This window comes from Streptomyces sp. CB01373, from assembly GCF_002803075.1.
Lineage (GTDB): Bacteria > Actinomycetota > Actinomycetes > Streptomycetales > Streptomycetaceae > Streptomyces.
The window spans coordinates 342,526-399,384 of record NZ_NNBK01000001.1; the positions used below are offsets into that span (position 1 = coordinate 342,526).

General features: G+C 72.2%; 51 protein-coding genes and 1 pseudogene (2 of these 52 cut by a window edge). 36 read left to right on the forward strand and 16 right to left on the reverse strand.

Features of this window, described 5'->3' with window-relative positions:
* The 10 genes and pseudogenes from CG719_RS01595 to CG719_RS01640 all read left to right on the forward strand — a co-directional run.
* Positions 1–203, forward strand: partial view of a gas vesicle protein GvpO gene (locus CG719_RS01595; RefSeq protein WP_100566768.1) — the 3' portion only. Its footprint begins 124 nt before the window's first position; only the last 203 of its 327 coding nucleotides appear in the window; the start codon falls outside the window, past its left edge; its stop codon occupies positions 201–203.
* A 116-nt stretch (positions 204–319) separates the two neighbouring features.
* Positions 320–751 carry a gas vesicle structural protein GvpA gene (locus tag CG719_RS01600; protein WP_100566613.1) on the forward strand — a complete coding sequence of 144 codons (432 nt, stop codon included), beginning with the start codon at positions 320–322 and terminating at the stop codon, positions 749–751.
* Positions 748–1,521, forward strand: a complete 774-nt coding sequence (locus CG719_RS01605) for a GvpL/GvpF family gas vesicle protein (RefSeq protein ID WP_100566614.1) — start codon at positions 748–750, stop codon at positions 1,519–1,521. The genes CG719_RS01600 and CG719_RS01605 overlap by 4 nt, the downstream gene beginning before the upstream one ends.
* 4 nt (positions 1,522–1,525) lie before the next feature.
* Positions 1,526–1,789, forward strand: coding sequence for a gas vesicle protein GvpG (locus CG719_RS01610; RefSeq protein ID WP_100566615.1), 264 nt, complete (start codon positions 1,526–1,528; stop codon positions 1,787–1,789).
* Positions 1,786–2,517, forward strand: coding sequence for a PE-PGRS family protein (locus CG719_RS01615; protein WP_100566616.1), 732 nt, complete (start codon positions 1,786–1,788; stop codon positions 2,515–2,517). The genes CG719_RS01610 and CG719_RS01615 overlap by 4 nt, the downstream gene beginning before the upstream one ends.
* Positions 2,514–3,680 carry an SRPBCC family protein gene (locus tag CG719_RS01620; RefSeq protein WP_100566617.1) on the forward strand — a complete coding sequence of 389 codons (1,167 nt, stop codon included), beginning with the start codon at positions 2,514–2,516 and terminating at the stop codon, positions 3,678–3,680. The genes CG719_RS01615 and CG719_RS01620 overlap by 4 nt, the downstream gene beginning before the upstream one ends.
* Positions 3,677–4,003, forward strand: a pseudogene (locus tag CG719_RS01625) (gas vesicle protein); the annotation flags it as partial. The gene CG719_RS01620 and the pseudogene CG719_RS01625, both read left to right, overlap by 4 nt.
* A 122-nt stretch (positions 4,004–4,125) precedes the next feature.
* Positions 4,126–4,884, forward strand: a complete 759-nt coding sequence (locus CG719_RS01630; RefSeq protein ID WP_100566619.1) for a GvpL/GvpF family gas vesicle protein — start codon at positions 4,126–4,128, stop codon at positions 4,882–4,884.
* On the forward strand, positions 4,881–5,066 hold the full coding sequence (locus CG719_RS01635) for a gas vesicle protein (RefSeq protein ID WP_100566620.1): 186 nt from the start codon (positions 4,881–4,883) through the stop codon (positions 5,064–5,066). Before CG719_RS01630 ends, CG719_RS01635 begins: the two co-directional genes overlap by 4 nt.
* A 17-nt stretch (positions 5,067–5,083) precedes the next feature.
* Positions 5,084–5,347, forward strand: coding sequence for a gas vesicle protein K (locus tag CG719_RS01640; protein WP_199836477.1), 264 nt, complete (start codon positions 5,084–5,086; stop codon positions 5,345–5,347).
* A 42-nt stretch (positions 5,348–5,389) separates the two neighbouring features.
* Here CG719_RS01640 and CG719_RS01645 read toward each other — a convergent pair whose 3' ends face one another.
* Positions 5,390–6,208, reverse strand: a complete 819-nt coding sequence (locus CG719_RS01645) for a class I SAM-dependent methyltransferase (RefSeq protein WP_100566622.1) — start codon at positions 6,206–6,208, stop codon at positions 5,390–5,392.
* A gap of 130 nt (positions 6,209–6,338) precedes the next feature.
* Positions 6,339–7,832: a bifunctional phosphatase PAP2/diacylglycerol kinase family protein gene (locus tag CG719_RS01650; RefSeq protein ID WP_100566623.1), complete on the reverse strand. Its 1,494-nt coding sequence runs from the start codon at positions 7,830–7,832 to the stop codon at positions 6,339–6,341.
* 108 nt (positions 7,833–7,940) lie between these two features.
* On the opposite strand from CG719_RS01650, the gene CG719_RS01655 reads away from it, so the two are divergent.
* Positions 7,941–8,594 (forward strand): histidine phosphatase family protein, encoded by a 654-nt coding sequence (locus CG719_RS01655; RefSeq protein WP_100566624.1) that lies wholly within the window; start codon positions 7,941–7,943, stop codon positions 8,592–8,594.
* Between the two features lie 42 nt (positions 8,595–8,636).
* The gene (locus CG719_RS01660; protein WP_100566625.1) at positions 8,637–10,256 is read left to right on the forward strand and encodes an ABC-F family ATP-binding cassette domain-containing protein; all 1,620 of its coding nucleotides are present in this window, start codon (positions 8,637–8,639) and stop codon (positions 10,254–10,256) included.
* A gap of 25 nt (positions 10,257–10,281) precedes the next feature.
* On the opposite strand, the gene CG719_RS01665 is transcribed toward CG719_RS01660, so the two are convergent.
* Positions 10,282–11,397: a baeRF2 domain-containing protein gene (locus CG719_RS01665; protein WP_100566626.1), complete on the reverse strand. Its 1,116-nt coding sequence runs from the start codon at positions 11,395–11,397 to the stop codon at positions 10,282–10,284.
* 87 nt (positions 11,398–11,484) lie between these two features.
* Between CG719_RS01665 and CG719_RS01670 the strand changes: the two genes are divergently transcribed.
* Positions 11,485–11,733: a DUF6158 family protein gene (locus CG719_RS01670; RefSeq protein WP_100566769.1), complete on the forward strand. Its 249-nt coding sequence runs from the start codon at positions 11,485–11,487 to the stop codon at positions 11,731–11,733.
* 34 nt (positions 11,734–11,767) lie between these two features.
* Here the strand turns inward: CG719_RS01670 and CG719_RS01675 are convergent, their stop codons facing one another.
* Together CG719_RS01675 and CG719_RS01680 are read right to left on the reverse strand one after the other, a co-directional pair.
* Positions 11,768–12,298: a type 1 glutamine amidotransferase domain-containing protein gene (locus tag CG719_RS01675; protein ID WP_100566627.1), complete on the reverse strand. Its 531-nt coding sequence runs from the start codon at positions 12,296–12,298 to the stop codon at positions 11,768–11,770.
* Positions 12,299–12,995: 697 nt separating this feature from the next.
* Positions 12,996–13,397: a DUF2795 domain-containing protein gene (locus CG719_RS01680; RefSeq protein ID WP_100566770.1), complete on the reverse strand. Its 402-nt coding sequence runs from the start codon at positions 13,395–13,397 to the stop codon at positions 12,996–12,998.
* A gap of 313 nt (positions 13,398–13,710) precedes the next feature.
* Between CG719_RS01680 and CG719_RS01685 the strand changes: the two genes are divergently transcribed.
* The 4 genes from CG719_RS01685 to CG719_RS01700 all read left to right on the forward strand — a co-directional run bounded on the left by CG719_RS01685 (position 13,711) and on the right by CG719_RS01700 (position 17,969).
* Positions 13,711–14,505: an RNA polymerase sigma factor SigF gene (locus tag CG719_RS01685; RefSeq protein WP_100566628.1), complete on the forward strand. Its 795-nt coding sequence runs from the start codon at positions 13,711–13,713 to the stop codon at positions 14,503–14,505.
* A gap of 222 nt (positions 14,506–14,727) precedes the next feature.
* A complete protein-coding gene (locus CG719_RS01690; protein WP_100566629.1) occupies positions 14,728–15,492 on the forward strand; it encodes a hypothetical protein in 765 nt (254 codons plus the stop codon).
* Positions 15,493–15,645: 153 nt separating this feature from the next.
* Positions 15,646–16,896: an aminotransferase class I/II-fold pyridoxal phosphate-dependent enzyme gene (locus CG719_RS01695; protein ID WP_100566630.1), complete on the forward strand. Its 1,251-nt coding sequence runs from the start codon at positions 15,646–15,648 to the stop codon at positions 16,894–16,896.
* Entirely contained in the window at positions 16,893–17,969 is a 1,077-nt protein-coding gene (locus CG719_RS01700; RefSeq protein ID WP_100566771.1) for an MBL fold metallo-hydrolase, read from the forward strand. The genes CG719_RS01695 and CG719_RS01700 overlap by 4 nt, the downstream gene beginning before the upstream one ends.
* A gap of 54 nt (positions 17,970–18,023) precedes the next feature.
* Here the strand turns inward: CG719_RS01700 and CG719_RS01705 are convergent, their stop codons facing one another.
* Together CG719_RS01705 and CG719_RS01710 are read right to left on the reverse strand one after the other, a co-directional pair.
* A complete protein-coding gene (locus CG719_RS01705; RefSeq protein ID WP_100566631.1) occupies positions 18,024–18,665 on the reverse strand; it encodes a DedA family protein in 642 nt (213 codons plus the stop codon).
* The gene (locus CG719_RS01710) at positions 18,662–19,435 is read right to left on the reverse strand and encodes an MBL fold metallo-hydrolase (protein ID WP_199836459.1); all 774 of its coding nucleotides are present in this window, start codon (positions 19,433–19,435) and stop codon (positions 18,662–18,664) included. Before CG719_RS01710 ends, CG719_RS01705 begins: the two co-directional genes overlap by 4 nt.
* An 86-nt stretch (positions 19,436–19,521) precedes the next feature.
* Between CG719_RS01710 and CG719_RS01715 the strand changes: the two genes are divergently transcribed.
* From CG719_RS01715 to dnaK, 4 genes are all read left to right on the forward strand, one after another.
* Positions 19,522–19,959, forward strand: coding sequence for a hypothetical protein (locus tag CG719_RS01715; RefSeq protein WP_100566632.1), 438 nt, complete (start codon positions 19,522–19,524; stop codon positions 19,957–19,959).
* Between the two features lie 153 nt (positions 19,960–20,112).
* A complete protein-coding gene (locus tag CG719_RS01720) occupies positions 20,113–22,191 on the forward strand; it encodes a phage holin family protein (protein ID WP_199836460.1) in 2,079 nt (692 codons plus the stop codon).
* Positions 22,192–22,329: 138 nt separating this feature from the next.
* Positions 22,330–22,755 carry an OsmC family protein gene (locus tag CG719_RS01725; RefSeq protein WP_100566634.1) on the forward strand — a complete coding sequence of 142 codons (426 nt, stop codon included), beginning with the start codon at positions 22,330–22,332 and terminating at the stop codon, positions 22,753–22,755.
* A 152-nt stretch (positions 22,756–22,907) separates the two neighbouring features.
* Positions 22,908–24,770, forward strand: coding sequence for a molecular chaperone DnaK (gene dnaK, locus CG719_RS01730; protein ID WP_100566635.1), 1,863 nt, complete (start codon positions 22,908–22,910; stop codon positions 24,768–24,770).
* A gap of 224 nt (positions 24,771–24,994) precedes the next feature.
* Here dnaK and CG719_RS01735 read toward each other — a convergent pair whose 3' ends face one another.
* Both CG719_RS01735 and CG719_RS01740 read right to left on the reverse strand, forming a co-directional pair.
* Complete coding sequence (locus CG719_RS01735) at positions 24,995–25,858, reverse strand: helix-turn-helix domain-containing protein (protein ID WP_100566636.1); 864 nt, start codon at positions 25,856–25,858, stop codon at positions 24,995–24,997.
* Entirely contained in the window at positions 25,851–26,711 is an 861-nt protein-coding gene (locus tag CG719_RS01740; protein WP_100566637.1) for a helix-turn-helix domain-containing protein, read from the reverse strand. Before CG719_RS01740 ends, CG719_RS01735 begins: the two co-directional genes overlap by 8 nt.
* A gap of 200 nt (positions 26,712–26,911) precedes the next feature.
* On the opposite strand from CG719_RS01740, the gene CG719_RS01745 reads away from it, so the two are divergent.
* Both CG719_RS01745 and CG719_RS01750 read left to right on the forward strand, forming a co-directional pair.
* Positions 26,912–27,217, forward strand: a complete 306-nt coding sequence (locus CG719_RS01745) for a 4a-hydroxytetrahydrobiopterin dehydratase (RefSeq protein WP_100566638.1) — start codon at positions 26,912–26,914, stop codon at positions 27,215–27,217.
* A 29-nt stretch (positions 27,218–27,246) separates the two neighbouring features.
* Positions 27,247–27,990 carry a class I SAM-dependent methyltransferase gene (locus CG719_RS01750; RefSeq protein WP_100566639.1) on the forward strand — a complete coding sequence of 248 codons (744 nt, stop codon included), beginning with the start codon at positions 27,247–27,249 and terminating at the stop codon, positions 27,988–27,990.
* A gap of 46 nt (positions 27,991–28,036) precedes the next feature.
* Here CG719_RS01750 and CG719_RS01755 read toward each other — a convergent pair whose 3' ends face one another.
* Positions 28,037–30,718, reverse strand: a complete 2,682-nt coding sequence (locus CG719_RS01755; protein ID WP_100566640.1) for a cellulose binding domain-containing protein — start codon at positions 30,716–30,718, stop codon at positions 28,037–28,039.
* Between the two features lie 176 nt (positions 30,719–30,894).
* Entirely contained in the window at positions 30,895–33,813 is a 2,919-nt protein-coding gene (locus CG719_RS01760) for a glycoside hydrolase family 48 protein (RefSeq protein WP_100566641.1), read from the reverse strand.
* 296 nt (positions 33,814–34,109) lie between these two features.
* On the opposite strand from CG719_RS01760, the gene CG719_RS01765 reads away from it, so the two are divergent.
* From CG719_RS01765 to CG719_RS01775, 3 genes are all read left to right on the forward strand, one after another.
* Positions 34,110–35,585 (forward strand): cellulose binding domain-containing protein, encoded by a 1,476-nt coding sequence (locus tag CG719_RS01765; protein WP_199836461.1) that lies wholly within the window; start codon positions 34,110–34,112, stop codon positions 35,583–35,585.
* Between the two features lie 89 nt (positions 35,586–35,674).
* The gene (locus tag CG719_RS01770) at positions 35,675–37,408 is read left to right on the forward strand and encodes a glycoside hydrolase family 6 protein (protein ID WP_100566643.1); all 1,734 of its coding nucleotides are present in this window, start codon (positions 35,675–35,677) and stop codon (positions 37,406–37,408) included.
* 225 nt (positions 37,409–37,633) lie between these two features.
* Positions 37,634–38,554 (forward strand): class I SAM-dependent methyltransferase, encoded by a 921-nt coding sequence (locus CG719_RS01775; RefSeq protein ID WP_100566644.1) that lies wholly within the window; start codon positions 37,634–37,636, stop codon positions 38,552–38,554.
* A gap of 47 nt (positions 38,555–38,601) precedes the next feature.
* On the opposite strand, the gene CG719_RS01780 is transcribed toward CG719_RS01775, so the two are convergent.
* The 4 genes from CG719_RS01780 to CG719_RS01795 all read right to left on the reverse strand — a co-directional run bounded on the left by CG719_RS01780 (position 38,602) and on the right by CG719_RS01795 (position 43,313).
* Positions 38,602–39,297 carry a glycoside hydrolase family 75 protein gene (locus CG719_RS01780; protein ID WP_376491669.1) on the reverse strand — a complete coding sequence of 232 codons (696 nt, stop codon included), beginning with the start codon at positions 39,295–39,297 and terminating at the stop codon, positions 38,602–38,604.
* 119 nt (positions 39,298–39,416) lie between these two features.
* Positions 39,417–40,253, reverse strand: coding sequence for an aldo/keto reductase (locus CG719_RS01785; RefSeq protein WP_100566645.1), 837 nt, complete (start codon positions 40,251–40,253; stop codon positions 39,417–39,419).
* Positions 40,254–40,372: 119 nt separating this feature from the next.
* The gene (locus CG719_RS01790; RefSeq protein ID WP_100566646.1) at positions 40,373–42,199 is read right to left on the reverse strand and encodes an AMP-dependent synthetase/ligase; all 1,827 of its coding nucleotides are present in this window, start codon (positions 42,197–42,199) and stop codon (positions 40,373–40,375) included.
* Positions 42,200–42,440: 241 nt separating this feature from the next.
* Positions 42,441–43,313: a LysR substrate-binding domain-containing protein gene (locus CG719_RS01795; protein WP_100566774.1), complete on the reverse strand. Its 873-nt coding sequence runs from the start codon at positions 43,311–43,313 to the stop codon at positions 42,441–42,443.
* A 163-nt stretch (positions 43,314–43,476) separates the two neighbouring features.
* Here CG719_RS01795 and CG719_RS01800 point away from each other — a divergent pair, with 163 nt between their 5' ends.
* On the forward strand, positions 43,477–44,514 hold the full coding sequence (locus tag CG719_RS01800; RefSeq protein ID WP_100566647.1) for a bile acid:sodium symporter family protein: 1,038 nt from the start codon (positions 43,477–43,479) through the stop codon (positions 44,512–44,514).
* 56 nt (positions 44,515–44,570) lie between these two features.
* Here CG719_RS01800 and fdhD read toward each other — a convergent pair whose 3' ends face one another.
* Complete coding sequence (gene fdhD, locus CG719_RS01805) at positions 44,571–45,419, reverse strand: formate dehydrogenase accessory sulfurtransferase FdhD (protein WP_100566648.1); 849 nt, start codon at positions 45,417–45,419, stop codon at positions 44,571–44,573.
* Positions 45,420–45,640: 221 nt separating this feature from the next.
* Between fdhD and CG719_RS01810 the strand changes: the two genes are divergently transcribed.
* The 9 genes from CG719_RS01810 to CG719_RS01850 all read left to right on the forward strand — a co-directional run.
* Complete coding sequence (locus CG719_RS01810) at positions 45,641–46,588, forward strand: beta-ketoacyl-ACP synthase III (protein WP_100566649.1); 948 nt, start codon at positions 45,641–45,643, stop codon at positions 46,586–46,588.
* 353 nt (positions 46,589–46,941) lie between these two features.
* Complete coding sequence (locus CG719_RS01815) at positions 46,942–47,694, forward strand: SDR family NAD(P)-dependent oxidoreductase (RefSeq protein ID WP_100566650.1); 753 nt, start codon at positions 46,942–46,944, stop codon at positions 47,692–47,694.
* Positions 47,695–47,890: 196 nt separating this feature from the next.
* A complete protein-coding gene (locus CG719_RS01820; protein ID WP_100566651.1) occupies positions 47,891–49,072 on the forward strand; it encodes an ROK family transcriptional regulator in 1,182 nt (393 codons plus the stop codon).
* A 173-nt stretch (positions 49,073–49,245) separates the two neighbouring features.
* On the forward strand, positions 49,246–50,802 hold the full coding sequence (locus CG719_RS01825; protein ID WP_100566652.1) for a sugar ABC transporter ATP-binding protein: 1,557 nt from the start codon (positions 49,246–49,248) through the stop codon (positions 50,800–50,802).
* Positions 50,799–51,845 carry an ABC transporter permease gene (locus tag CG719_RS01830; protein WP_100566653.1) on the forward strand — a complete coding sequence of 349 codons (1,047 nt, stop codon included), beginning with the start codon at positions 50,799–50,801 and terminating at the stop codon, positions 51,843–51,845. Before CG719_RS01825 ends, CG719_RS01830 begins: the two co-directional genes overlap by 4 nt.
* 50 nt (positions 51,846–51,895) lie before the next feature.
* Complete coding sequence (locus tag CG719_RS01835) at positions 51,896–52,936, forward strand: substrate-binding domain-containing protein (protein WP_100566654.1); 1,041 nt, start codon at positions 51,896–51,898, stop codon at positions 52,934–52,936.
* Positions 52,937–53,015: 79 nt separating this feature from the next.
* On the forward strand, positions 53,016–54,236 hold the full coding sequence (locus tag CG719_RS01840; protein ID WP_100566655.1) for a Gfo/Idh/MocA family protein: 1,221 nt from the start codon (positions 53,016–53,018) through the stop codon (positions 54,234–54,236).
* A gap of 12 nt (positions 54,237–54,248) precedes the next feature.
* Positions 54,249–55,250: a sugar phosphate isomerase/epimerase family protein gene (locus CG719_RS01845; protein ID WP_100566656.1), complete on the forward strand. Its 1,002-nt coding sequence runs from the start codon at positions 54,249–54,251 to the stop codon at positions 55,248–55,250.
* 331 nt (positions 55,251–55,581) lie between these two features.
* On the forward strand, positions 55,582–56,859 hold the 5' portion of the coding sequence (locus tag CG719_RS01850) for a ThuA domain-containing protein (RefSeq protein ID WP_100566657.1). Its footprint extends 1,875 nt past the window's final position; only the first 1,278 of its 3,153 coding nucleotides appear in the window; its start codon is at positions 55,582–55,584; its stop codon lies beyond the right edge, outside the window.

The window sequence follows — 56,859 nt, forward strand, 5'->3', positions numbered from 1 at the left end:
AGTCGGTGACGACCTTCGAGCAGACGGAGGACGGCTGGTCGCTGGAGATCGAGGTCCTGGAACTGGCCCGGGTGCCGGACACCATGAGCCTCATGGCGAGCTACGAGGTCGAACTCGACCCGCAGGGGCAGCTCACCGGCTACCGGCGGCTGCACCGCTACGAACGCGGACGAGCCGACGCCCGCCGCTCCGGCGGCCGCTGAGGCCGGACCGGCCCGCGACCGGGACCGCGCACTGACGCCCAGAACAGCGCCCCACGGAACAGAGCCCCACAGAACAGACCCTCATACGCAGACAACAGACGAGGAGTGCGGTTGGCATGACCGTTGTCCCGGCACAGACATCCGGCGGCGGAGGCGGCAGCAGCGGCCTGTACGACGTCCTGGAACTCGTTCTCGACAGGGGACTGGTGATCGACGCGTTCGTGCGGGTCTCGCTGGTCGGGATCGAGATCCTGAAGATCGACGTGCGGGTCGTCGTCGCGAGCGTCGACACCTACCTCCGCTTCGCCGAGGCCTGCAACCGGCTCGACCTGGAAGCGGGCCCCCGCAAGTCTCCGGGCCTGCCCGATCTGGTGGGCGAGGTCACCGAGTCCGGCGCGCGCGGCAAGGCGAAGGGGGCGTTGTCGGGGGCGGCGCAGACCGTTTCCGACGCCTTCCAGCAGGCCCGTGACGAGCGCTCGGGTGAGGGCGAGGGGCGGCCGCGGGCGCGCAAGGCGGCGCCGGCCCGTCGGAAGGAGGAGCAGGAGTGAGCACGTATGTGTACGGGATCACGGCCGCCTCGGACATGTCGTCGCTGCCCGAGGAGTTGGGCGGGGTTGGCGAGCCGGCGCTGCCGGTGCGGGTGCTGACGGCGAGTGGGCTGGCCGCGGTGGTCAGTGACGCGCCGGAGGGGTTGCGGCCCAAACGGCGCGACCTGCTCGCGCATCAGGCGGTGCTCAGTGAGATGGGGGCGGGCGGGTGTGTGCTGCCGATGCGGTTCGGCAGTGTCGCTCCGGACGACGAGGCGGTCACGGGTGTGCTCGCCGAGCGTGCCGAGCACTACCGCGAGCGGCTGGAGGCGTTGGAGGGCAGGGTCGAGTACAACGTCAAGGGCAGTCATGTCGAGGACGCGGTGCTGCACCGGGTGATGGCCGAGAACCCGGAGCTCCGAGGCATGGCGGAGGCCAACCGGCGTGCGGGTGGCGGTAGTTACGAGGACAAGATCCGCCTCGGTGAGATGGTCGCTGCGGCCGTGCAGGCCCGTGAGGCGGAGGACGCCCGCGAGGTGGTGCACGCTCTGGAGCCGCACGCCGCCGCGGTCAGCGACGGCCCGCCGTCCACCGGCTGGCTGGTCAACACGTCGTTCCTGGTGGACCGGGAGGCGGCGGAGGAGTTCGTGACCGCCGTCGAACGGGCCCGCAAGGACCTGCCCCACCTCGATCTGCGCGTCAACGGGCCACTGCCGCCGTACAGCTTCGTCGAGCCCGGCCCCGCCGAGCCCGCGAGCACCACGGCGGGGGCCGACGCGGGAGCGGAGTGACGCCATGGGACTCATCTCCGAGGTGCTGCTGCTGCCGTTCGCACCGGCGCGCGCAAGCGGCTGGGCGATCAGGCAGGTCATGCGCGAAGCCGAGCGCATCTACTACGACCCGGCCACAGTACGGGCCGAACTGGCGCGGTTGGAAGAGCAGTTGGAGGCGAGCGAGATAACCGAGGAGGAATACGACCGCCGGGAGGACGAGCTCCTGGACCGGCTGGAGACCGGCATGCGCGGGGGCCCGGGGACAGGCGAGGGGACGGCACGATGAATCGAGTGGCACTCGGCCTCGCGGTAGGGGCCGGCTACCTCCTGGGACGGACCAAGAAGGCGAAATTCGCCCTCGCCGTGGGCAGCATGGTGGCGGGCAAGAAGCTGAACCTCGGTCCGCGCGGAATCGCGGACCTGGTCAACCAGCAGCTGATGAACAACCCGCAGTTCAAGGAGATCGGGGACCAGCTGCGCCAGGAACTGCGGGGCGTCGGCAAGGCGGCTTCGGGGGCTCTGGTCGAACGGCAGATGACCGCGCTCGCCGACCGGCTGCACGAGCGGACCGCGCAGGTCCGTGACGAACTCGCCGGCGTCGTACCGCAGCCCGGCGGGGACGAGGAGAGCGAGGGGGAGGACGCGTACCCGGACGAGGGCGACGGCGAGCGCCGGGACGAGTATGAGGACGAGTACGACGACCGGGAGGGCCGCGAGGCCGAGGGGGAGGACCGGGCCGAGTCCGGTGACCGGGGCGCACCGGGCCGCAAGGAAGCGTCCGGGAAGGCCCCCGCGAAGAAGGCGCCCCCGAAGAAGACCGCCAAGAAGACGTCGGCGGGCGCCCCCGCCCGCAGGGAAGCGGCGAAGAAGGCGCCCGCGAAGAAGGCTCCCGCCCAGAAGGCGGCGGCGAAGAAGACCGCGACCGGCCGGACGGCCGCGAAGAAGACCGCCGCTCCCGGCGGCGCGACCCGTGCCGCCCGCTCCCGGCGGCCGAAGGGTGGTGGTGACCGATGACCGAGGCCCTCGGATCCGCGACCCGCGCCGCCGGCGGCGCGGCGAAGGGCAGCCCGCTCGGCGATCTCGCCCACAGCGAGGCCGCCGACCGCCTCAAGGCAGAGGTGCAGGACTACCTCGCCGCCCAGGCCCAGCGGCTGCTGGCCGGCTTCGGCCACAAGCTCGGCGAGACCACCGGCAAGCTGAACGACATCGCCGAGGGCAACAGCCCCGGCTTCGCCAAGCTCGCCCTCGACGCCGGCCGCAAGGTCGCCGAGGGCAAGGGGCCGGTGCGCTCGATCCTGGAGCTGGGCGCCTCCCGCGCCAAGGACAGGGTCATGGGCGCGCTGAAGAACATCGGAGGCGGTGGCGGCGGGAGCAAGCGCAAGCGCGGCGGGGGCAACAAGCCCATCGTCATCATCGAGTCCGTCGATGTCGGCGTGCCGCTGCGCACCGCCTACGACCAGTGGACCCAGTTCCAGGACTTCAGCACCTTCGCCAAGGGCGTCAAGAGCGCGAGCCGCGCCGACGACACCCACTCCGACTGGCAGCTGAAGGTGTTCTGGTCCAGCCGGAGCTGGAAGGCCCACACCACCGAGCAGGTGCCCGACGACCGCATCCAGTGGACGTCGGAGGGCGCCAAGGGCACCACGAAGGGCGTCGTCTCCTTCCACCGTCTCGACGAGAACCTCACCCGGGTCCTGCTGGTCATGGAGTACTACCCCAGCGGGCTCTTCGAGAAGACCGGCAACATCTGGCGGGCCCAGGGCCGCCGCGCCCGGCTGGACCTGAAGAACTACGTCCGCTTCATCACCCTCAAGGGGGAGGCCGCGGACAGCTGGCGCGGTGAGATCCGCGACGGCGAGGTCGTCCGCAGCCACGAGGACGTGGTCGAGGAGGAGGAGCGGGAGGCCGCCGAGAGGGACGAGGAGCCCGAAGAGGAGGAGGGCCCGTACGCCGAGGAGGAGAACGGCGAGTACGGGGAAGAGGTCGAGTACGGGGAAGAGGAGGAGCAGCCGGAGGAAGAGTACGAGGACGAGGGCGGGGAGCAGCCCGAGGAAGAGGCCGAGGGCGAGTACGAGTCCGAGGAAGAGCCCGAGGAGGAAGAGGAAGAGCCCGAGGAAGAGGAAGAGCCCGAGGAAGAGGAAGAGCCCGAGTACGCCGAGGGCAGGGGCCGCCGATGACGACGCCCGGTCGACTGCCCGACCCGTACGGCCCGAGCAGCGGGGCCAACCTCGCCGACATCCTCGAGCGCGTGCTCGACAAGGGCATCGTCATCGCGGGCGACATCCGCATCAACCTGCTCGACATCGAACTGCTCACCATCAAGCTCCGGCTCGTCGTCGCCTCGGTCGACAAGGCCAAGGAGATGGGTATCGACTGGTGGGAGAGCGACCCGGCGCTCTCCTCCCGCGCCCGTCGCGACGAGCTCGCCCGGGAGAACGCCGAGCTGCGCGAGCGGCTGGCACGCCTGGAGGAACTGGAGCTGGACCGCGGTCGCCGCGAGCCGGACCGCCTGGACCGCGGCCGGACGGACCGGGACCGCGACCGCCTGGACCGGGGCCGCACGGATGAGGACCGTGCGGATCAGGATCGCACGGATCAGGATCGCGCCCGCAAGGAGGAACGATGACCGGACTGCGGTACGTCTACGCCGTCTGCCGGCCCCTCGGCGCACCCCTCCAGGCGCAGCTGACCGGGGTGGCGGGCGCCCCGGCGAAGCAGCTCAACCACCACGGCCTGGTCGCCGTCGTCAGCGAGGTGCCCGAGCGCGACTTCGCCGAGGAGCCGCTGCGCGCCCATCTGGAGGACCTCGACTGGCTCGCCGCCACCGCCCGCGCCCACCAGGGGGTCGTCGACGCGCTGACCGTCGTCACCACACCGCTGCCGCTCAGGCTCGCCACCGTCTTCCGCGACGACAGCGCCGTGCGCTCGATGATCGAGGCCCGCGAGGAGCACATCCGCCGCACCCTGGACCGGCTGGAGGGGCGCGTGGAGTGGGGCGTCAAGATCTACGCCGAGACCGAGCAGCCCCAGCAGGCCGCGCAGCCCGCGGCGAAGGCGGCCTCCGGCCGGGACTACCTGCGGCAGCGGCGGCAGCAGACGCGGGCGGGGGAGGACCTGTGGCAGAAGGCGGAGGCCTTCGCCACCCACCTGCACGAACAGCTCTCCGCCTTCGCCGAGGAGTCCCGGCTGCACGCCCCGCAGAACCCCAGCCTCTCCGGCGCGGCGGGGCGCAACGTGCTCAACGCCGCCTATCTGGTGCCGCGCGGGCACTCCGAGGAGTTCGTGGAACTCGTGGACCGCACGAAGGACGACGTACCCGGGCTGCGTGTGGAACTCACCGGGCCGTGGGCGGCGTACTCCTTCGCGGGGGAGGAGGCATGACGGTCGTCGAACGCCGTGAGATCGCCCTGGTCGACCTGCTCGACCGGCTGCTGGCCGGCGGTGTCGTCATCACCGGGGACATCACCCTGCGCATCGCCGACGTGGACCTCGTCCGCATCGACCTGAACGCGCTGATCAGCTCGGTGAACGCACAAGTGCCGTCGCCCTTCGAGGAGCAGTAGTGGCCCCGCGCAAGCACATGGACCTGGAACCCGACACCGTCGAGCGGGACCTGGTGAAACTCGTGCTCACCGTCGTCGAGCTGCTGCGCCAGCTCATGGAGCGGCAGGCGCTGCGCCGCTTCGACGAGGGGGACCTGAGCGAGGAGCAGGAGGAGCGGATCGGCCTCACGCTCATGCTCCTGGAGGACCGCATGGCCGAGCTGCGCGACCGCTACGGGCTGCGGCCCGAGGACCTGAACCTCGACCTCGGACCGCTGGGACCCCTGCTTCCCCGGAAGTGAGCACCCGGGAACGAGGGGGACGAGGAGAGGGAGGCGCCGGGGTCAGGCCTCCTTGCGGCACAGGATCTCCCCGTGCAGGACCGCGAACCAGCCGTCGTGCCGCTCGCCCCACTCCCGCCACGCCGCCGACACGGCCCGCAGTCGGTCCTCGGTCGCGTGTCCGCCTTCGACGGCGCGCCCGGCGTAGGCCGACGCCAGGGTGCGGTCGGCCCAGAGCCCGCTCCACCAGGCACGCTCGTCCTCGGTGGCGTAGGTCCAGGTGCTGGAGCCGGCCGTGACGTCGGTGAAGCCGGCCTCCAGCGCCCAGGACCGCAGCCGGCGTCCGGCGTCCGGCTCGCCGCCGTTGGCGCGGGCGACCCGCCGGTACAGGCCGAGCCAGTCGTCCAGTCCTTCCACCCGCGGGTACCAGCTCATCGCGGCGTAGTCCGCGTCGCGCACGGCGACGTACCCGCCCGGCTTCGTGACCCGCCGCATCTCGCGCAGCGCCTGCACGGGGTCGCCCACGTGCTGGAGCACCTGGTGGGCGTGGACGACGCAGAACGTGTCGTCGGGGTGGTCGAGGGCGTGGACGTCGGCCACCGCGAAGTCGACGTTGGTCAGACCCCGTCCGGCGGCCGTGGCGCGGGCCTGCTCCAGGACGCCGGGCGCCCGGTCGACACCCGTGACGTGCCCCTGGGGGACCAGGGCCGCCAGGTCGGCGGTGATGGTGCCGGGGCCGCAGCCGATGTCGAGGATCCGCATATGGGGCCGCAGCGAGCCGAGCAGGTAGGCCGCGGAGTTGGCGGCGGTGCGCCAGGTGTGCGAACGCAGCACGGACTCGTGGTGCCCGTGCGTGTAGACGGCCGTCTCCCGATTCGGCATGGCTGTACCCCTTCTCGTCCCCTGATCCCGTGGGGCCCGCGGCCCCGGGCGGCACGGGATCACGGTACGCCTCCATGCCGAATGGTGAGACCCCCGGTTTCACGATCCGAGACAGTTGGTGGGTGGGCGGTCAGTCACCGGGGAGCGGCCGGTACACCGCCAGCGCCTCGGGCAACTTCTCCAGCCACAGCTCGTCCGCCACCTCCATCACCTCGCCGTCGTGGGCGAGCAGGGTGCCGGGCGTGACACCGGTCAGACGCAGCCGTCCCACCTGGACCGCCGCGTGGGCCGGGGACCGCGTCAGCGGGCCGGCCAGGGCCGCGGACAGCAGGCGCAGGGCGGGCCTGCGGCCCCCGTGCACCACCCGGACGTCGAGGTTCCCGTCCGTCAGGTCGAGCCGGCGGCCCAGCGCGAGCCCACGGCGGTGGTACGTGCCGTTCCCGGCGAACAGCAGCCACAGCGGGTGGGTGTGGCCCTTCACCACCGCCCGCAGCGGATGGCGGTCGGCGCGCAGCACCTTCAGCGCCGCCAGCACCCCGGCCGGCCAGGTGCCGATCCGTCCGGCCAGGCGGTCGCGCCGGCGTACCAGCTCCGGGTACACGCCGAGGCTGAAGGTGTTGAGGAAGACGCCCCGCTTGCTCCCGGAACGGAAGCGGCCCACGTCGACGCGGACTCCGTGACCGTGCTCCACGGCACGGGCCAGGTCCCGCGCGTCCTCCACGCCCAGATCGAGGGCGAAGTGGTTCAGGGTGCCACCGGGCAGCACCGCGAGCGGCAGGCCGCGGCACAGGGCGACCTCGGCGGCCGTGTTCACGGTGCCGTCGCCGCCGCACACTCCGAGCACCCGGGCGCGGTCCGCCGCCTTCTCCAGCTCGGCCCGGACCTCCTCCGGCCCGCACTCGACGATTTCCGCCTCCGGCAGTAGGTCCACCAGCGCACTGGCGCGGTCCGCGGTGCCCGAGGCCCGGTTGGCCACGAGTACCAGGCCCTTGCCGCCGGGCAGCGCCGGCAGGTCGGCGCGGGAGCGGGCCGGCGGGTCGGTCCGGGCGCGGGTGGGCACCAGGGCCCGGGCCGCGAACGCGACGCCCGCCCCCAGCGCGGCACCCGCCAGCACATCGCTCGGGAAGTGGACCCCGGTGTAGACGCGCGAGAGCGCGACCGACGCGGCGACCGGGGCCACCGCTGCCCCCCAGGCCGGGGACTCCAGGGCGACGCCCGTCGCGAAGGCGGCCGCGGACGCCGCGTGCCCGGACGGGAAGGACGTGGTGAACGGCTGCCGCTTGAGCCGGCGCATGAGCGGGACGGGGTCCAGGGCCGGCCGGTCGCGGCGCACCGAGCGCTTGCCGATCGTGTTGACGGTCAGGGACGCCAGGCTCAGCGAGACCAGGCCGCGGGCCGCGGCCCTGCGGGCCCTCGGGCTGCGGCTCGCGGTGATGGCGGCGGCCACCGCGCACCACAGCACGCCGTGGTTGGCGGCCCGGCTCAGTCTCGGCAGCACCGGGCCCGCGCCGGGCCAGCGGCGCTCGGCCGCGAACTCGAACAGCCGGCCGTCCAGGGCCGACAGGCGGTGCAGGAGGGCGTGGGCGCCGGTCTTCGCGGCGGTGAGGTCGACGTCTGGGCTCATAGGGGACCGCTACCCTGAAGTGGCCGTTTCTTGTGTGCGCTGTTTCCGGTGGGCTGTGCGCCGTGTCCGGTGTGCGCGGGGCGGCACCGGCCGTCGTAGGGACCCCGCATGCGTCTGCTCCTCATCCGCCACGCCCAGACCCCCTCCAACGTGGGCCAACTGCTGGACACGCGGATCCCCGGGCCGGGCCTGACGCGGCTCGGCGAACAGCAGGCCGCCGCGCTGCCGCGGGCGCTCGCCGGGGAGGACATCCAGGCGCTCTACGCCTCCACCCTGGTCCGCACCCAGCTCACCGCCCGGCCGCTGGCCGCCGAGCGCGGACTCGACGTGATCGTCCGCGACGGCATCCGCGAGGTGTCCGCGGGCGACCTGGAGACGGAGCCGGGCGACTCCGAGCGCGGCCGGACGTACATGCGCACGCTGCTGGGCTGGGCCGCCGGTGACACCCGGTCCCGTATCCCCGGAGGCGAGAGCGGCACCGAGGTGCTGGCCCGCTACGACGCCGTCGTCGCCGAGGCCACCGCGGACGGCGCCGGAACCGTCGCCCTGGTCAGTCACGGCGCGGCCATCCGCCTGTGGACCGCGGTCCGCGTCCGCAACCTCGACGCGGAGTTCGCCGCCACTCACCCCCTGGAGAACACCGGCGTGGTGGTCCTCCAGGGCTCGGCCCGCATCGGATGGACGGCCCTGGCATGGGCGGACGCCCTCGTCACCCCGGCGCGGGAGAGCGGCCCGACGGGACGGCCCGTGGACTTCGGATAAGAGTTTGCCGGGCCCGTACGGCCGCCGTCAGAATGCCTGACCATGGGACATCTGGAAGCCGCGCACCTCGAGTACGTCCTCCCCGACGGGAGGACGCTGCTCGGCGACGTGTCCTTCCGGGTGGGAGAGGGGGCCGCCGTCGCCCTCGTCGGACCCAACGGCGCGGGCAAGACCACCCTGCTGCGCATGGTCTCCGGCGAGCTGAAGCCGCACGGCGGCACCGTGACCGTCAGCGGCGGCCTCGGCGTGATGCGGCAGTTCGTGGGGTCGGTGCGGGACGAGACGACCGTGCGCGACCTGCTCGTGTCGGTCGCGCCGCCGCGGGTGCGGCAGGCCGCGCGGGCCGTCGACGAGGCCGAGCACGCCATCATGACCGTCGACGACGAGGCCGCCCAGTTCCAGTACGCGCAGGCGCTCGCCGACTGGGCGGAGGCCCGCGGCTACGAGGCCGAGACGCTGTGGGACATGTGCACCACGGCCGCGCTCGGCGTGCCCTACGACAAGGCGCAGTGGCGACAGGTGAGCACCCTGTCCGGCGGCGAGCAGAAGCGGCTGGTGCTGGAGGCGCTGCTGCGCGGCACCGACGAGGTACTGCTGCTCGACGAGCCGGACAACTACCTCGACGTGCCCGGCAAGCGCTGGCTGGAGGAGCGGCTGAAGGAGACCCGCAAGACGGTCCTGTTCGTCTCCCACGACCGTGAACTGCTCGCCCGCGCCGCCGACCGGATCGTCTCCCTCGAACCCGGCCCGGCCGGCGCGGACGCCTGGGTGCACGGCGGCGGCTTCGCCACCTACCACGAGGCCCGCCGCGAGCGCTTCGCCCGCTTCGAGGAGCTGCGCAGGCGCTGGGACGAGAAGCACGCGCAGCTGAAGAAGCTGGTGCTGAACCTGCGGCAGGCCGCCACCGTCAGCCATGAACTGGCCTCCCGCTACCAGGCCGCCCAGACCCGGCTGCGCAAGTTCGAGGAGGCCGGGCCGCCGCCGGAGCCGCCGCGCGAGCAGGACATCCGGATGCGCCTGAAGGGCGGCCGCACCGGCGTCCGTGCCGTCACCTGCCAGGGCCTGGAGCTGACCGGCCTGATGCACCCCTTCGACCTGGAGGTCTTCTACGGCGAACGCGTCGCGGTGCTCGGCTCCAACGGCTCCGGCAAGTCGCACTTCCTGCGGTTGCTGGCCGGCGAGGACGTGGCGCACACCGGTGCGTGGAAGCTCGGCGCGCGCGTGGTCCCCGGGCACTTCGCCCAGACCCACGCACACCCCGAGCTGATGGGCCGCACCCTGCTGGACATCCTGTGGAAGGAGCACTCCCAGGACCGCGGGGCCGCCATGTCCCGGCTGCGCCGCTACGAACTGACCGGCCAGGCCGAGCAGACCTTCGACCGGCTCTCCGGCGGGCAGCAGGCCCGGTTCCAGATCCTGCTCCTCGAGCTGGCGGGCGCCACCGCCCTGCTCCTGGACGAGCCGACCGACAACCTCGACCTGGATTCCGCCGAGGCACTCCAGGAAGGCCTGGAGGCCTTCGAGGGCACGGTCGTCGCGGTCACCCACGACCGCTGGTTCGCCCGCTCCTTCGACCGGTACCTGGTCTTCGGCAGCGACGGCCGGGTCCGCGAGACCCCGGAACCGGTGTGGGACGAACGGCGGGTGCGGCGGGCGCGGTAACGCTCCGCCCCGGTCGCCGGGCCGCTCACTTCCAGCGCAGGACCGCGCCCAGGCCGCCCGTCGGCACGTCCTCGCCGGCGGGGACCGCCGGGTCCAGCGACAGGGCCGTCGCGTCCTGGCAGACCGCCGAACGCAGCAGGGCGTCGTCGGCCCGGGCCGGCCAGGCGTCCCGCTCGCCGAGCGTCCTCAGCTCCGAACGCCGCACGGCGAGCTGGTCGGCGTCCTCGCCGATCCACACCTCACGGTGGGCGTCGGCGCCGTCCGGGCGGATCAGCAGTTCCTCCAGACGGTGCTCGCGGGCCGCCTCGACCAGCGCGGACACTCCCTCGGCGGCCGCCGACCGGCCCTCGTCGTCCGGTGTGCGCGCCGCCCGGAAGCGGTCAAGCCCGGACTCCACACGCCGGTGCACGTGCTCGGCGCGGATCCGCTCCACGTCCTCGTCCAGCAGCCGGCTGCCGGTGCCGTGGGCGGCCTCGGCCACCCGGTCGTGCAGACGCTTCGGCAGCCGCTCGCGCACCTCGCGCCGCTCCCGGTCCTCCCCGACCAGGATCAGCAGGTCCGCGTCCGCCTCCTCCTGGCAGACGCTGAGCGCGTCGGCGATCTCCGCCGCGTTGTGCTCCCAGGTGTTCTCGACCTTCAGCTGGAAGTGCCGCTCCGACCAGTCGGCGCTCGCGGTCCCGTGGATGGGCCACTCCTGTCCCACCACCGCCCCCGCGTCCTGCCGGCCCAGCGAGCTGCGCAGCTCGAAGTCCGCGCCCCTGCGGTCCACGTAGGCGACGATCGCGACCGGATCCTCGCCCGCCAGGTCGAGGAGCGGCGCCACGCGCGGCAGCGGCGCCCACTCCGCCCGGCTGCCGCCCTGCGGCGGCCGGGCCAGCAGCGGGTCGAGCACCACCGTGCCGGCCCGCGCGAACAGCACTCGCCCGTGCGGGTCGGGGGCGTGGCGCAGCTCCCGCACGGCCGCCTCCACCGCACGGCAGGTGGCCTCGTCCGCGCCCTGCCGGGCCAGCTCGCGCCCCAGCGCCCGGGCTGTCAGCTCCAGCTGGTGCGCCGTGTCCTCCGCGTGCCGCGAGGTGTCGACGTACACGGAGGCCCAGGGGCCCGGCTGTTCGTACAGTGGATGCAGAAAGGCGAGATCCATGGCTCCCTCCCGGAGACCGTTCGGTGGTGCCGCACGCCGGGCGGGTACCCGGACCGCAGTCACGAACACGACGAACGGGGCACCACCATGACCGGAGTCGACCCGGGACGGCTGGACGACCAGCAGCTGATGAAGGAGCTGGAGACGATCCACCGCACGCGCCACGACACGCTGCTGTACGGCTCCAACGACGCGCTGCGCGCCCACAACGAACGCATGGCGCAGCTCGAGGGCGAGTACCTGCGCCGCAATCCGCGCCGCCCGGTCGCCTCCGGCCGCACCCGCGAGGGGGCCCGTGAACGCGGGTGCGGGGAGTCGGCGACTCCCCGCACCTGAAACGTCCCGGACGCGTCCGGGTTCGGCCCGCCTTCTAGGCGAGGGCGTCGAGGAACGTCTCGCAGAACGCCTTCAGATCGTCCGGCTTGCGGCTGGTGATCAGCTTGTTCGGGCCGTGGTCGCAGACCTTCACCTGCTCGTCGACCCAGATGCCGCCCGCGTTGCGGATGTCCGTGCGCAGACTCGGCCACGAGGTCAGCACCCGGCCCCGTACGACGTCCGCCTCGACCAGCGTCCACGGCGCGTGGCAGATCGCGGCCACCGGGCGCCCCTGCTCGAAGAACGCGCCCACGAAGGCCACCGCCTTCTCGTCCATCCGCAGGAAGTCCGGGTTGGCCACGCCGCCCGGCAGGACCAGCGCGTCGAAGGAGTCCGGGGAGGCCTCGTCGACGACCGCGTCCACGGGGAACGTGTCGGCCTTGGCCAGGTGGTCGAAGGCCTGGATCCGCCCGGACTTCGTCGAGACGAGCACGGGTTCGTGACCGGCGTCCTTCACCGCCTTCCAGGGTTCCGTGAGCTCGACCTGTTCCACGCCTTCGGGCGCGGTCAGAAATGCGATGCGCATGATGCCTCAACGTCCTTTCGCCGCTCCGGGGACGGGCGTTGCCGTCCCCGGAGCGCTCTTCTCTCATCGCCTCGGCCGCCGCACGGAGTCGGCCGCACCGCGTCCGTCCCGTCCCGCACCACGTCCGATCCGGCCGTCACGGCGGGCGCCGCCCCGTCACGGCGGGTGCCGACCCGTCGCGCGGGACGCTGCCCGGTCGCGGGGGCGTCGCCCGGTCGTGCCGGGTACCGCCCCGTCACGTTGGGTGCCGACCCGTCGCGCGGGACGCTGCCCGGTCGCGGGGGCGTCGCCCGGTCGCGCCGGGTACCGCCCCGTCACGTTGGGTGCCGACCCGTCGCGCGGGACGCTGCCCGGTCGCGCGGGACGCTGCCCGGTCGCGGGGGGCGTCGCCCGGTCGCGCCGGGTACCGCCCCGTCACGTTGGGTGCCGACCCGTCGCGCGGGATGCCGCCCGGTCGCGGGGGGCGTCGCCCGGTCGCGCCGGGTACCGCCTCGTCACGCCGGGCGTCGCCCGGTCGTGGCGGGGAGCGCCGGGGCCGGACGGCTGGTACGGCCGTGACATGCGGGGCCCGCCGCGGCACGCCCCCGGCTCGGCTCGGCGTGTCCGTCGCGGCACCCCTGGTTCGGGCCCGGCGCGCGAGCCGGGCCGCCCCGCCCGGGCGCACAGGCCCGGGCGGGGCGGCCTGAACCCGGACGGCCTAGGCGCGGTCCTCCCGTGCGGGCCGCTCATTGTGCGTCAGCTCCCGGGCCAGCTCCTGCACATTGGCGTAGCGTGCCTTGTTCGGCAGCCGCTGGAGCGACTCGATCAGCGCGTCGGGCGCGTTCTTGCGCCGCAGCGCGCGGGTCAGTTCGCCCGTACCCGCGGGAAAGGCGCTGCGGCCCAGGATCCTGGCCAGCTCCAGGCGCACGGTCTCCAGGGACGCCCGGGAGCCGCCCGGCGCCACCGGTCCGCCCCACACCTCCGGGTCGTCCTCGGCGGACGGCTCCGGGTCGTGCCACTCCTCGCTCCGCGTGGGATGTCCGGACCTGAGCAGCCCCTGCAGCTCGTGTTTCATCTCGTCGTCACGGTGGACACTCAGCCGGTCACTGCCTCGCTGCATGTCTCCCTCCAGATCGTCGGGGGTGGCCACCGCGTACCCGTGCGCGGCCGGCCGACACCGGTTTTCCGGGACGGGATGACGGCCGGGTGCGGCCGGTGCGCCGGCCGTCGCGCAGGGCCGTCCGGGTGGGGTGCACGGGCGCCGTGTTTGGGCGCCCGGGACCGGGGGCAGGCGCGGACCCAGTGCTTCGGACCGTAGGCACGCCCGTGGGAGCGGCGCAACGCGCCCCCAGGGCGCGGCCGTCCGGTTCACGTGCCCGCGCTCCCACGGTGACCGCCCACCCGAGAGGACCGCGAGGGAGCTGCGACTCACCATGGCAACGCGAGCGAGCGCCAGGCACCACCCCCACGACGACGCCCCCGACACTGCGGAAGCCTTCCGCCTGCTCGCCACGCTTCCGCCGGGGCAGCGGCGGAACGAACTGCGCGACGAGACAGTGGAAGCCTGGCTGCCGATGGCCGAACGGCTGGCCGGCCGGTTCCGCAGCCGCGGCGAGAGCTCCGAGGATCTGCGCCAGGTCGCCGCGCTCGGCTTGGTCAAGGCGGTCGACCGCTACGACCCCGAGCGCGGAAACGCCTTCGAGAGCTACGCCGTGCCCACCATCACCGGTGAGATCAAACGGCACTTCCGCGACCACATGTGGACCGTGCACGTCCCGCGCCGGGTGCAGGAACTGCGCAACCGGGTCCGCTTCGCCTCCCAGGACCTGTCCGGGACGATCTCCGGCCGCGGCCCCACCCTCGCCGAGATCGCCGAGCACGCCCACCTCAGCGAGGAGGAGGTGCGGGACGGCCTCGAGGCGCTGGAGAGCTTCACCGCCCTCTCGCTCGACGCGGAGCTGTCCGGCAGCGAGGACGGGTACTCCCTGGGCGACTGCCTGGGTTCCTCCGACCCCGCCCTGGACACCGTGGTGGACCGCGAGTCCGTCAAGCATCGGCTGGCGGCGCTGCCCGAACGGGAGCGGGCCATCCTGTACATGCGGTTCTTCGGCGACATGACGCAGAGCCGGATCGCCGAGCAGCTCGGCATCTCGCAGATGCATGTGTCCCGCCTGATCAGCCGGTGCTGCGACCGGCTGCGGGAGCAGGTGATGCGGGAGGGCGTGTAGACGCGGGCCGTCGTCCGGGGCGGGGCAGCGGCACCGGGCGGCCGACGGTCGCGCCGTGGCCGGCGGCCACGGCCTCGGCGCCCCTGCCGGCGTCACCCGATAGGCCGTTGGTGTCCCGCTAATGGGGCTCGGCCGCGCGCGACCCGCGGCCCCAGCGGCTGTGATGGCAGCGAGGGCACGAACCCGTGCCGTCAGCCGCCGCCGGTCCGAGGAGCCCCGCTCATGCGCCGTACCGTCACCCGCGCCCTGCCCGTCGCCGTCCTGGCCGGAGTCATCGCGGGCGGCGCCACATCGGCCGCCCTGGCGGCCCCGGCGGTACAGCCCCACCCGCCCGCCGAGGGCGCCGTCGCCACCGCGGCGTGCGCCCCGGCAGGCGCCGCCACCCCACGCGCCACGGCGGAGACCTGCGCACCGGCTCCCACGTCCGGCACGCGCGGATACGGCGAGATGCCCGTACCCCCGTCCACGATGGCTCCGCGTGCCCCGGGCGCGGCGGTGCCGGTGGACGTGGACGCGTCGCAGGATCCCGTCCTGCAGGACGCGTTGGCCAATGACCCTTCCCGTCTCCAGGCCGCGCGGACCCCGCCGCGTGATCCGGGGGAGGTCCAGTCCGCGCAGACTCCGCCCCGAGACCCGGCACCCGGGCTGTCCGCGCCGGGCTCACCCCGTGAGCCCGGCCCCGGGCCGGCCTCGCGCAACACCGCTCGTGACGTCCCGTCCTACGACCCGTCCCGGGCCCAGGCCGCGCCCGATCTCAACGGCGGTGCCTCCACCGAACCCTCCCGCCCGCAGGAGTCACGGGACGCCTCCCGGGGGCCGTCCGCCGCCGACGCGGACCGGGACCCGGCCCAGCACGGGGTGCAGGCCGGTTCGGGTGGGTCGTTCACCGCGTCCCTGCCCGCGCTGATCGGTGGTGGCGCGCTGATCCTCGCGGCGCTCGGCGGGGCGGTTCACCGGGCGTGGCGCCGCGGGAAGACCGGCGGCTGACCGGACGGGCGGACGCCGTGCGGGGGCCTTCCCGGCCGGGCCGGTGGCCTTGGGACCGCGTCACCCGGGGTACACGGAGGCCCGACGGCACGGCCCGCGCCGGGCGACGGAGCGGCGGCACCACACGGCATCAGGGACTTCGCGGAGGTACCCATGCGGCGGACGGAACCGGAAGGACACGGCCCCGTCCGCTACGGACCGTCGGCCCTCCCCGACGACGGACTGCCCGTCCTGCCGGAGGTGTCCGCCGCGCTCGCCGGGGCCGCGCACGAGACCCGGCGCAGACCGATCGGCGGCGGCCCCGAACTGCTGGACGCCGCCTGCGGTTACTGGCTGCGGCGCGGACTGCCCACCTCGCCCGGCCGGGTCGCGGCCGCGCCCGGCGCCCCCGCACTGCTGCTCGCGCTGACCGCCGCGCTCGGCGGCGACGTCCTGGTGCCCCGGCCCTGCGCGGCCTGGTGGGCGCCGTACGCACGCCTGCTGGGCCGCCCCGCCTTCCACGTGGCCACCCCTGCCGAGTGCGGCGGCGTTCCCGACCCGTACGCCCTGCTGGAGACCGTCCGCAGAGTCCGCGCCGAGGGCGGCGACCCCCGGCTGCTCGTCCTGTCCGTCGCCGACGACCCCACCGCCACCGTGGCACCGCCGGAGGTGCTGCACGAGACGCTCGAGGCCGCCACCGCCGAGGGACTGCACCTGGTCAGCGACGAGACCTGGCGCGACACCGTGCACGCACCGCACGAGACGGTGCTGCTCAGCCCCGCCGAGATGCTGCCCGACCGGGTCACCGTCGTCACCGACCTGGCCGGCGCGTTCCTGCCCGCCGGCTGGCCCGCCGCGATCGCCCGCTTCCCCGCCGGAGCCACCGGCGAGGCACTGCACGCGCGCGTGCTCGACATCCTCACCGCGCTGGACGCCCGTATCGCCGAACCGGTCGTCGCCGCGGCCGCCTACGTCCTCGGCGAACCCGGGCCGGTCACCGCGCGCCGGACGGCCTCGGTGGGCCTGCACGCGCGCGTGGCACGGGCCGTCCACGCGGCTGTGATCGCCGCCGGCGCACTCGCCCGGCCGCCGCAGTCCGGCCGCCACCTGTACGTCGATCTCGGCCCGCTGCGCCCCGCGCTCGACGCTCACGCGGTGGGCGACGCACAGGAGTTGGAGGACTTCCTCACCGCCCGCCTGCGACTGCCCGTGCCCGGCGGCCACCGCTTCGGAGACGACCTCGGCGCGCTGCGCGTACGGCTCTCCACCACGGAACTCCTCGGCCGCACCGACGAGGAGCGCGCGGAATGCCTGCTGTCCCCCACGCCGTTGGAACTGCCACACCCGCAACGCGCGTTGCTCTCCTTGAGTTCGGTACTCGACGATCTCCGTGACGAAGCTCAGCGATGGGAGCCTCCCGGATGACGCAGCAGTCCGAGTCGACCACGTCCACGGGCACCACCCGCCAGGAGACCGGCGATCCCGCGGTCTCGTCCCTTCTGATCTCTCCGTCCGCCCCGTTCCCGCCGCTGGCCGAACCCCGGCCGCTGGGGGAGCGGCGGGTCTGGCCGGGCACCTTCCACGACCGCCTCACCGCCCCGCTGCCCGGGCTGAAGGCCTTCGCCCGGTTCGCCCGCGAGGGCGCCCTGCGGCCGGACAAGGAGGCCCTCGCCGACATCCCGCTGCTGCCGTACCGGCCCGCCGGACTGCCCCGCGTGGACACCCGTACCGTCGCCGTCACCTGGGCGGGGCACGCCAGTTGGGTGGTCCGGATCGGCGGGCTGACCGTGCTGACCGATCCGGTGTGGTCCCGCCGCATCATCGGCACCCCGGCCCGGGTCACGCCCGTCGGTGTCGCCTGGGAGGCGCTGCCGCCCGTCGACGCGGTCGTCGTCAGCCACAACCACTACGACCACCTGGACGCGCCCACCCTGCGCCGACTGCCGCGCGACACCCCGGTGTTCGTGCCGGCCGGGCTCGGCCGCTGGTTCCAGCGGCGCCGGTTCACCCGCGTCACCGAGCTGGACTGGTGGGAGGCGGCCGAACTGTCCGGTGTCCGCTTCGACTTCGTCCCCGCCCATCACTGGTCCAAGCGCACCCTCACCGACACCTGCCGCAGCCTGTGGGGCGGCTGGGTGCTCACCGACCCGGACGGGCAGCGTGTGTACTTCGCCGGGGACACGGGCTACGGCCACTGGTTCTCCCGCATCGGCCGCCGCTACCCCGGCATCGGCCTCGCCCTGCTCCCCATCGGCGCCTACGACCCCCGCTGGTGGCTCAGCGACGTCCACTGCGACCCGGAGGAAGCCGTCCGGGCCGTACAGGACCTCGGCGCCCGGCACATGGCCCCCATGCACTGGGGCACCTTCGTCCTCTCCGCCGAACCCCTCCTGGAACCCCTGACCCGGGTCCGCAGAGCCTGGCAGGAGGCCGGCCTCCCCCGGGAACACCTGTGGGACCTCCCGGTGGGCGCCTCCCGCGTCCTGGAGCAACCCTGAATCGGCGCCACGCCGGACGGTCGGGGACCGTCCGGCGGCCCGCCCCCGCCCCGGTCACTGCGAGCGCTGGGCCGGGATCAGGCGGCGCAGGCGGCGCCAGGCGGAGGGGGCCGTGCCCAGCAGGACGGTCAGTCCGATCGCGGTGGCCACGCCCTCCCAGGGCTCCTTGAACAGGGAGCCGCCGAGGATGCCGATCAGCTGGTACGTGACCGCCCAGGCCAGGCACGCGGGAAGGTTGCCGCGGGAGAAGCGGCGCAGCGGCCACTTCGCCAGCAGACAGGCCAGCATCACCGGTATGCGGCCCGCCGGGACCAGGCGGGACAGGACCAGCACCGCGACGCCGTGCTCGTTCAGCTTCCGCTGCGCCTGCGCGAGCCGGTCCTCCGGGGCGCGCGTACGGATCGCCTCCAGCCATCGCGACCCGTTCCGCGACCCCAGCCCGCGCCGCCCCAGCCAGTACAGCGCCGCGTCCCCGAGGAACGCGGCCAGCGACGCCGTCATGAACACCAGCGCCAGCGAGAACGGCGCCGTCTGGTGCAGCGCGACCACCGCCGCCGTACTGACCAGCGCGCCCGTCGGCACCACCGGCACCAGCGCCCCGATCAGCACCAGCAGGAACAGCGAGGGATATCCCAGTGCCTGCTGGGTGGACTCCGGTGGCACCACCGAGGTCACGGCGGCGGCGATCCGTATCACCGGGCGCCCTCCAGGCGCACACTCTCGCCGTGCCCGAGCCGGTGCACCGCGACCCCCGGCGCACGCTCGGCGGCCAGGCGCACGAACTCATCACCCGGCGCATGGAACTCATGGGGGCGCACGGCGTCCATCCCGATCGGCCAGTACGTGCCGTAGTGCACCGGCACCGCGCTCCCCGGGGCCAGCCGGGCCAGCGCCTGCGCCGCCCGCCCGGCGTCCAGGTGCCCCGCCCCGAGGTACGGTCCCCAGCCGCCCACCGGAAGCAGCGCCGCGTCGACCGGCCCGACCTCCTCGGCCATCGTCTCGAACAGGCCGGTGTCCCCGGCGAAGTACGTCCGCGCCTCGCCCTCGACGACGTAGCCGAGCGCGGGCGAGCGATGCCGTCCGACCGGCAGCCGCCGCCCGTCGTGCCGGGCCGGCACCACCCGCACGACGACGCCGCCGACCTCGACCCGGTCACCCGGCGTGACCTCGGTGATCCGCAGATGGGCGAGCCGCCGCAGTCCCGTGACCGCCCCGAGTGCGCCCCGGGGCACCAGCAGGCGCGTGCCCGGCTCCAGCCGGGCCAGCGACGGCACGTGCAGATGGTCGGCGTGCAGGTGGGAGACCAGGGCCACGTCCGCGTGCCAGGCGGTGGGCGGCGGTGGCGCGCCGCGGCGGCGCCGCAGGTGCGCGAGCCGGCGGGCGAACAGAGGATCGGTCAGCACGCGCACGTCCGAGTCCTCGACCGTGCAGGTGGCATGACCCCACCAGGTGATCTCCACCGGCACTCCTTTGCCTCCTTCGTGCGACTCCCCCTGAGCCTACGGGCAGGAGTAGGGTCGGCGGCGGAAACCCGGAGGTGAGGGGGGACGCCATGGGAGAAGTGCGGGATGCCCCCGGCGGGGGCGCCCCGGCGGTCGTCCGCGTCACGGCGATCGCGAGCCTGACACCCCTGGAGGAGCTGCACGACGAGCCCTTCCTGGTGGACTCCCGCGGCCAGCACGCGATGTGCGCCCGCTGGGCCGCCGAACACGGCTACGTGATCGCGCGGGAACTGCTCGTCCGGGGGCTGCGCGCCGACCACAGTGCCCTGTGGGAGGGAGTGCGCCCCGGCATGGACCTTTTCGTCGCGCCCAGCCGGCGGGTGCTGGAACGGGCGCTGTCCTCCGTCGAGGAGTTCGCCGACGAGTGCGCACGGCGCGGGGTCCGGGTGGAGACGGTGGGCCAGGCCGAGCCCTCGTACGACGCCCAGATGAAGGCCTGCGTGCACCGCCGCCTCTCCATGCCGACCGCCGGCTACGACGGCCGCTGACCCCCTGACTCGCTGACCCCCTGACTCACCCCTCCGCCCCCACCGCTTTGTGGGTGTTACCGCAGGTCACGGCGATTTGTGCGGGTGTATGACAAGCTGGGACGCGTCCGTGCGGAGGCACCGGGCGGGGCGGAAGCGGAGGATGTGCCAGGCATGGGTGGCGGGCGGCGGTGGCGGCGGGCCGCCAGTCAGGTCGGGCGCAGCGTCGCGGTGTGGGCCGTCTCCACGGTCACCCTGCTGGTGCTCGCCGGGATCCTGCCGGACTTCCAGCTGCAGTCGCCGGACGGCGACAGCGCCACCACGATCGCCGTGACCGCCGCGCTCGGCGCGGGAGCCTTCGGTGTGCTGTCGGCCGTGGTGTGGCCGCTGCTCGTCCGGCTGCTGCTGCTCGTGCCCGCCCTGGTCCTCGGGCTGCTGGTGTTCTTCCTCAACGGCTCCCTGCTCCTGCTCGCCCTGCGCATCACCCCCTCCGGCCAGGCGGAGGCCGCCCCCGAGACCGCCGTCATCGTGGCGGCGGTGATGTCCGCGGTCGCCTCGGCCACCGGCGCCGCCCTCGCCGTGCGCGACGACGACGCCTACCGGCGCCGTCTCCACCGGCTCGCCGACCGCCGCCGCAGACGGCTGCGGCCCTGCTCGCAGACCCCCGGCACCGTCGTCGTCCAGCTCGACGGCGTCGGCCACGACGTGCTGCGGGACGCGGTCGACGAGGGCCTGATGCCGACCGTGGCCCGCTGGCTCGGCGCCGGCGAGGGGGAACAGGGGCCCACCCACCGGCTCACCCCCTGGCGCACCGACTGGTCCAGCCAGACCGGCGCCAGCCAGCTCGGCATCCTGCACGGGTCCAACCACGACGTCCCCGCCTTCCGCTGGTACGAGAAGGACACCGGCGAGGTGATGGTCTGCAACCGCCCCAGCAGCGCCGTCGAACTCCAGCGCCGCGCCGTACGGCGTACCGGCGACGGCGGGCTGCTCACCGCCGACGGGGCCAGCCGCGGCAACCTCTTCGGCGGCGGCGCCGGCGAACTCGCCCTCGTCCTGTCGGTGGCGGTCCGCCGCGACCGCGGCAGCCGCTCCCGCGCGGGCTACTTCGCCTACTTCTCCGACCCCGCCAACGCCGTCCGCACCTTCCTGTCCTTCGTCGCCGAGACCGGCCGCGAGATCGGCCAGTCCCTGCGCGCCCGGCTCCGCGAGGAGCGCCCGCGTGTCTCCCGCGGCGGCCTGTACCCGCTGGTCCGCGCCTTCGCGACGGTCGTCGAACGGGACGTCGTCGTGGCCGCGGTGATGGGCGACCTGCTCGCCGGGCGCACCGCCGTCTACGCCGACCTGGTGGCGTACGACGAGGTGGCCCACCACTCCGGGCCGCACAGCCGGGACGCGGCGCAGGTGCTGCGGCGCCTGGACCGCTCGCTGGCGCTGATCGAGCAGGTCGCCGAGCACGCCCCGCGCCCGTACCGGTTCGTCCTCCTGTCCGACCACGGCCAGAGCCCCGGCGAGACCTTCCGCTCCCGCTACGGCCTGACCCTGGGCGACCTGGTCCGGGCCGGCTGCGGACTGCCCGTGCCGCGCCGGGCGGAGAGCACGCGCAGTGGCGCCGAGGCGCGGGCCGCCGTACGGGCCGCGCTGGGCCGGCCGGTCGAGGAGAACGGCGAGGACCGGCGGCCCTCCCGCCGCCCCGAGCCCGTCGTGCTGGCCTCCGGGAACCTGGGCCTGGTCTCCTTCCCGGACGTGCCGCACCGCATGAGCCAGGAGGAGATCGACGCCCGCCACCCCGCGCTGCTGTCCACGCTCGCCGACCACCCGGGCGTCGGCTTCCTGCTCGTGCGCAGCGAGGAGCACGGCGGTGTCGTCCTCGGCCCGCGCGGCGCACGGATACCGCTGGCCGAGCTGGACACCGCCCCCGGCCCGCTGGCCGCCTTCGGCCCCGGCGCGGCCGACGCGGTACGCCGCACCCACTCCTTCCCGCACACCGCCGACATCATGGTCAACTCCAGCCACGACCCGGCCGACGGGGAGGTCCTCGCCTTCGAGGAGCAGATCGGCTCCCACGGCGGCCTCGGCGGCGCGCAGGGCCGCCCGTTCCTGCTGTCGCCGCTCGACTGCTCCCCGCCGGTCGCGGAGGGCGAGGAACTCGTCGGCGCCGAGCACGTCCACCGCGTGCTGCGGCGCTGGCTGCGGGAGGCCGCCGGGACCGGGACACCGCTCGGCGCCGAACCGGAGGAGCGCGCCGCCTGACCGCGGGGGCGGAACACAAGGAGAGCGACCCACCACATGTCGCGGCCAGGTCTGGTGGATCCCCGCAACGCGGATGTGATCGGATGGCGCTTACGGAATCCCGGCAGCGGGAACGTAGGCGAAAGGTATGGAACCACCGTGGCAACCACGCGAACCGCTCACACCGTCTGGGAAGGCAACCTGCTCGAGGGCAACGGCGTCGTCTCCTTCGACTCCTCCGGCATCGGCGAGCAGCCGGTGTCGTGGCCTTCGCGCGCCGAGCAGGCGAACGGGAAGACCAGCCCCGAGGAGCTGATCGCCGCCGCCCACTCGAGCTGCTTCTCCATGGCGCTGTCGCACGGCCTGGCCGGCGCCGGCACCCCGCCCACCACCCTGCGCACGAAGGCGGACGTCACCTTCCAGCCGGGCGAGGGCATCACGGGCATCCACCTCAGCGTCGAGGGCACGGTCCCCGGCATCGACAACGACGCGTTCGTCGCCGCCGCCGAGGAGGCCAAGAAGAACTGCCCGGTCAGCCAGGCCCTGACCGGTACGACGATCACCCTGGACGCCAAGCTCGCCTGACGCGAGACGCACGTCCGACGATGCCGCGCCCCTCGTCCGGGGCGCGGCATCGCTGTTCCCGGGTAGAGCGGCAGGCGGCGGGTACGCGGCATTGACAACAGCGCACTCAAGTTCTGAGCTGGAGACCAGGAGGCGCCCGGAAGGGGACGAAGATGGCACGTGCGGTCGGGATCGATCTCGGGACGACGAACTCGGTGGTGGCGCTGCTGGAAGGCGGTGAGCCCACCGTCGTCGCCAACGCCGAGGGCGCGCGCACCACGCCGTCGGTCGTGGCGTTCGCCAAGAACGGCGAGGTGCTCGTCGGCGAGGTGGCCAAGCGGCAGGCGGTGACGAACGTGGAGCGCACCGCACGCTCGGTCAAGCGGCACATGGGGGACGCGAACTGGCGCTTCCCGGACAAGGGCTCCGTCGACGGCACCCGCTTCCGGGCACAGGAGCTGTCCGCCCGCGTCCTGCAGAAGCTGAAGCGGGACGCGGAGTCCTACCTCGGCGAGGACGTCACGGACGCGGTGATCACCGTGCCCGCGTACTTCGACGACTCCCAGCGGCAGGCGACGAAGGAGGCCGGGGAGATCGCCGGCCTGAAGGTCCTCAGGATCATCAACGAGCCGACGGCCGCCGCGCTCGCCTACGGCCTGGACCGGGGCGAGGAGCAGACCGTGCTCGTCTTCGACCTCGGCGGCGGCACCTTCGACGTCTCCCTGCTGGAGATCGGCGACGGTGTCATCGAGGTCAAGGCCACCAACGGCGACACCCACCTCGGCGGCGACGACTGGGACCAGCGGGTCGTCGAGCATTTGGTCAAGCGGTTCAAGGGCCAGTACGGCGTCGACCTCGGCAACGACAAGATGGCGGTGCAGCGGCTGGGCGAGGCCGCCGAGAAGGCCAAGATCGAACTGTCCTCCTCCACCGAGACGACGATCAACCTGCCCTACATCACGGCCTCCGCCGAGGGCCCGCTGCACATGGACGAGAAGCTCACCCGCGCCCAGTTCCAGGAGCTCACCGCCGATCTGCTCGACCGCTGCCGCACCCCCTTCCACCAGGCCGTCAAGGACGCGGGCATCAAGCTCTCGGCCGTCGACCACGTGATCCTCGTCGGCGGCTCCACCCGGATGCCGGCCGTGACCGACCTGGTGCGGGAACTGACCGGCAAGGACCCGCACAAGGGCGTCAACCCCGACGAGGTGGTGGCCGTGGGCGCCGCGCTCCAGGCGGGCGTGATCCGCGGCGACGTCAAGGACGTCCTCCTCCTCGACGTCACCCCGCTGTCCCTCGGCATCGAGACCAAGGGCGGCATCATGACCAAGCTCATCGAACGCAACACCACGATCCCGACCCGGCGTTCGGAGATCTTCACCACCGCCACCGACAACCAGCCCTCGGTCGGCATCCAGGTCTACCAGGGCGAACGCGAGATCGCCGCGTACAACAAGAAGCTCGGCGTCTTCGACCTCACCGGTCTGCCGCCCGCCCCGCGCGGGGTGCCGCAGATCGAGGTCGCCTTCGACATCGACGCCAACGGGATCATGCACGTCTCGGCCAAGGACCTCGCCACCGGCCGCGAGCAGAAGATGACCGTGACCGGCGGCTCGGCGCTGCCCAAGGACGACATCGACCGCATGATGCGGGAGGCCGAGCAGTACGCCGAGGAGGACCGCAGGCGCCGGGAGACCGCCGAGACCCGCAATCAGGCCGAGCAGCTCGTCTACCAGACGGAGAACTTCCTCCGCGACAACGGCGACCGCGTCCCCGCCGACACCAAGTCGGAGGTCGAGGCCGCCGCCGCCGAGGTGAAGGCGCTCCTGGAGCAGCAGGCGGAGACCCCCGCGCTGCGCACGGCCATCGACAAACTGGCCTCGGTCAGCCAGCGGATGGGCCAGGCGATGTACGCCCAGGCCCAGCAGAGCGGCACCGAGGGCACCGGACAGCAGCAGCCGCCGCCCGACGAGGACACGGTGGTGGACGCGGAGATCGTCGACGACGAACGCGACACGAAGGGCGGCGCCGCCTAGGGCGTGTTTCGAAGGTGGCGTCGTTCGCCCGGAGGGCGGGCCCCGCGGCGTCTGGTGCGTGCGATCGCAAGGCGGAGGGTCGCCCTCGTACTTGGGTGTACGTGGGCGATCCCGACAACGCAGCGAGCGTGCGTGCCAGGCGTCGCGGGGCAGACGGCACTTTCGATACATGCCCTAGAACTGCCCCGGCCGACTGCGTCAGGTCGTCGGCCGCCGGGCAGGGCTCACAGGTTCTCGCGGTACTTCCGCAGCAGCTCGCGGGTCTGCTCGGCGGTGGCGGCGGCCGCCGTCATACGGTCCAGGACCTCCAGGTGCACGGAGATCTCCGTGCGCGAGTCCAGGTACAGGGCGCCGGTCAGGTACTCGGTGTAGACCAGGTCGGGCAGCTCCGGTTCGGCGAAGCGGAACAGCGAGAACGGCGCGTACGTCCCCGCGTGCGGCCCCCGCGTGAACTCGGCGACCTGCACCGTCACCCGGTCCCGCTCGGTGTACCGGAGCAGCTTGTCGAGCTGGTCGCGCATCACCTCGGGGCGGTCGCTCACCGGCCGCCGCAGCACCGTCTCGTCGACGATCACCCACAGGTGCGGCGGATCGGCCCGCTCCAGCAGCCGCTGCCGGGCCATCCGCAGCGACACGTGCCGCTCGACCGCGTCCGGCCGGCGCTGACCGACGGTTCCCGCCTCCAGCACCGCACGCGCGTAGCCCTCCGTCTGGAGCAGCCCCGGCACGAAGTGCGGCTCGTAGGAGCGGATCAGCCGGGCGGCGCCCTCCAGGCTCACATAGAGGCTGAACCACTCCGGCAGCACGTCGTGGAAGCGCTGCCACCAGCCCGGGGCGTTGGCCTCCTCGGCCAGCGCGACGAACGCGGCCGCCGCCTCGTCGCCCACCCCGTAAGCGGTCAGCAGTATCTGCACGTACGGGATCTTCAGCGCGACCTCGGCCGTCTCCATCCGCCGTACGGTCGCGGGCGCCACCCGCAGGACGCGCGCGGCCTCCTCGCGTCCCAGCCCGGCCTTCTCCCGCAGTTCCTGAAGTCTTCTGCCGAGCACCACCTGACCCACGGTGGGCGCGGCCCGCCGCTCACTCACGCCCTGCCTCCCGGCTCTCTCCCGCCCACGACGAGTGAAGGTACTCGACGGTGGCCGGATCGGCGGGCACGAACGTCTCGATCGCCAGTTCCGCCACCGTCACGTCCATGGGCGTGTTGAAGGTGGAGATGGAGGAGACGAACGACAGCACCCGCCCGTCGTGCTCGATCCGCATCGGCAGCGCGAAGTACGGCACCTGCCCGGGCGCCCCGGCCGCCTCCCGCGCGCCGCGCGGCACCGGGTAGGTCGCCACCTCCTCGTACAGCTCGCGCAGCGCGGCCGAGCGGTGCAGCGCGAGCTGCCGCTCCATCTGGGCCAGCAGATGCCCGCGCCACTCGCGCAGATTGCGGATGCGCGGCGCCAGACCCTCCGGGTGCAGGGTCAGCCGCATCGCGTTCAGCGGCGGGGCGAGCAGCCGCTCCGGGACGCCCTCCAGGAGCATCGTGATGCCCCGGTTCGCGCTCACCACGTCGTACGTCGCGTCGACCACCAGCGCCGGATACGGCTCGTACCCCCGGATCAGCCGCTCCAGGCCCTCGCGCAGCGGGCCGAGCGCCGGGTCGTCCAGCGGGGTCTGCCGGTACCTGGGCGCGTAACCGGCGGCCACCAGCAGGGCGTTGCGCTCCCGGACCGGCACCTCCAGGTGCTCCGCGAGGCGCAGCACCATCTCCTCGCTCGGCCGGGACCGCCCGGTCTCGACGAAGCTGATGTGCCGGGCCGAGGAGTCGGCGCGCAGCGCCAGTTCGAGCTGACTGATCCGCCGCCGCTCCCGCCAGGACCGCAGCAGCGGGCCCACGCCCCGGGCTGCGGAGGCGGCGGGGGACGCGGTGGTGCCGGACGCGACAAGGGCCATACGCACGACCGTAGTCGAGGACGGGGCGTACGACCGAGTCGCGGGCCGCCGTCCCAGGCCGCGTGCGGGGCCGGCAGAGCCGCGGGCCTGCTCGGTCCCGGGGACGCGGCGGCCCTCCTGTGGCAGTCTGAACAGAAGCGCGAGACCCGGCGGAGGTCCCGGCGGAAGTCCAGGAGAAGCCCAGGAAGGGAGCCGGTCCCATGCCCGTCGCACCGCTGTCGCACAAGGAGGTCGAGGACCGGTTGGCCGAGCTGCCCGGCTGGTCCGTCGAGGGGGACCGCCTCACCCGTTCCTTCCGGCTCGGCTCGCACTTCGCGGCGGTGGCGATGGTCGTGCACATCACCCAGGTGCAGGAGGAGCTCAACCACCACTCCGACCTCACCCTGGGCTACAACACGGTCTCGCTCGCCGTGCACACCCACAGCGCGGGCGGCGCCGTCACCGAGAAGGACTTCGAACTCGCCCGCCGGGTTCAGGACCTGGCGGCGGGACACGGCGCGAGCTGAGCCGCGCCCGGACGGGGAGGGGGATCCGCGTGCTGGACTACGACGAGGAAGCCGAGCGCTACGACGCCTCGCGCGGCGGCGAGCCGAGAGCGGAGGCCGCGGCGGAGGCGGTCCTCGGGCTCATACCGGAACGGACGCGCGAACTGCTCGACGTGGGCTGCGGCACCGGCATCGTGACCCGCCGCCTCGCCACCGCCCGCCCCGGCCTGCGGGTGACCGGCGTCGACCGGGCGCCCACGATGGCCCGGCACGCCGGAGCACGGCTGCCCGGCGCCGTCGTGCTCGCCGACAGCCGCAGCCTGCCCTTCCCGGACGGGCGGTTCGACGCCGTCACGAGTGTGTGGCTGCTGCACCTGGCGCCCGGCCCCGGGGAGGCGCGGGCGATGGTCGCCGAGTGCGCCCGGGTGCTCCGGCCCGGCGGGGTGTACGTCACCACGGTCGACAAGGCCGCCGCGCACAACGTCGGCAGCGACATCGACGCCGTCCTCGCCTCCCGGCCCCGCAGCCCGGCCCGCGACGACGCCGGCCTGGTCACCGAATACGCCGCCGCGCACGGTCTTGTCCCGGCCGGGCAGGCCCTCTTCCCGGGCCGCGACCAGGGCCGCAGCCCCCGCCGCACCATCGCGGACCTGCGCCGCGGCTGGTTCGTCACGCTGCCGCCGGGCGCCCCCCTCGCCGAGGTCTTCGCCGAGCGGCTGGCGGCCCTGCCCGACCAGGACCGCCGCCGCCCGGACCCGGTCTTCACCCTGAGGGCGTTCCGCAAGGGGGACTGAGCCAAAAGGGGCGCGTGCCGCGTCCGGCACGCGCCCCTCCCCCCCGTCAGGAGACCTTGCAGCTCTGGCCGCCGACCGTGAAGGCGGCCGGTCTGCCGTTGGTCCCCGTCCAGCTCCCCGTGAAGCCGAAGCCCACCGAGGAACCGGCCGCCACGGTGCCGTTCCAGCTCACGTTCCGCGCGGTCACCGAGGCGCCCGACTGGGAGTAGTCGGCGTTCCACAGCTGGGTGACCTTCTGCCCGTTCGGGAACGACCAGGTGAGCGACCAGCCGTTCCAGGCCGTGGAGCCGGTGTTGGTGAGCTGCACGTCGGCCTGGAAGCCGTCGGTCCACTGATTGGTGACCTGGTACGTCACCGCGCAGGCACCGGCCGGCGGCGGTGTCGTGCCACCGCCCGGGTCACCTCCGCCCGTGTCCCCGCCGCCGGTGCCGGAGGTGTCGCCGTAGATCACGCCGCGGCCGTTGGTCGAGACGTACACGCGGCCGTAGACCCGCGGGTCGCCCGTGATCGCCGCGCCGGTCCAGCCCCACTGGTGGGCGTCGTCGTTGATCCGGGTCCAGCTCGCGCCCTTGTCGGTGGAGCGGAAGATGCCCCGCACCCCGCCGATCTTCGCGCTCGTGTACAGCGTCTGGTACGACGCGCCGCTCGCCGCCTTGCCGAAGCCGATGGTGTCGGCCTGCTCGACGCCCGCCAGCTTGGTGAAGGACGCGCCCCCGTTGACCGAGTGCCACAGCCCGTACGCGCCGTCGCTCGCACCGCCCGCCAGCCAGACGTCGCCCTTCGTGCCCGGCAGGGCCTTGAAGCGCACGCTGTCACCGCTGGGCAGACCGGTGGCCGACGAGGCGGTGAAGGTGGCGCCGCCGTCCGAACTCACATAGAACTTGCCGGACTTGAAGCCGTAGAAGGTCTTCGCGTCGACCCGGTCCGATTCCACGACGGCGCCCGCCGGGATCCCGGCCGACGCCGACCACGAGGACCCGAAGCCTGTCGAGTACCGCACGCCCGTCCCCGCCGGGCTCCACACGAACCGGCTGCCGTCCGCGGCGGCCGCGACCGTCCCGCCGCCGCTCACGCCCGACGGGTCCGTGCCGGCGAACCAGTTGGCGCCGTTGTCGGTCGAGAAGGCGATGTGCGCGCCCGAGTCCGTGTCGCCGACCCGCACCACCGTGTTCGGGTTGGTCTCGGCGAAGTCCAGACTGGTGCTCGTGGTGAAGGCGGGAGAGGTGAAGATCATCGACGGGACCTTCGTCAGATCCGTGTGCCGGAAGCCGCCGAGGTCGCCCAGCGCGCTGAGCAGCGGTGCTCCGGAGGGCGGGGAGGCCAGGTCGTTCACCGCCGTCTCCTCGAGGCCCTGCACCATCGGGCGCACCGCGAACTGACCGCCGCTGTCCCACTTGGTGAGGTTCTCGGTGCCGTAGATCGTCGCGCCCGTGCCGTACATCATCCGGTTGGAGTCGAACGGGTCGATCTCCAGCGCCTCCGTCATCCACCCGAGTTTCGGGGCCTGTTCGGGCGGTGAGGGGTTGGTGCCGAAGGTCAGCCAGGGCGTGGACGACACGTCCATCGTGTAGCGGTTGGAGCGGTTCGGGTACGACGTGTAGTCCCAGGCCTGCGTCCAGGTCGCGCCGCTGTTGGTGGAGCGGAAGATCTGCGTGTCCGGCCACCAGGAGCTGTAGGCCGTCGCCATCACCGTGCCCGGGTGCTGCCGGTCGAGTGTCAGACCGCTGAAGCCGTAGTAGGTGTCGGCCACGGCGACCGGGCTGATGTTCGTCCAGGTGCCGGTCGCGGTCGCGTACCGCCACAACTGGCCCTTGCCGCCGTCGTACGGGCCGCCCGTGTCGCTGTAGGCGAGGTACAGGTAGCCGTTCTTCGCGTCCAGGACGCCCTTGTGGGCCAGGTATCCGGTCGGCTGCCCCGGCAGCCGCTGCCAGGTCGCGCCCGCGTCCGTGGAGCGGTACACCGCGTTGTCCTTGTCGGCGACCCCGGCGTAGACGGTCTTCGTCGCGTTGCCGGAGGTGCCGGTGGACTCGTCGAAGGTGACCCAGACGACGCCCTGGTTGTCACTGGCGTAGCCGGACGTGTCACTCGGGTCCTGCGCGTAGTTGCCCGGGTTGGTGAAGCTCGTGACCCGCGACCAGGTCGCCCCCGAGTCCGTCGACCGCCACAGCCCCTTGCCGCTCGGCGCGCCCAGGTACAGCACGCTGTTCTTGTTCGGGTCGATCGCCAGCCGCTCGCCCATCCCGCGGCCGGGCATGTTGCCGCCGAGCTTGAACGGCAGGTCGGCCTTCTTCCAGCTCGCGCCCCGGTCGGTGGAGCGCAGCACGGCGCCGTTGCCCGGGTCCCAGCTGTTGGTGTACGTGCCGACGGCCGCGTACACCCGGTCGGGGGCGGCGGAGTCGGAGGCGAGGGAGACGACGCCGGTGTGCCCCCAGTCGTCCCAGCCGACCGAGTCGAGCAGCGGGGTCCAGGTCTTCGTCGACTGCTGCCAGCGGTAGGCGCCGCCGATGTCGGTGCGGGCGTAGGCCAGGTTCTTCTCGCTGCGGTTGAAGACGATGCCGGGGACGAAGCCGCCCCCGTCGATACGGGCGTTCTTCCAGGTGTACGTGTCTGCCGCGAGCGTGGCCGGTGCGGCGGGCCGGGCCACCGCGGACGGGGCGCCGGCGAGCAGTCCGGCGGCGAGGGCGAACACGGCCGTGAGCACACGGCCGGTGCGGGGAGTTCTTCGCACGGTGGGGCTCCTCTCGACGGAGGGCGGAGGGCGGGAAGCCGGAGGGGGAGGGGAAGGGGGGAGAAAAAAGGGGGGAGGATGTGACGACCGGGCGGCTCCCCCCCGTGAGGGAGCCGCCCGGTCGGGGTCCCGCCGGCGAATGACGGGCCCCGGTACACGGAGCGTTCAGCGGGGACTTATTCGAGGAGCTCCGCGTACGAACCCATGGCGAGCGCGATGTCCGCCTGCGCCCAGAACCGGTGGTAGGTGAAGACCGGGGCAGCGCCGCCCTTGAGGTAGGACTCGATCTTCGACCAGGCCGGGTCGTTCTTGTAGAAGGAACGGAGGGAGCTGAACGTCGACGAGGAGTCGATCTTGTCGCCGTTCGGCATCGTGCCGGTCCAGCCGCTGGGGACGTAGACCTTGTCGCCGAAGCGGCTGTAGTCGGTGCGGGTCTCCGGGACGGCGATGCCCAGGCTGTCCTGGTTGTTGTTCCACATGCCGTCCAGCAGCGCCTTCGCCGTCGACTTCGCGTTCGCGTCACCGGACCTGGCGGCGTAGTACGTCAGGGTCTTGGCGTACGAGGCCGCCACACCGACGTCGTTGGTGTAGTCGGCGACGGTGACGTGCAGCGAGTTGTTCGCGCCGGGCGAGGAGGCGTTCCAGGTGTCCGGCTGCCCCGACCACTTGAGAGTGGAGGGGATCTGGAAGGTGCCGTTCGGGTTGACCGTGGTCTTGGACAGCGCCCACTTGACCCACTTGTCGAGCACCGTCTTGGCGGCGGCGTCACCCGTCTGCTGGTAGTACTCGGCGACCCGCTCCATCGACCAGGTCTGGAAGCCGAACCACTGGTTGGACGGCGGGTCGTGGTAGACGGGCTGCCAGTCGTAGTACATGCCGTAGAAGGTCGGCGTGCCGGCCGGCGGGGTCGCGTAACGGCCCTGCCAGCTGTTGGTCGCGCCGCCCGCGATGGCGCCCTCGGAGGACTGGAGCCACCGGTAGAACTCCAGTTGCCGCGTGAGCGACTTGTTCCAGTCGGCCGCGCCCGTCGAGGACTTGGGCTTCAGGTCGGCGTTGCTGCTCAGCGCGTACGCCGCGAGCGGGTTCTGGTAGCCGCCGTGGACGTGGCTGGAGCCGATGCGCCAGGCCCAGCCCGCCGAGGAGTCGGTGGCGCCGCCCCAGGCGTAGTACCAGGAGAGCAGGTAGTGCGAGGCGTCCTTGCCGGTGCCGGCCGGGCAGGAGGAGGCCCCGACACAGTTGCCGATCTTCTTGAAGTACTTGTCGTACATCGAGTACCGCAGGTAGTCGCCCATCTTCGCCGCCTTGGCGACGGTGGCCGACACATCGGCGCTCTTGCCCTGCGCCTTGGCCCACAGGTCCGCCCAGTACGCCGCCTGGACGGCACGCGCGTCGGCGTCGGGGGCGTCGGTGAACTTCCACTGCTTGGCGTACGAGGAGTCCCCGGTGAACAGGTCCAGGTAGCCGTTCTTGCCGCCGTACTTGAAGGCGTCGCAGGTGGGCTGCGGCACCGTCTCCCAGACCGACTCCTCGGGACCGCGCTGGAAGGTGTTGATGTACGACGGTCCCTTGGCCGTGGGGCCGGCCTCGCACTGGCCGCCCGGCGTGTTGCCGTAGCCGTAGACGTTGTCGACGTCCTCGATCCAGTGCATGCCGTAGATGTCGTCCGTGCCGTACGCGGACTTCAGCTCACCCGCGATCGGGTCGGAGCCCACCGACACACCGGTGTCCAGCTTCGCCGGGTACTCGTTGGGTGTGTCGTACTCGGGCGCGTACGTCGCCGGCTTGGAGGCCGTGTAGAAGGAGTTGGTCGCCTGGTCGGCATGGGTGGGGATCATGTACTTCTCCATGATTCCCCAGGCGCCGTTGAACTTCGACCAGTCGCCCGTCACCTTGCCGTACATGGCCTGCAGCCACAGGAGGTAGCTGTACGCCTCCGACGTGGTCTCGTGACCGTGGTCGGGCGCCTCCACGATCAGCGTCTCCACCGAGTGGTAGGGGATGCCGTCGGGGGAGAAGTACCCGTTCGCCGGGTTGGTGATCTTCCCGTACAGGTCCAGGAAGCGGGCGTCGTACGCCTTCGAGCCCGCCAGCTCCGTCACGGTGACCGTGGCCTTGGTGTAGCCGGTCGCCGAGGCGGTGAAGACCGCCGAGCCGGTGCCCGAGGCGTCCGCGGTGATGGTCACCTTCTGCGCGGTGTTCCAGTTGGACGGCGTGAAGGTGAGCGAGGAGCCGCCGGTCACGGACAGGCCCGTGTTGCCGGACGTGCGGGTGGTGCTCACCGCCACGTTGGCGCTGGGCTGGTTCGACAGCTTGACGTCGAAGGTGCCCGTCTTGCCCTGCTGGACGCCCAGCTGGGTGGGCGAGACGACCACGGCGGGGCCCGAGGCGACCGTGATGCCGACCGGCGTGGACGCCGCGGAGGCACCGAGGCTGTCGTAGGCCTTCGCCACCAGGGAATGACTGCCCGCGGTCAGGTTCGAGACGGAGAGCGTGTACGGCGCGGTGGTGTCGGTCCCCAGCAGCGTCGTGTCGTCGTAGAACTCGACCTTGGTGATGCTCGCGTTGTCGGCCGCCGCGGCGGTCGCGGCGAGCGGCACCGCGGCACCCTGCGTGTAGACCGCGCCCGGGGCCGGGCTGGTCAGCACCGCCACCGGCGGCTGGTGCGCGCCGGCGCAGGTGGTGCCGTTGACCGCGAAGCTCGTCGGGGCCGCGTTGGTGCCGCTGTAGCTGAACTGGGCACCGGTGTTCACGGCGGCGCCGGCGGCGACCGTTCCGTTGTACGACTCGTTCTTCACGGTGATCGTCTGGCCGGACTGCGACCAGATGCCGTTCCAGCCGTTGCTGAGCTTCTGATTGCCCGAGTAGCCGTAGGTGAGGGTCCAGCCGTTGATGGTGTCCGTGCCGCGGTTGGTGATGGTCAGGTCCGCGGTGAAGCCGGAGCCCCAGTCGTTGGTCTTGTAGTCCACGCTGCACTGCAGGGCCGCCGCGTGCGCGGTGGTCGACCCCGTCGACAACATGGTGAGCGGAAGCGCGAGGGCCGCCACGGTGGCGGTCCACAGCCGCCGCACGCCGCGGCGTCTGCGTCGGGGATGCATGTGCTGGTTCCTCCTTGCGGCTCGGGGGAGGTGGGGGAGGATCGTCAAGCCGTGAACCAGTGGGAGCGCTCCCATAGTGCGGACGGGTGTCCAGGGGGTCAAGGTCCTTGAAGAGTCGAAAAGATTCGACGCTGTTCAACAGCCTTTAAAGGGCGTTGAGTTGAGGAAGTTCGACAAAAGTTCGCACACCCTCTGTCCTTCGCCGTCACTTGCCGCTACCTTCACTCGAACCAGTGGGAGCGATTCCATCAGTCGACGCGGCCGTCACGGCGCGCCAGAGCTGCAAGGAGTCGCTCATGCGACACCCCCCGCGTTCAGTCCTTTTAGGCATCGCCGGTGCGGTCGCGCTCGTCGGGAGCGTGGTCGTACCTGCGGTCACGGCGCACGGAGCCGCACCCGCGTGCACGGTGGAGTACACCGTCACCAATCAGTGGGACGCCGGCTTCCAGGGCGACGTGAAGATCACCAACAACCAGGCTCCGCTGAGCAGTTGGAGCCTGACCTTCGACTTCGCCGGCGGGCAGCAGGTCACGCAGGGCTGGAACGCGAAGTGGTCCCAGTCCGGTACGAAGGTGACCGCCGCCAACGAGAGCTACAACGGCTCTCTCGGCACCGGCGCGAGCGTCAGCGCGGGCTTCCTCGGCTCCAAGTCGGGGAGCAACCCCGTGCCGACGACGTTCAAGCTCAACGGCACCACCTGCAACGTCGACTCGGGCCCGTCCACACCGCCGACGGACCCGCCGCCGACCGGTGACGGCAAGGCACCCGCCCTGCACGTCTCCGGCAGCAAGCTGGTCGACGCCGCCGGGAACAACCGCCGGCTGCTGGGCGTCAACCGCTCCGGCGGCGAGTTCATGTGCGTCCAGGGCTACGGCATCTGGGACGGCCCCGTGGACGACGCCGCGATCAAGGCGATCGCCGACTGGAAGGCGAACGCCGTCCGTATCCCGCTCAACGAGGAGTGCTGGCTGGGTCTTTCCAACATCAAACCCGAGTACGCGGGTGCCAACTACATCAACGCGGTCAAGGAGCTGGTGGCCCGCGTCGAGGCACGCGGCATGACCCCGATCGTCGAACTGCACTGGACCTACGGCCAGTACACCGGCAACTCGGCGGGCTGCTCCGACGTGCACGCCACCTGCCAGAAGCCGATGCCCGACGCCCAGTACACGCCGTCGTTCTGGTCCTCGGTCGCCAGTACGTTCAAGGGTGACCAGGCCGTCGTCTTCGACCTGTTCAACGAGCCCTATCCGGACCGGGCGACCTCCAGCCTCACGGACGCCTGGAAGTGCTGGCGCGACGGCGGCACCTGTCCGGGCATCGGGTACAAGGTCGCCGGCATGCAGAGCCTCGTCGACGCGATCCGCGGTGCCGGGGCGAAGAACGTCGTCCTCGCCGGCGGTCTCGCGTACTCCAACGACCTCGGCCAGTGGCTCACCTACCGGCCCAGCGACCCGGCGGGCAATCTGGGCGCCTCCTACCACGTCTACAACTTCAACACCTGTTCCAGCGCGAGCTGCTGGAACTCCACCCTCGTCCCGGTCGCGGCCCAGGTGCCGCTGGTGGCCGGGGAGATCGGCGAGAACACCTGCTCGCACGGGTTCATCGACCAGGTCATGAAGTGGTTCGACGACCGTGGCCTGTCGTATCTGGGCTGGACCTGGAACACCTGGGACTGCTCCTCCGGGCCGTCCCTGATCTCCGCCTTCGACGGCACGCCCACGGCGTTCGGCGCCGGGCTGCGCGACCATCTGCGCGCCCTCAGTCCCTGAGCCCCTCTCCGCGAGCCCCAGTCCGCACGTCCCTGTCCGAAAGTCCCGTAACCGCACATCAGGTTCGACAGAAGGAGCAAGTCGCACTCATGAGCCGCACCAGAACATCGATACTCGCCGCCATGGCACTGGTGGCCGGGGCGACGGGAACGGCGCTGACCGCCGCACCCGCCAGCGCCGCGGTCCCCTGTACCGTCGACTACAAGGTCAACCAGTGGGACAGCGGCTTCACCGCCGATGTCACCGTCAAGAACAACGGCGCCGCCAAGTCGAGTTGGTCGCTGAAGTGGACCTACGCCGGTAACCAGAAGGTCACCAGCTTCTGGAACGCGAAGGTCAGCCAGAGCGGTGCCAACGTCACCGCGGCCAACGAGACCTACAACGCCAGCCTGCCGACGGGCGGTTCCGTCAACTTCGGCTTCCAGGGCACCTACAGCGGCACCAACGCGATCCCGGCCTCCTTCAGCCTCGACGGCGTCACCTGCAACGTCGACAACGGCGGCGGCAACCCCGGTGGAGGTGACCCGGGCGGCGGCGACCCCGGTGGCGGCAACCCCGGCGGCGGCAACGGAAGCCGCGTCGACAACCCGTACGTCGGCGCCAAGGTGTACGTGAACCCGGAGTGGTCCAAGAAGGCCGCCGCCGAGCCCGGCGGCACCAGGGTCTCCAACCAGCCGACCGGCGTCTGGCTCGACCGCATCGCCGCGATCAACGGCGTGAACGGCGGCATGGGCCTGCGCGCCCACCTCGACGAGGCCCTGAAGCAGAAGGGCACCGGCGAAGAGGTCGTCCAGGTCGTCGTGTACGACCTGCCGGGACGCGACTGCGCGGCCCTCGCCTCCAACGGCGAGCTCGGCCCGACGGAGATCGACAAGTACAAGACGCAGTTCATCGACCCGATCGCGGCCATCCTCGGCGACTCCAAGTACTCCTCGCTGCGGATCGTCACCACCATCGAGATCGACTCGCTGCCGAACCTGGTCACCAACACCAGCGGCCGCGCCACCGCCACACCGCAGTGCGACACCATGAAGGCCAACGGCAACTACGTCAAGGGCGTCGGCTACGCGCTCGCCAAGCTCGGCAAGATCGCGAACGTCTACAACTACATCGACGCCGGGCACCACGGCTGGATCGGCTGGGACGACAACTTCGGCCCGTCGGCCGACATCTTCAAGCAGGCGGCCACCAGTGAGGGCGCGTCCGTCAACGACGTGACCGGCTTCATCACCAACACGGCCAACTACAGTGCCCTGAAGGAGAACAACTTCTCCATCACCGACCAGGTCAACGGCGTCTCGGTACGCCAGTCCAAGTGGGTGGACTGGAACCAGTACGTCGACGAGCTGTCGTTCGCGCAGGCCTTCCGCAACAAGCTCGTCTCGGTCGGCTTCAACTCCAACATCGGCATGCTGATCGACACCTCCAGGAACGGCTGGGGCGGATCGGCGCGTCCGGCCGGTCCGGGTGCCAAGACCAGCGTGGACACCTACGTCGACGGCGGGCGCTACGACCGCCGCGTCCACATGGGCAACTGGTGCAACCAGGCGGGAGCCGGTCTCGGTGAGCGTCCGAAGGCGGCGCCGGCCGCGGGCATCGACGCCTACGTGTGGATGAAGCCGCCGGGGGAGTCCGACGGTTCCAGCTCGGCCATCGCGAACGACGAGGGCAAGGGCTTCGACCGCATGTGCGACCCGACCTACGGGGGCAACGCCCGCAACGGCAACAGCATGTCGGGCGCGCTGCCGAACGCTCCGGTCTCCGGGCACTGGTTCTCCGCCCAGTTCCAGGAGCTGATGAAGAACGCCTACCCGGCGCTGTAGTGACCCGCTCATGAGCCGGTGATCCGCCGGGGCCGGCCTTGCCGGCCGGCCCCGGTGGACGGCTCCTCCCCGCGGCCGGGGGGCACCTGCCCCCCGGCCGTACCTTCACGTCCGGCTCCTTTCCGTCCTTTCTTTGCCGTCGCTTTTGCGGCCTCGGCAACAGGAGTGGCCCTCTCCCGGTGCGTCGGCGCAGGCTGACCGCACCGGACGAGAGAGGCTGATCGCATGGCGCACCTACCCCACGCACACCCCGACCACCAGGAGGACCACCCCGGCGGGCACGGCCATCACGGCCACGGTCCGGGCGACATCGACTGGGCCGTCATGGCTCCGCTCCTCGAGGCCCAGGCGGAGCTGTTCACGCCCCTGTACGGGACGGTCATGGCGTGGCTGAGGGAGAAGGCGCCCGAGCCCGGCCTGATCGTCGACGCCGGCAGCGGGCCGGGCGTGGTCTCCTGCCTCTTCGCCGAGGCGTTCCCGGGCGCGCGGGTCGTCGCGGTGGACAGCTCCGAACCGCTCCTCGAGCGGGCCCGGGCCCGCGCGGCCCGTCTCGGTCTGGCCGACCGGCTCAGCACGCTCACCGGTGAACTCTCCGGCGTGCTGGACGAGTTGGAGTATCCGGCGGATCTGCTGTGGGCCGGAAACAGCCTGCACCACCTGGGCGACCAGCGGGCCGCCCTCGCCGCGTTCGCCGAGCGGCTGGCGCCCGGCGGCACGCTCGCCCTGCTGGAGGGCGGCCTCCCCGCCCGGTTCCTGGCCCGTGACCTCGGCATCGGCCGGCCGGGCCTGCAGGCCCGGATCGACGTGGTGCAGGAGGACTGGTTCTCGCGCATGCGGGCCGAACTGCCGGGCTCGGTCGCCGAGACCGAGGACTGGCCGGCGCTGCTGGCGTCCGCGGGCCTCGAGCCGGCCGGCACCCGCAGCTTCCTGCTCGACCTGCCCGCGCCGGTCTCCGACCAGGCTCGCGCCTATGTCGCCGCCGAACTGAACCGGCTCCGCGAGGCCCTGGAGGGCGGCATCACCGCCGAGGACCGCGCCACGCTCGACCGGCTCCTCGACCCCGACGACGAGGCGAGCGTGCACCGCAGGAGCGACCTCTTCGTGCTCAGGGCGTACACGGTGTACACGGCGGTACGGGCCGCCTGAGCAACAGGGGCCCGGCAACCTCGCGCTGCCGGGCCCCGGCCACAGCCCTAGTCGGCGGCGACGAACTCCTTCGCCAGCCTCTCGCCCAGGGCGACCGCCGCGCTGTGGCTCTGGATCGGCGAGACCCGGGAGTTCTTGAACAGGATGTAGGTCACTCCGGAGTTCACGCCTCCGGTGGCCGGGTCCGGGTTGATGCCGAGGGCCTTGGCGGTGGCGTACGAGGCCTCGCCGATGATCTCCGAGGGGCCGGTGTCGCCGACGACCGCGTACTCGACCCGGTCGCCGTGGATCACGGCCACCACGCCGCCACCCCTGATGCCGGCCGCGGCGTAGTCCCAGATGGCGCTCGCGCTCGGCACCACCACGTACGGCAGCGACTCCGCCTCCAGCGGCCGGCCGTCGGACCGGTGGAAGGCCGTGTCGTCGTGGAACCAGGGGTCGGCGGTCTCGTTGCAGTGGGTGGTGCGCACGCCGTCGCAGTCGATGTCCATGTCGGCCTTCCAGAACACCACGCCGTTCCCGCCGCACACCGGGACCGTGGCCGGAGCCCCCTCGTCCGTGCGGTACTTGCCGTGGGAGATCTGCCGGCAGGTCGTCACCTTGGCGAGCAGCTCGGCGGCGCCGACCGAGCCTTCCCTGGTGGGCCGCGGATCCCCGCCGCCGGAGGCGTGTGCGGGGGCCGTTCCGGTGGCGAGCAGGGCGGCACTCAGAGCCGCGGCGAGGGGAGGTCTTCGTATGTGCACGGGGGAGACCCTTCTGTCAGGAAAGTTTCCTTACATGTGGCGCGTCCCGATGGCGATGACGCGCGGCGCGTCCCGGAACCGCCGGGCGGCGGACCGGGACGCACCGCGCCCGGTGAGGATCAGACCACGTCGAACTTCGCCGGGTCCGGGCCCAGGCGCCGGTCCTCGTTCAGGGCGCTGATCGCCCCGAGGTCCTCGTCGTCCAGGCTGAAGCCGAAGACGTCGATGTTCTCCCGGATCCGGGAGGGGGTCACCGACTTCGGGATCACGATGTTGCCGAGCTGGAGGTGCCAGCGCAGCACGATCTGGGCGGGCGTGCGGTTGTGCTTCTGCGCGATCGCCACGATCGCCGGAACCTCCAGCAGGCCCTTGCCCTGGCCGAGCGGCGACCAGGCCTCGGTGGCGATGCCCTGCTCCGCGTGGTACTCGCGGGCGGCGTGCTGCTGGAGGTGCGGGTGCAGTTCGATCTGGTTGACCGCCGGGATCACCGAGGTCTCGGCGATCAGGCGCTCCAGGTGCTCGGGAAGGAAGTTGGAGGTGCCGATCGCCCGGACGCGCCCGTCGGCGAGCAGCTCCTCGAACGCCTTGTAGGAGTCGACGAACTTCCCCCGGGCCGGCGTCGGCCAGTGGATCAGGTAGAGGTCCACGTACTCCAGGCCGAGCTTGGCGAGCGAGGCGTCGAAGGCGCGCAGCGTGGAGTCGTACCCGTGCTCGCTGTTCCAGAGCTTGGTGGTGACGAAGACCTCCTCGCGGGGGACCCCGGAGGCGGCGATGGCCTTGCCGGTGCCCTCCTCGTTGCCGTAGATCGTCGCAGTGTCGATGCTCCGGTACCCGGCCTCCAATGCCGTGGCGACGGCCCGCTCCGCCTCGTCGTCCGGCACCTGCCAGACTCCGAAGCCCAGCTGGGGCATCTCGACGCCGTTGTTGAGGATGATCGGGGGGACCTTGCTGCTCACTAGCTTCTCGATCCTTCACTTGTCGTCCGGTGTTGCTCCCATCGTCAACGATCACGGGCCGTACCGCATTCCTGGTCGGCCGTTCCGGCCGAAACCGGCCCAGGCGGTGCGGGCCCCGCTCAGACCTGGTACAACGCCTCCACCTCGGCCGCGTACGCGTTCTCGATGGCCTTGCGCTTGAGCTTCAGGGACGGGGTCAGCAGACCGTGCTCCTCGGTGAACGGCTGGGCGAGGACACGGAAGGTGCGGATCGACTCCGCCTGTGAGACCAGCGTGTTGGCGGCGACCACCGCACGGCGGACCTCGGTCTCCAGATCGGGGTCGTGCACCAGCCGGGCCGCAGGCATCCGCGGTTTTCCGCGCATCCGGAGCCAGTGCTCGACGGCCTCCTGGTCGAGGGTGACCAGCGCGGCGACGTAGGGGCGGTCGTTGCCGACGACGATGCACTGGGAGATCAGCGGATGGTCGCGCACCCGCTCCTCCAGCAGCCCCGGCGCCACGCTCTTGCCGCCGGAGGTCACCAGGATCTCCTTCTTGCGGCCGGTGATCGTCAGATAGCCGTCCTCGTCGAGGGAACCGAGGTCGCCGGTGGCCAGCCAGCCGTCGTGCAGAGCCACGTCGGTGGCCTTCTCGTTGTTGAGGTAGCCCTGGAAGACGTTGCTGCCGCGCAGCCAGATCTCGCCGTCGTCGGCGATGTGCACGGTGGTGCCCGGGACGGGCTGTCCGACTGTGCCGTAACGGGTGAGTCCGGGCGGGTTGGCGGTGGCCGCCGCGGTGGTCTCGGTCAGCCCGTAGCCCTCGTAGATCTGCACGCCGGCGCCCGCGAAGAACAGGCCGAGCCGGCGGTCCATCGCCGAGCCGCCGGACATCGCGTTGCGGATCCTGCCGCCCATCGCGGCGCGGACCTTGGAGTACACGAACGTGTCGAAGAACTGGTGCTGCATCCGCAGGCCGGCCGAGGGGCCCGGGCCGATGCCCCACGCCTTGGCCTCGACGGCGTCCGCGTACTTCACGGCGACCTCGACGGCCTTCTCGAACGGCCCGTCCCTGCCCTCCTTCTCCGCCTTGCGGCGGGCCGCGCCGAACACCTTCTCGAAGATGTACGGCACCGCCAGGATGAACGTCGGCCGGAACGCCTGCAGGTCGGGCAGCAGCGCGGAGGCGTTGAGCTGCGGCTGATGGCCGAAACGGACCTTGCCGCGGATCGCGGCGACCTCCACCATCCGGCCGAAGACATGGGCGAGCGGCAGGAACAGCAGCGTCGCCGCCTCGTCGCCCTTCCTGCTGTGGAACACCGGTTCCCAGCGTTCGATCACCGTGTCCGACTCGTACATGAAGTTGCCGTGCGACAGGACGCAGCCCTTGGGCCGGCCGGTGGTGCCGGAGGTGTAGATGACGGTCGCGACCGAGTCCGGGGTGACCGCCTCCCGGTGCCGGTGCACCACGGCGTCGTCGATGTGCGCGCCCGCGTCGTAGAGCCGCGGCACGATGCCGGTGTCGAGCTGCCAGAGCTGGCGCAGTCGCGGCAGCCGGTCGATGACGGTGGCGATCGTCATCGCGTGCTCCTCGTGCTCCACGACCGCCGCCGTGACCTCGGCGTCGTACAGCGCCCAGAAGCACTGCTCCGCCGAGGAGGTGGGGTAGAGCGGTACCACCTGGGCGCCGATCGTCCACAGCGCGAAGTCGAACAGCGTCCACTCGTAACGGGTACGGGACATGATCGCGACGCGGTCGCCGAAGCGGATGCCCTGGGCGAGCAGGCCCTTGGCGAGGGCCAGCACCTCGTCGCGGAACTCCGCGCAGGTCACGTCCCGCCATCCGCCGAACTCGTCCTTGCGGCCGAGCGCGATGTGGAGCGGGTCGTCCTGGGCATGCTGGAAGACGACGTCGGCCAGTCCGCCCACCGGCGGTGGCAACGTCGACGGAGGGCTGGTGAACTCGCGCAAACCCCGCTCCCGTTCCTTGTGACGCTCCGCACAGCGCCGTGAAAGCTACCCCAGCGCGACGGGGGCGGCAGGGCCCGCGAAGGCCTCCGGCGCCCCCGCGGACGCCGGAAAATGCGCTCACAAGGGGAAGGGTCGGACAGGTTTCCCTACGGATGAGTAAGGTTCGGTGCCGCTTTCTCCACCGAATCTGTACTGCCCGCTTACGGCCCTCGGGGCGGGCAGGCCCGGGGAGGGGCGCGTTTCAGCCGACGCCGTGCCGGTGGAGGCGGTCGCCGCTGGAGAGGATGGCCGTGGCCAGGGCGTCGGCCGCGTGGTGGGGAGTGTCGTGGCGGCGGCCGTGGACGAGGACGAAGTCGACCCCGCCCAGTTCCGGCAGGCCCGCGCGGTCCGGGACGCGCACCAGACCCGGCGGGATCAGGCCGCGGGAGTGGGCCATCACGCCCAGGCCCGCGCGGGCGGCGGCGATCAGGCCGTTGAGGCTGCCGCTGGTGCAGGCGACGCGCCACGGCCGGCCCTGGCGCTCCAGGGCCTCCAGGGCGAGGGCGCGGGAGATGCCGGGCGGCGGGTAGACGATGAGCGGCACCGGCCGGTCGGGGTCCAGGCGCAGCCGTTCGGCGCCGATCCAGACCATGCGGTCGTGCCAGACCGGTTCGCCCGCCGGGTCCTCCGGGCGCCGCTTGGCCAGCACCAGGTCCAGCTTTCCGGCGGCGAGCTGCTCGTGCAGGATGCCCGACAGCTCCACCGTCAGCTCCAGGTCGACCTCTGGATGCTCCGAGCGGAAGCCCGCCAGGACCTCCGGCAGCCGGGTCAGCACGAAGTCCTCCGACGCGCCGAACCGCAGCCGGCCGCGTACCCGGGCGCCGGTGAAGAACGCCGTCGCCTGCTCGTGCACCTGGAGGATCCGGCGCGCGAAGCCCAGCATGGCCTCGCCGTCCTCGGTCAGCTCCACCGAGTGGGTGTCGCGGGCGAAGAGCAGTCTGCCGGTCGCGTCCTCAAGACGGCGTACGTGCTGGCTGACGGTCGACTGACGCAGCCCGAGCCGCCGGGCCGCTCCCGTGAAGCTGAGGGTCTGGGCCACGGTGAGGAAGGTGCGCAGCTGGGCTGGGTCGTACACGAGGGCCACCGTACACCGGTCATCACGAGATGCGATGACAGTCAGAGTCGTATGACGGATTCCCGATCAGCGCCGTGAGGGGCACGATGAAGAGAGGATCCGGGGTCCCGACGGGCTCGTCGCTGCCCGTACCGACCCGAAGAGCACGAGCAAGTGGAGCACCGTGAAACGCCTGCGCCGGAGGAACCTGCCGATCGACCCGTACATCGTCCTGCTGCTGGCGACGGTGGGCATCGCGGCGCTCCTCCCCGCCCGCGGCGCGGCCGCCCATGTGGCCTCGGGCGCCTCGACCGGCGCGATCGCCGTGCTGTTCTTCCTCTACGGCGTCCGTCTCTCCACCCGCGAGGCATGGGACGGCCTGAAGCACTGGCGGCTGCATGTCACGGTCCTGGCCTGCACCTTCGTGGTCTTCCCGCTGCTCGGGCTGGCCGCCCGCGGACTCGTCCCGGTGCTGCTGAACCAGCCGCTCTACCAGGGCCTGCTCTTCCTCACCCTGGTCCCGTCGACCATCCAGTCGTCGATCGCGTTCACCTCCATCGCCCGCGGCAACGTGCCCGCCGCGATCTGCGCGGGCTCCTTCTCCTCGCTGGTCGGCATCATCCTCACCCCGCTGCTCGTGGCCGTGCTGCTCGGCAGCGGCGGCGGTGGCTTCTCCGGGCACTCGCTGGTCACGATCGTGCTGCAACTGCTCGTGCCGTTCGTCGCCGGGCAGCTGCTCAGGCCCTGGATCGGCGGTTTCGTCGGCCGGCACAAGAGGATCCTCGGGCTGGTCGACCGCGGCTCGATCCTGCTCGTCGTCTACACCGCGTTCAGCGAGGGCATGGTGCGCGGCATCTGGCACCAGGTCAGTCCCGCACGGCTCGGCGGCCTGCTGGTCGTCGAGGCCCTGCTGCTCGCCGTGATGCTCGCCCTGACCTGGTACGGCACCCGGGCCCTCGGCTTCTCCCGCGAGGACCGCATCGCCGTGCAGTTCGCCGGCTCGAAGAAGTCGCTGGCCTCCGGGCTGCCCATGGCGAGCGTCCTGTTCGGCGCCCATGCCTCGCTCGCCGTGCTGCCGCTGATGGTCTTCCACCAGATGCAGCTCATGGTGTGCGCGGTGATCGCCAAGCGCCGGGCGCGCGACCCCGAGGTGCGGGAGGGGACCGCCGGGCAGGCACCGGCGTCGCGCACCGAGGCCGCCACGGCGAACCGGACCCGTTGACAGTCCTTTTGACAGCTGCCTCGGTTTCGGATTCGGATGCGACGGCCCCGCGCGGGTCAGCCGTGGGTGGCCGTCTCCCGCAGGGTGATCCGCTTCTCGCCCGCGTACACGTTCATGGAGCTGCCCCGCAGGAAGCCGACCAGCGTCAGTCCCGTCTCCGCGGCCAGGTCCACCGCGAGGGACGACGGCGCGGAGACGGCCGCCAGAACGGGGATGCCCGCCATGACGGCCTTCTGCGCCAGTTCGAAGGACGCGCGGCCGGAGACCAGCAGGATGCTGCGGGACAGCGGCAGGCCGCCCTGTTGCAGGGCGCGGCCGACCAGCTTGTCGACCGCGTTGTGCCGGCCCACGTCCTCCCGTATGTCCAGCAGCTCGCCGTCCTCGTCGAACAGGGCCGCCGCGTGCAGCCCCCCGGTGCGGTCGAAGACGCGCTGGGCCGCCCGCAGCCGGTCGGGCAGGGTCGCCAGCAGTTCGGGCCCGACCCGCAGCGGGGGCGCGTCGGAGATCGGCCAGCGGGCCGTCGTACGGACCGCGTCCAGGCTCGCCTTGCCGCACAGGCCGCACGACGAGGTCGTGTACACATTGCGTTCGAGGGTGATGTCGGGCAGGACGACGTCCGGCGCGGTCCGCACATCCACCACGTTGTAGGTGTTCGAGCCGTCCACCGTCGCGCCCGCGCAGTACACGATGTTCAGCAGGTCGGACGCGGCGCCCAGCACGCCCTCGCTGACCAGGAAACCGGCCGCCAGCGCGAAGTCGTCACCCGGTGTGCGCATGGTGATCGCGAGCGGCTTGCCGTTCAGCCGGATCTCCAGCGGCTCCTCGGCGACCAGTGTGTCGGGGCGGGACGAGACGGCTCCGTCCCGGATGCGGATCACCTTGCGTCGTTCCGTGACTCGTCCCATGTCCTGATCAGCCTCGGTTCTCTGCGCTCTTCGGCCGAAGCGGCCCCGACGACGTCAATTGTCCTGCACGTGCGTCGGCCCCGGGTGGTGGGGCGACCCCCGTCTGACGGAAGCCGACAAGCGGGGCCCGTCAATCCTGTGGCTTCACCTGCCGCCTTACCCGTGAGTCACTGATCAGACTGGGGAATTCCCGCTGTCCACGGTCACGAGGGGGATCACCCATGAACGGCTCACGCATCACCGCCGTCGGTCACTACCAGCCCGCCAAGGTGCTCACCAACGAGGACCTGGAGGGCATCGTGGCGACCAGCGACGAGTGGATCAGGAGCCGGGTGGGCATCCGGACCCGGCACATCGCCGGGCCCGACGAGCCGGTCGACGAGCTCGCCGCGCACGCCGCCGCCAAGGCGCTCGCGGCGGCCGGGCTCACGCCCGGCGACATCGACCTCGTGCTGGTCGCCACCTCCACGGCCACGGACCGCTCCCCGAACACCGCCGCCCGTGTCGCCGCCCGGCTCGGCGTGCCGCGGCCGGCCGCGATGGACCTCAACGTCGTGTGCGCGGGCTTCACCCACGCCCTGGCCACCGCCGACCACACCGTGCGTGCGGGCGCCGCGACCCGCGCCCTGGTCATCGGCGCCGACAAGATGTCCGACGTGACCGACTGGACCGACCGCACGACCTGCGTGCTCGTCGGTGACGGCGCCGGGGCCGCCGTGGTCGAGGCCTGCCGGCCGGGCGAGGAGCCCGGGATCGGGCCGGTGCTGTGGGGCTCGGTGCCCGAGATGGGGCACGCGGTGCGGATCGAGGGCATGCCCCCGCGGTTCGCGCAGGAGGGGCAGAGCGTCTACCGGTGGGCCACCACGCAGTTGCCGCCGCTGGCCCGGCAGGCCTGCGAGCGGGCCGGACTCACGCCCGAGCAGCTGGCCGGGGTCGTCCTGCACCAGGCCAACCTGCGCATCATCGAGCCGCTCGCCGCGAAGCTGGGAGCCGTCAACGCCGTGGTCGCCCGTGACGTCAGCGTGTCCGGCAACACCTCGGCCGCGAGCATCCCGCTGGCGCTGTCCAAGCTCATCGAGCGGGGCGAGGTGACCACCGGCGACCCGGTGCTGCTGTTCGGCTTCGGCGGCAATCTCTCCTACGCCGGACAGGTCGTGCGCTGCCCCTGACCGGCGGCCGCCGGGGCCTCGCGGACTTCGAGCGCCCCGGCCCGCCTCGGGGAAGTGGCCGCCCGGTCCGGCGAGGCGCTCAGCGGACTGGTGAACGCTGAGGGGGCCGACTGCTTCACGGAGCCATGTCGGAGGGCATGGAAGAGCGGGCAGCGCATGTCGTGACCGCCTGGGCCGCACAACGAGCCCCAGACTTGTGGCGGGCATCGGATTCGCCGATGACCGGGACGCAATCCCAGAAATGGCGGGGCGCTTTTGGACTCCCGTCACCTCACGAACGAGGTAACGGGACGACGGGCGCGGTGCACCCGCACGCCGTCGGGCCCTGCTTTCCGATACGAAGGACGGCCCTCATGACTTCTGTGGACATGGCCGGGCGCGTGGCCCTGGTGACCGGAGCGACCAGCGGAATCGGCGCCGCGACGGCGGCACTGCTCGCCGAGCGGGGCGCGTACGTGCTGGTCGCGGGACGCGACGCGACGCGCGGCGCGTCCGTGGTCGCCGGGATCCGGGCGCGCGGCGGCAAGGCGGACTTCCTCACCGCCGAACTGCGGGATGCGCAGTCGGCGAGGCAGCTGGCCCGTGAGGCCACCGGGCTGGGCGGAGGCCGTGTGGACATCCTCGTCAACGGCGCGGGCATCTTCCCGTTCGGCCCCACGGCGCAGGCGTCGCCCGGCGACGTGGACGGCGTCTACGACCTGAACGTGAAGGCGCCGTTCTACCTGGTGGCGGAACTCGCGCCGGCGATGGCCGAGCGCGGGCACGGCGCCGTCGTCAACGTCAGCACCATGGTCGCCGAGTACGGCGTCGCGGGGATGGCGCTGTACGGGTCCAGCAAGGCGGCGCTGAATCTGCTGACCAAGGCGTGGGCCGCCGAGTTCGGACCGCAGGGCGTGCGGGTCAACGCGGTCGAGCCCGGGCCGACCCGTACGGAGGGCACGGCCGACATGGGCGAGGACCTCGACGCCCTGGCCGCGCAGGCCCCCGCGGGACGGCCTGCCGCCCCGAGGGAGATCGCCGAGGCCATCGCCTATCTGGCCAGTGACGCGGCCGGCTTCGTGCAGGGCGCGATCCTGCCTGTCGACGGCGGCCGTACGGCTGTCTGACGTTCGTCGGCATCGGACGCCCTCGCTCGGCGTTCCCGACTTTGTCCTGTCGGTGGGAAAAGTTGGTGGCAATCCATGCGCAACTTCTTCCCAGTTCCGGCAGTCGCTGCTACGTTCCTCTCTCAAGCAGGCGGCCAGGTGGCCGGAATTACCCTGTGCGCAGGCCGAATTGAGGCGGGAGGGGCACGTGAGACGTATGACGGCACGACCCGCCAACACCCATCAGGCCCGGCTGCTCAAGCTGTTGCGCGACGGGGGACCCAGCTCCCGGGCCCAACTCGGCGACAGCGTCGAGCTGTCCCGGTCGAAGCTGGCCGTGGAGGTGGACCGGCTCCTGGAGACGGGACTGGTCGTCGCCGACGGACTCGCCGCCTCGCGCGGCGGCCGCCGTTCCCACAACGTCCGCCTCGCCCCCGAACTGCGCTTCCTGGGCGTCGACATCGGCGCGACCTCGGTCGACGTCGCGGTCACCAACGCGGAACTGGAAGTGCTCGGACACCTCAACCAGCCGCTGGACGTGCGCGAGGGACCCGTCGCGGTCTTCGAGCAGGTCCTCGCCATGGCCGCGAAGTTGCGGGCCTCGGGGCTCGCGGAGGGCTACGACGGCGCCGGCATCGGCGTCCCCGGTCCCGTCCGCTTCCCCCAGGGCGTCCCCGTGGCACCCCCGATCATGCCGGGCTGGGACGGCTTCCCCGTACGGGAGGCGCTCAGCCAGGAACTCGGCTGCCCGGTCATGGTCGACAACGACGTGAACCTCATGGCGATGGGGGAGCAGCACGCGGGCGTCGCCCGCTCCGTGGGCGACTTCCTCTGCGTCAAGATCGGCACCGGCATCGGCTGCGGCATCGTCGTCGGCGGCGAGGTCCACCGCGGTACGACCGGCAGCGCGGGCGACATCGGGCACATCCAGGCCGTGCCCGGCGGACGCCCGTGCGTCTGTGGCAACCAGGGCTGCCTGGAGGCCCACTTCAGCGGCGCCGCCCTGGCCCGTGACGCGCTGGAGGCGGCCCAGCAGGGCCTGTCGGCCGAACTCGCGACCCGGCTGGAGGCGAACGGCGCCCTCACCGGCGTCGACGTGGCCGCCGCGGCCGCCGCGGGCGACGCCACCTCCCTCGGCCTGATCCGGGAGGGCGGCACCCGCACCGGCCAGGTCATCGCCGGACTCGTCTCCTTCTTCAACCCCGGCCTCGTGGTGATCGGCGGCGGGGTCACCGGCCTCGGCCACACCCTGCTCGCCGCGATCCGCACCCAGGTCTACCGCCAGTCGCTGCCCCTGGCGACCGGCAACCTGCCCATCGTCCTGGGCGAGTTGGGGCCCGCCGCCGGAGTCATCGGCGCGGCCCGGCTCATCAGCGACCACCTGTTCTCGCCGGCCTGACCGGCGCGCACCACCTGGCACCACCTCGCACCACCGGTACGCCCCGCACCACCCGCACACAGCACGACACCACCACCGGTACGTCCCGAGTACACCAGCCCGCCCCGCGTACACCAGCCACGCGTACGTCAGCCCTGCCCTGAGACCGGCCGTATCCGCCGAGGGGAACCACCATGGCTCCAGAACCACCCCTGCTCAGCATGTCCGGCATCACCAAGTCGTTCCCCGGAGTCCGCGCCCTGGACGGAGTCGACCTGGAGGTACAGGCCGGAGAGGTGCACTGCCTGCTCGGCCAGAACGGCGCCGGGAAGTCCACCCTCATCAAGGTCCTCGCCGGGGCCCACCAGCCCGACGACGGGGCGATCGTCTGGCGGGGCGAGCCCACCACCCTGAAGTCCCCGATCGCCGCCATGCGCCTGGGCATCGCCACCATCTACCAGGAACTCGACCTGGTGGGTCACCTGTCCGTCGCCGAGAACGTCTTCCTCGGCCACGAACCCACCACCGCCGGATTCGTCGTCCGCGGCCGCGAGGCCCGCTCCGCCACCACCGTCCTCCTCAAGCGGCTCGGCCACCCCGAGATCGACCCGGGCCGGTTTGTCGGCGACCTCTCCGCCGCCCAGCAGCAGGTCGTCTCCATGGCCCGGGCCCTCTCTCACGACGTCCGGCTCATCGTCATGGACGAACCGTCGGCCGCCCTCGACCCGGACGAGGTCCACAACCTCTTCCGCATCGTCGGCGACCTCACCGCGGCCGGTGTCGCCGTCGTCTACATCTCCCACCGCCTGGAGGAGATCCGCCGCATCGGCGACCGGGTCACCGTCCTCAAGGACGGCCGCGCCGTCGCCGGCGGACTGCCCGCCGAGTCCACCCCGACCCGCGAGATCGTCTCCCTGATGACGGGCCGCAACGTCGAGTACGTCTTCCCGCCGCGTCCGACGGCCGACACCGCGCACCTCGCGCCCGTCCTCACCGTCGAAGGGCTCGCCCGCGACGGCGAGTTCGCCCCCCTCGACCTCGAAGTGCGGCCCGGCGAGATCGTCGGCCTCGCCGGACTCGTCGGCTCCGGCCGCTCCGAGATCCTGGAGACCGTCTACGGCGCCCGCAAACCCAGCGCGGGCCGCGTCCTCGTCGACGGCACACCGTTGCGCCCCGGCAGCGTGCGCTCCGCGGTCCGCGCCGGACTCGGGCTCGCCCCCGAGGAACGCAAGGCCCAGGGCCTGCTGATGCTGGAGTCCGTCACCCGCAACGTCAGCGTCTCCACCCTGTCCCGCTTCGCCCGCGGCGGCTGGCTCGACCGGCGCGCGGAACGGAACGCCGCCCGGCAGGCCACCCGCGAACTCTCCCTGCGCCCCGACAACCCCGACACGCCGGTGCGCACCCTCTCCGGCGGCAACCAGCAGAAGGCGGTCCTCGCCCGCTGGCTGCTGCGCGGCTGCCGCGTCCTGCTCCTGGACGAACCCACCCGCGGTGTCGACGTCGGCGCCCGCGCCGAGCTGTACGCGGTGGTGCGCCGACTCGCCGACGAGGGCCTGGCGGTGCTGCTGGTCTCCAGCGAGATACCCGAGGTCCTCGGCCTCGCCGACCGCGTCCTGGTGCTCCGCGAGGGGCTCGTCGTCCACACGGCACCCGCCCGGGAGCTGGACGAACACCGCGTACTCGACCTGGCCATGGAAGGAACCCCCGTGTCCACGCAGTCCGTAACCGAGGAAGGGAGCGCGACGTCATGACGCAGCCCGCCACCCCGGCCCAGCACGGCGGACCCGACGCCGGGCCGCCGCCCGCCGCCCGCGCGGACACCCCGAAGGGCGACGCCGGTCCGCTGCGCGTCCTGTGGGCCCGCGCCGACGTGCGCACCCTGTCGCTGCTCGGTGTGCTCGCCGTCCTCGTCCTCATCGGCGGCATCACCAAACCCGACCAGTTCCTGGACACCCGCAACCTGCAGCTGGTGCTCACCCAGGCATCCATCATCGGCGTCGTCACCGTCGGGATGACCTTCGTCATCATGAGCGGCGGCATCGACCTGTCCGTCGGCGCGATCGTCGGCCTCGCCTCCGTGTGGGCCACCACCGTGGCCACCCAGGAGTACGGCTTCGTGGGCGTGCTGTTCACCGCGGTGCTCGTCGGCGTCGGGTGCGGACTCGTCAACGGCGTCCTCATCGCGTACGGCGGCATGGTCCCGTTCATCGCCACCCTCGCCATGCTCGCCTCCGCACGCGGTCTCGCCCTGCAGATCACCGGCGGCAAGACCCAGATCGTCACCATCGACGGCATCCTGAGCCTCGGCAACCGCGACTCCTACGTCCTCGGCGTGCCGCCGCTGGTCCTCGTCTTCGCCGCCGTCACCGTCATCGGCTGGCTCGTGCTGAACCGCACCACGTTCGGGCGGCGCACCGTCGCCGTCGGCGGCAACCCGGAGGCGGCCCGGCTGGCGGGCATCGACGTACGCCGCCAACGCCTCTACCTCTACCTGCTGTCCGGGCTGTGCTGCGGCATCGCGGCCTTCCTGCTGATCGTCCTGGCCGGCTCCGGCCAGAACACCAACGGCAACCTGTACGAACTCGACGCCATCGCCGCCGCGATCATCGGCGGGACCCTGCTGAGCGGCGGCCGGGGCACCATCGTCGGCTCCGTCCTCGGCGTCCTGATCTTCATCACGATCAGCAACATCTTCGCCCTGAACAACCTCCAGAGCGACGTCCAGCAGATCGCCAAGGGCGCCATCATCGTCGCCGCCGTCCTCGTCCAGCGGCGCACCGCCTCCACCACCTAGCCCAGCCGAGCCGCCCGCTCCGTACGGCCCTCACCGGAAAGGCCATCGCCATGCCCCAGACACCGAGCCGCAGAGGCCTGCTCTTCGGCGGCGCCGCCGTCGGCGCCACCGCCTTCCTCGCCGCCTGCACCAGCAACGAGCCCAAGAACGACAAGCCCGCGGCGAACGACCAGCCCGCCGCCGACGACCAGCCCGGCAAGGCGGTCACCATCGGCTTCGCCGGCCCGCAGGCCGACCACGGCTGGCTCAACGCGATCAACGAGAACGCCAAGAGCCGCGCCAAGAAGTACTCCGACGTCACCCTGGAGATCACCGAGGGCTCCAACGACACCGCCGCGCAGATCGGCCAGATCGAGACCCTCATCAACAAGAAGGTCGACGTGCTGGTGATCCTGCCCGCCGACGGCAAGGCACTCACCCAGGTCGGACTGAAGGCGATGCGTGCGGGCATCCCCGTCGTCAACCTCGACCGGGTCTTCAACTCCCCGCAGGCGTACCGCTGCTGGATCGGCGGCGACAACTACGGGATGGGCTTCAACGCCGGGCAGTACATCGGCGAGCAGCTCAAGGGCAAGGCGAACGCGAAGGTCGTCGAACTCGCCGGCCTGGACAACCTGGAGCTCACCAAGCAGCGCACCCAGGGCTTCGACGACGCGCTGAAGAACTACCCCAACATCACCAAAGTGGCGCGTCAGGCGGCCGAGTTCACCGTCGAGTCCGGCCAGTCGAAGATGTCCCAGCTCCTCCAGGCGCAGAAGCACATCGACGCCCTGTGGAACCACGACGACGACCAGGGCGTCGGCGCGCTGCGCGCCATCGAGCAGGCCGGCCGCGACGAGTTCTTCATGGTCGGCGGCGCCGGCGCGCTCTCCGCGTTCGAACAGATCAAGCAGGACAAGGGCGTCCTGAAGGCCACCGTGCTGTATCCGCCCACGATGGCCGCGTCCGCGATCGACCTGGCCCGCGCGCTGGGCCAGGGCAAGGGCGTGTCCGGCATGGCGGAGTTCGAGATCCCGGCGTCCATCACCCTGTACTCCGCCGTGGTCGACAAGACCAACGTGGACCAGTACATGCCCACCGGCTTCAAGTGATGGACGCGGCCAACCCCCCACCTCGCAATCACGGCGTCGGGAACGCCGCTGCGAACGTTGACGAGAAGGAGTTATCGGTATGGGCCTGAAGGGACAGTCGGAGCAGGCCGAGAGCGAGCCCGCGGCCGGGAAGCCTCCGCTGCGTGTCGGCATGGTCGGCTACGCCTTCATGGGCGCCGCCCACTCCCAGGGCTGGCGCACCGTGGGCCGCGTCTTCGACCTGCCGCACCGGCCCGTACTGGCCGTCGTCGCCGGGCGTGACGGGGCGGCCGTGCGAGGCGCGGCCGCCCGGCTCGGCTGGGCCGACACCGAGACCGACTGGCGCGCTCTGATCGCCCGCGACGACGTCGACCTCATCGACATCTGCACGCCGGGCGACAGCCATGCGGAGATCGCCGTGGCCGCCCTGGAGGCGGGCAAGCACGTGCTGTGCGAGAAACCCCTCGCCAACTCGGTCGAGGAGGCGCGGGCGATGACCGAGGCGGCCGAGCGGGCGCGGGCCCGCGGCCAGGTCGCCATGGTCGGCTTCAACTACCGGCGGCTGCCCGCGACCGCCCTGGCCCGCCGCATGGTCGCCGAGGGCCGCCTCGGCACCCTGCGGCACGTACGCGTCAGTTACCTCCAGGACTGGCTCGTCGACCCCGAGTTCCCGCTGACCTGGCGGCTGCGCAAGGACGCGGCGGGCTCCGGCGCCCTCGGCGACCTGGGCGCCCACATCGTCGACCTCGCCCAGTACCTCGTGGGCGAGGCGATCACCGGGGTGTCCGCGGTCACCGAGACGTTCGTCCGGCAGCGCCCGCTGCCGGCCGGGGCGGCGGCCGGGCTCAGCGGCGTCGGCGGCAGCGGCCTGGGGGAGGTCACCGTCGACGACGCGGCCCTGTTCACCGCCCGGTTCGGCTCGGGCGCGCTCGCCTCCTTCGAGGCGACCCGGTTCGCCTCCGGCCGCAAGAACGCGCTGCGCATCGAGCTCAACGGGTCCCACGGCTCGCTCGCGTTCGACCTGGAACGGCTCAACGAGCTCTCGTACCACGACCACACCGAACCCGGGGTGAGCGCCGGCTTCCGGCGGATCCTCGTCACCGAACCCGACCACCCCTACCTCGCGGCCTGGTGGCCGCCGGGCCACGGCCTCGGCTACGAGCACAGCTTCGTCCACCAGGCCCGCGACCTGGTGCTCGCGATCGCCGCGGGCACCGCGCCCGAACCGTCCTTCGCCGACGGGCTCCAGGTCCAGCGGGTCCTGGCCGCCGTCGAGGAGAGCGCGGCGAAGTATTCCCTCTACACGCCCGTCCCGGTCTAGGGAGGCCCGGTCATGCCACGCTCGTTCACCCTGTTCACCGGCCAGTGGGCCGACCTCCCGCTGGAGGAGGTCTGCCGGCTGGCCCGGGACTTCGGCTACGACGGACTCGAACTCGCCTGCTGGGGCGACCACTTCGAGGTCGACAAGGCGCTGGCCGACCCCGCCTATCTCGACGGGCGGCGCGCGCTGCTCGACAAGTACGGCCTCAAGTGCTGGGCGATCTCCAACCACCTGGTCGGCCAGGGGGTCTGCGACCACCCGATCGACGAGCGCCACCGCGGCATCCTGCCGGCCCGCATCTGGGGCGACGGGGAGCCCGAAGGCGTACGGCAGCGGGCCGCCGCGGAGTTGAAGGACACGGCGCGGGCGGCGGCCGCGTTCGGCGTCGACACCGTCATCGGCTTCACCGGCTCCTCGATCTGGCACCTGGTCGCCATGTTCCCGCCCGTGCCGCCGGGCATGATCGAACGCGGCTACCAGGACTTCGCCGAGCGCTGGAACCCGATCCTCGACGTGTTCGACGCCGAGGGCGTCCGCTTCGCGCACGAGGTCCACCCCGGCGAGATCGCGTACGACTACTGGACCACCCGGCAGGCCCTGGACGCGGTGGACAACCGGCCCGCGTTCGGGCTGAACTTCGACCCGAGCCACTTCGTCTGGCAGGACCTCGACCCCGTCGGCTTCCTGTGGGACTTCCGGGACCGGATCTACCACGTGGACTGCAAGGAGGCCCGCAAGCGCCTCGACGGGCGCAACGGCCGCCTCGGCTCCCACCTGCCGTGGGGCGACCCCCGGCGCGGCTGGGACTTCGTCTCCGCCGGGCACGGTGACGTCCCGTGGGAGGACGTCTTCCGGATGCTGCGGTCCATCGACTACACCGGCCCCGTGTCGGTGGAGTGGGAGGACGCCGGCATGGACCGGCTCCAGGGCGCCCCCGAGGCGCTGCGGCGGCTCAAGGCGTTCGACTTCGACCCGCCGAGCGCGTCGTTCGACGCGGCCTTCGGCAGGGAGTAGCTCCGCCGGCCGGCGGGGGCGGAGAGCCGTTTCGGGCTTTGTCCGCCGGCGGCTGCGGGTCCGTTGTGGCTGGTCGCGCCCACGCGGCGGAGCCGCATGTCGGCACAACCTCGCGCCCCCTTGGGGCGCGGGGTGCGCCCCGCTGCCCCGGGCCCGCTTTGTCCTCACACTGGAAAAAGAACAACTTCTCTTCTGCGCAAGGACTACCCGACTCCGACAAAGACAGCTACGGTCCCGGAGTTGTACAGGTCCCGCACATCTCCGGGGTGACGGCGCACCCCGGCGCATCGCAACCGCCCCGTACGACCCCCACCCTCCCGGAGGGATCTTCGTGCACAGGAAACGTCCCAGATTCCGCAAGGCACTCGCTCTTCTCACCGGCTCACTCCTCGCGGGCAGCTCGCTCGCGCTCGCCGCGCCGCCGGCGAGCGCCGGCCCCGGTGCCGCCAGACCGGCCGCGGCGGCCGCCGAGGACTTCCAGCAGGTCACCCTCGCCAAGGGCGCCCCCGAGGTCGGCGAGCCGATGTCGCTGGCCGTGCTCCCGGACCGCAGCGTCCTGCACACCTCCCGCGACGGCACGCTGCGGCTGACCGACGCTCAGGGCAACACGTCCGTCGCCGGCAAGCTGGCCGTCTACGACCACGACGAGGAGGGGCTCCAGGGCATCGGGATCGACCCCGACTTCGCCGAGAACCGCTTCGTCTACCTCTACTACGCGCCGCCGCTGAACACCCCGCCCGGCGACGCCCCCGAGAACGGCACCGCCGCCGACTTCGCCCCCTTCGACGGCGTCAACCGGCTCTCCCGTTTCGTGCTGAAGCAGGACGGCACGCTGGACGTGTCCAGCGAGAAGAACGTCCTCGAGGTCAAGACGTCCCGTGGCATGTGCTGCCACGTCGGCGGTGACATCGACTTCGACAAGGACGGCAACCTCTACCTGTCGACCGGCGACGACTCCAACCCCTTCTCGTCCGACGGCTACACGCCCATCGACGAGCGGTCGACCCGGAACCCGGCGTTCGACGCCCAGCGCACCTCGGGCAACACCAACGACCTGCGGGGCAAGATCCTGCGGATCAAGGTCAAGCCGGACGGCTCCTACGACATCCCCGAGGGCAACCTCTTCGCCCCGGGCACCGCGAAGACCCGTCCCGAGATCTACGCGATGGGCTTCCGCAACCCGTTCCGGTTCAGCATCGACAAGCCCACCGGCGCCATCTACATAGGCGAGTACGGGCCGGACGCCGGCGCCGCGAACCCCAACCGCGGTCCCTCCGGGATGGTCGAGTTCAACCGCGTGACCAAGCCCGGCAACTACGGCTGGCCCTACTGCGTCGGCAAGAACGAGGCGTACATCAAGTACGACTTCGCCACCAAGCAGTCCGGTGCGGCCTTCGACTGCTCGGCGCCGAAGAACACCTCCCCGAACAACACCGGCCTGGTCGACCTCCCGCCGGCCCAGCCGGCCTGGATCGACTACGACGGCGGCTCCATACCCGAGTTCGGCAACGGCTCCGAGTCCCCGATGGGCGGCCCGGTCTACCGCTACGACCCCGACCTGAACTCGCCCGCCAAGTTCCCCGAGGCCTACGACGGGGACTTCTTCGCC

Excerpts from the sequence above, each read along its gene's own strand:
- CG719_RS01700 (WP_100566771.1), top strand. The coding sequence starts at position 16,893 with ATGACGCAGCAGTCCGAGTCGACCACGTCCACGGGCACCACCCGCCAG.
- CG719_RS01765 (WP_199836461.1), top strand. The coding sequence starts at position 34,110 with ATGCGACACCCCCCGCGTTCAGTCCTTTTAGGCATCGCCGGTGCGGTC.
- CG719_RS01820 (WP_100566651.1), top strand. The coding sequence starts at position 47,891 with ATGACGGCACGACCCGCCAACACCCATCAGGCCCGGCTGCTCAAGCTG.
- CG719_RS01685 (WP_100566628.1), top strand. The coding sequence starts at position 13,711 with ATGGCAACGCGAGCGAGCGCCAGGCACCACCCCCACGACGACGCCCCC.
- CG719_RS01645 (WP_100566622.1), bottom strand. The coding sequence starts at position 6,208 with ATGCCGAATCGGGAGACGGCCGTCTACACGCACGGGCACCACGAGTCC.
- CG719_RS01635 (WP_100566620.1), top strand. The coding sequence starts at position 4,881 with ATGACGGTCGTCGAACGCCGTGAGATCGCCCTGGTCGACCTGCTCGAC.
- CG719_RS01720 (WP_199836460.1), top strand. The coding sequence starts at position 20,113 with ATGGGTGGCGGGCGGCGGTGGCGGCGGGCCGCCAGTCAGGTCGGGCGC.
- CG719_RS01810 (WP_100566649.1), top strand. The coding sequence starts at position 45,641 with ATGAACGGCTCACGCATCACCGCCGTCGGTCACTACCAGCCCGCCAAG.
- CG719_RS01830 (WP_100566653.1), top strand. The coding sequence starts at position 50,799 with ATGACGCAGCCCGCCACCCCGGCCCAGCACGGCGGACCCGACGCCGGG.
- CG719_RS01835 (WP_100566654.1), top strand. The coding sequence starts at position 51,896 with ATGCCCCAGACACCGAGCCGCAGAGGCCTGCTCTTCGGCGGCGCCGCC.
- CG719_RS01600 (WP_100566613.1), top strand. The coding sequence starts at position 320 with ATGACCGTTGTCCCGGCACAGACATCCGGCGGCGGAGGCGGCAGCAGC.
- CG719_RS01745 (WP_100566638.1), top strand. The coding sequence starts at position 26,912 with ATGCCCGTCGCACCGCTGTCGCACAAGGAGGTCGAGGACCGGTTGGCC.
- CG719_RS01845 (WP_100566656.1), top strand. The coding sequence starts at position 54,249 with ATGCCACGCTCGTTCACCCTGTTCACCGGCCAGTGGGCCGACCTCCCG.
- CG719_RS01775 (WP_100566644.1), top strand. The coding sequence starts at position 37,634 with ATGGCGCACCTACCCCACGCACACCCCGACCACCAGGAGGACCACCCC.
- CG719_RS01615 (WP_100566616.1), top strand. The coding sequence starts at position 1,786 with ATGAATCGAGTGGCACTCGGCCTCGCGGTAGGGGCCGGCTACCTCCTG.
- fdhD (WP_100566648.1), bottom strand. The coding sequence starts at position 45,419 with ATGGGACGAGTCACGGAACGACGCAAGGTGATCCGCATCCGGGACGGA.
- CG719_RS01665 (WP_100566626.1), bottom strand. The coding sequence starts at position 11,397 with ATGGATCTCGCCTTTCTGCATCCACTGTACGAACAGCCGGGCCCCTGG.
- CG719_RS01660 (WP_100566625.1), top strand. The coding sequence starts at position 8,637 with ATGGGACATCTGGAAGCCGCGCACCTCGAGTACGTCCTCCCCGACGGG.
- CG719_RS01770 (WP_100566643.1), top strand. The coding sequence starts at position 35,675 with ATGAGCCGCACCAGAACATCGATACTCGCCGCCATGGCACTGGTGGCC.
- CG719_RS01650 (WP_100566623.1), bottom strand. The coding sequence starts at position 7,832 with ATGAGCCCAGACGTCGACCTCACCGCCGCGAAGACCGGCGCCCACGCC.
- CG719_RS01715 (WP_100566632.1), top strand. The coding sequence starts at position 19,522 with ATGGGAGAAGTGCGGGATGCCCCCGGCGGGGGCGCCCCGGCGGTCGTC.
- CG719_RS01670 (WP_100566769.1), top strand. The coding sequence starts at position 11,485 with ATGACCGGAGTCGACCCGGGACGGCTGGACGACCAGCAGCTGATGAAG.
- CG719_RS01675 (WP_100566627.1), bottom strand. The coding sequence starts at position 12,298 with ATGCGCATCGCATTTCTGACCGCGCCCGAAGGCGTGGAACAGGTCGAG.
- CG719_RS01610 (WP_100566615.1), top strand. The coding sequence starts at position 1,526 with ATGGGACTCATCTCCGAGGTGCTGCTGCTGCCGTTCGCACCGGCGCGC.
- CG719_RS01655 (WP_100566624.1), top strand. The coding sequence starts at position 7,941 with ATGCGTCTGCTCCTCATCCGCCACGCCCAGACCCCCTCCAACGTGGGC.
- CG719_RS01620 (WP_100566617.1), top strand. The coding sequence starts at position 2,514 with ATGACCGAGGCCCTCGGATCCGCGACCCGCGCCGCCGGCGGCGCGGCG.
- CG719_RS01740 (WP_100566637.1), bottom strand. The coding sequence starts at position 26,711 with ATGGCCCTTGTCGCGTCCGGCACCACCGCGTCCCCCGCCGCCTCCGCA.
- CG719_RS01680 (WP_100566770.1), bottom strand. The coding sequence starts at position 13,397 with ATGCAGCGAGGCAGTGACCGGCTGAGTGTCCACCGTGACGACGAGATG.
- CG719_RS01640 (WP_199836477.1), top strand. The coding sequence starts at position 5,084 with ATGGACCTGGAACCCGACACCGTCGAGCGGGACCTGGTGAAACTCGTG.
- CG719_RS01760 (WP_100566641.1), bottom strand. The coding sequence starts at position 33,813 with ATGCATCCCCGACGCAGACGCCGCGGCGTGCGGCGGCTGTGGACCGCC.
- CG719_RS01695 (WP_100566630.1), top strand. The coding sequence starts at position 15,646 with ATGCGGCGGACGGAACCGGAAGGACACGGCCCCGTCCGCTACGGACCG.
- CG719_RS01840 (WP_100566655.1), top strand. The coding sequence starts at position 53,016 with ATGGGCCTGAAGGGACAGTCGGAGCAGGCCGAGAGCGAGCCCGCGGCC.
- CG719_RS01815 (WP_100566650.1), top strand. The coding sequence starts at position 46,942 with ATGACTTCTGTGGACATGGCCGGGCGCGTGGCCCTGGTGACCGGAGCG.
- CG719_RS01690 (WP_100566629.1), top strand. The coding sequence starts at position 14,728 with ATGCGCCGTACCGTCACCCGCGCCCTGCCCGTCGCCGTCCTGGCCGGA.
- CG719_RS01630 (WP_100566619.1), top strand. The coding sequence starts at position 4,126 with ATGACCGGACTGCGGTACGTCTACGCCGTCTGCCGGCCCCTCGGCGCA.
- CG719_RS01825 (WP_100566652.1), top strand. The coding sequence starts at position 49,246 with ATGGCTCCAGAACCACCCCTGCTCAGCATGTCCGGCATCACCAAGTCG.
- dnaK (WP_100566635.1), top strand. The coding sequence starts at position 22,908 with ATGGCACGTGCGGTCGGGATCGATCTCGGGACGACGAACTCGGTGGTG.